At 59.9% G+C, this 57,671-nt stretch carries 46 protein-coding genes (1 of these 46 cut by a window edge); 28 read left to right on the top strand and 18 right to left on the bottom strand.

All coding sequences use genetic code 11. The features are described from left to right. The 5 genes from FDY95_RS07215 to FDY95_RS07195 all read left to right on the top strand — a co-directional run. Positions 1 to 90: the 3' portion of a hypothetical protein gene (locus tag FDY95_RS07215; protein WP_138076120.1), read on the top strand. Its footprint begins 726 nt before the window's first position; the window shows 90 of its 816 coding nt (coding positions 727-816); the start codon falls outside the window, past its left edge; its stop codon occupies positions 88 to 90. Between the two features lie 443 nt (positions 91 to 533). After that, entirely contained in the window at positions 534 to 815 is a 282-nt protein-coding gene (locus FDY95_RS07210) for a hypothetical protein (protein WP_138076118.1), read from the top strand. Between the two features lie 107 nt (positions 816 to 922). Then, the gene (locus FDY95_RS07205; RefSeq protein WP_138076116.1) at positions 923 to 1,573 is read left to right on the top strand and encodes a BRCT domain-containing protein; all 651 of its coding nucleotides are present in this window, start codon (positions 923 to 925) and stop codon (positions 1,571 to 1,573) included. 70 nt (positions 1,574 to 1,643) lie between these two features. Beyond that, complete coding sequence (locus tag FDY95_RS07200; RefSeq protein WP_138076114.1) at positions 1,644 to 2,798, top strand: hypothetical protein; 1,155 nt, start codon at positions 1,644 to 1,646, stop codon at positions 2,796 to 2,798. Between the two features lie 118 nt (positions 2,799 to 2,916). Continuing rightward, positions 2,917 to 6,009, top strand: a complete 3,093-nt coding sequence (locus tag FDY95_RS07195) for a DEAD/DEAH box helicase (RefSeq protein ID WP_138076112.1) — start codon at positions 2,917 to 2,919, stop codon at positions 6,007 to 6,009. Positions 6,010 to 6,043: 34 nt separating this feature from the next. Here FDY95_RS07195 and FDY95_RS07190 read toward each other — a convergent pair whose 3' ends face one another. Together FDY95_RS07190 and FDY95_RS07185 are read right to left on the bottom strand one after the other, a co-directional pair. Beyond that, positions 6,044 to 6,340, bottom strand: coding sequence for a site-specific integrase (locus tag FDY95_RS07190; RefSeq protein WP_138076110.1), 297 nt, complete (start codon positions 6,338 to 6,340; stop codon positions 6,044 to 6,046). A 131-nt stretch (positions 6,341 to 6,471) separates the two neighbouring features. After that, entirely contained in the window at positions 6,472 to 6,669 is a 198-nt protein-coding gene (locus FDY95_RS07185) for a recombinase family protein (protein WP_171025566.1), read from the bottom strand. A gap of 374 nt (positions 6,670 to 7,043) precedes the next feature. Between FDY95_RS07185 and FDY95_RS07180 the strand changes: the two genes are divergently transcribed. Continuing rightward, positions 7,044 to 7,268 carry a hypothetical protein gene (locus FDY95_RS07180; RefSeq protein WP_138076106.1) on the top strand — a complete coding sequence of 75 codons (225 nt, stop codon included), beginning with the start codon at positions 7,044 to 7,046 and terminating at the stop codon, positions 7,266 to 7,268. A gap of 634 nt (positions 7,269 to 7,902) precedes the next feature. On the opposite strand, the gene FDY95_RS07175 is transcribed toward FDY95_RS07180, so the two are convergent. Beyond that, a complete protein-coding gene (locus FDY95_RS07175) occupies positions 7,903 to 9,237 on the bottom strand; it encodes a DUF4041 domain-containing protein (protein WP_212744864.1) in 1,335 nt (444 codons plus the stop codon). A 60-nt stretch (positions 9,238 to 9,297) separates the two neighbouring features. After that, positions 9,298 to 9,720, bottom strand: a complete 423-nt coding sequence (locus FDY95_RS07170) for a TerB family tellurite resistance protein (protein ID WP_138076102.1) — start codon at positions 9,718 to 9,720, stop codon at positions 9,298 to 9,300. A gap of 260 nt (positions 9,721 to 9,980) precedes the next feature. Between FDY95_RS07170 and FDY95_RS07165 the strand changes: the two genes are divergently transcribed. The 3 genes from FDY95_RS07165 (at position 9,981) to FDY95_RS07155 (ending at position 12,024) form a co-directional block, all read left to right on the top strand. Next, positions 9,981 to 10,346 carry a hypothetical protein gene (locus tag FDY95_RS07165; protein WP_138076100.1) on the top strand — a complete coding sequence of 122 codons (366 nt, stop codon included), beginning with the start codon at positions 9,981 to 9,983 and terminating at the stop codon, positions 10,344 to 10,346. Positions 10,347 to 10,413: 67 nt separating this feature from the next. Beyond that, positions 10,414 to 10,725 carry a DUF3892 domain-containing protein gene (locus FDY95_RS27115; RefSeq protein ID WP_138076098.1) on the top strand — a complete coding sequence of 104 codons (312 nt, stop codon included), beginning with the start codon at positions 10,414 to 10,416 and terminating at the stop codon, positions 10,723 to 10,725. Positions 10,726 to 10,869: 144 nt separating this feature from the next. Next, the gene (locus FDY95_RS07155; RefSeq protein ID WP_138076096.1) at positions 10,870 to 12,024 is read left to right on the top strand and encodes a DUF4236 domain-containing protein; all 1,155 of its coding nucleotides are present in this window, start codon (positions 10,870 to 10,872) and stop codon (positions 12,022 to 12,024) included. 184 nt (positions 12,025 to 12,208) lie between these two features. Here FDY95_RS07155 and FDY95_RS07150 read toward each other — a convergent pair whose 3' ends face one another. Continuing rightward, positions 12,209 to 12,703, bottom strand: coding sequence for a hypothetical protein (locus tag FDY95_RS07150; RefSeq protein WP_138076094.1), 495 nt, complete (start codon positions 12,701 to 12,703; stop codon positions 12,209 to 12,211). A gap of 88 nt (positions 12,704 to 12,791) precedes the next feature. Between FDY95_RS07150 and FDY95_RS07145 the strand changes: the two genes are divergently transcribed. Together FDY95_RS07145 and FDY95_RS26240 are read left to right on the top strand one after the other, a co-directional pair. After that, positions 12,792 to 13,553 carry an IS5 family transposase gene (locus FDY95_RS07145; RefSeq protein WP_138076092.1) on the top strand — a complete coding sequence of 254 codons (762 nt, stop codon included), beginning with the start codon at positions 12,792 to 12,794 and terminating at the stop codon, positions 13,551 to 13,553. Positions 13,554 to 17,008: 3,455 nt separating this feature from the next. Continuing rightward, positions 17,009 to 19,357, top strand: coding sequence for a PGAP1-like alpha/beta domain-containing protein (locus FDY95_RS26240; RefSeq protein ID WP_171025565.1), 2,349 nt, complete (start codon positions 17,009 to 17,011; stop codon positions 19,355 to 19,357). 123 nt (positions 19,358 to 19,480) lie between these two features. On the opposite strand, the gene FDY95_RS07135 is transcribed toward FDY95_RS26240, so the two are convergent. The 6 genes from FDY95_RS07135 to FDY95_RS07110 all read right to left on the bottom strand — a co-directional run bounded on the left by FDY95_RS07135 (position 19,481) and on the right by FDY95_RS07110 (position 24,657). After that, on the bottom strand, positions 19,481 to 20,083 hold the full coding sequence (locus FDY95_RS07135) for a recombinase family protein (RefSeq protein ID WP_138076088.1): 603 nt from the start codon (positions 20,081 to 20,083) through the stop codon (positions 19,481 to 19,483). A 413-nt stretch (positions 20,084 to 20,496) separates the two neighbouring features. Next, positions 20,497 to 20,670 (bottom strand): integrase core domain-containing protein, encoded by a 174-nt coding sequence (locus FDY95_RS27110; protein ID WP_138076275.1) that lies wholly within the window; start codon positions 20,668 to 20,670, stop codon positions 20,497 to 20,499. A 123-nt stretch (positions 20,671 to 20,793) separates the two neighbouring features. Further along, entirely contained in the window at positions 20,794 to 21,690 is an 897-nt protein-coding gene (locus tag FDY95_RS07125; protein WP_138076086.1) for a helix-turn-helix domain-containing protein, read from the bottom strand. A 97-nt stretch (positions 21,691 to 21,787) separates the two neighbouring features. Beyond that, the gene (locus FDY95_RS07120) at positions 21,788 to 22,609 is read right to left on the bottom strand and encodes an SDR family NAD(P)-dependent oxidoreductase (RefSeq protein WP_138076084.1); all 822 of its coding nucleotides are present in this window, start codon (positions 22,607 to 22,609) and stop codon (positions 21,788 to 21,790) included. 184 nt (positions 22,610 to 22,793) lie between these two features. Continuing rightward, positions 22,794 to 23,624: an SDR family oxidoreductase gene (locus FDY95_RS07115; protein WP_138076082.1), complete on the bottom strand. Its 831-nt coding sequence runs from the start codon at positions 23,622 to 23,624 to the stop codon at positions 22,794 to 22,796. A 103-nt stretch (positions 23,625 to 23,727) separates the two neighbouring features. Then, a complete protein-coding gene (locus tag FDY95_RS07110; protein WP_138076080.1) occupies positions 23,728 to 24,657 on the bottom strand; it encodes a helix-turn-helix domain-containing protein in 930 nt (309 codons plus the stop codon). A gap of 121 nt (positions 24,658 to 24,778) precedes the next feature. Here FDY95_RS07110 and FDY95_RS07105 point away from each other — a divergent pair, with 121 nt between their 5' ends. The 7 genes from FDY95_RS07105 to FDY95_RS07075 all read left to right on the top strand — a co-directional run bounded on the left by FDY95_RS07105 (position 24,779) and on the right by FDY95_RS07075 (position 31,071). Then, positions 24,779 to 25,675 carry an AraC family transcriptional regulator gene (locus tag FDY95_RS07105; RefSeq protein ID WP_138076078.1) on the top strand — a complete coding sequence of 299 codons (897 nt, stop codon included), beginning with the start codon at positions 24,779 to 24,781 and terminating at the stop codon, positions 25,673 to 25,675. Positions 25,676 to 26,119: 444 nt separating this feature from the next. Beyond that, the gene (locus FDY95_RS07100) at positions 26,120 to 26,554 is read left to right on the top strand and encodes an ester cyclase (RefSeq protein WP_212744863.1); all 435 of its coding nucleotides are present in this window, start codon (positions 26,120 to 26,122) and stop codon (positions 26,552 to 26,554) included. A gap of 80 nt (positions 26,555 to 26,634) precedes the next feature. Beyond that, positions 26,635 to 27,693: an L-dopachrome tautomerase-related protein gene (locus FDY95_RS07095; protein ID WP_212744862.1), complete on the top strand. Its 1,059-nt coding sequence runs from the start codon at positions 26,635 to 26,637 to the stop codon at positions 27,691 to 27,693. A gap of 166 nt (positions 27,694 to 27,859) precedes the next feature. Continuing rightward, positions 27,860 to 28,801, top strand: a complete 942-nt coding sequence (locus FDY95_RS07090; protein WP_138076074.1) for an NADP-dependent oxidoreductase — start codon at positions 27,860 to 27,862, stop codon at positions 28,799 to 28,801. 19 nt (positions 28,802 to 28,820) lie between these two features. Then, positions 28,821 to 29,279, top strand: a complete 459-nt coding sequence (locus tag FDY95_RS26565) for a cupin domain-containing protein (protein ID WP_212744861.1) — start codon at positions 28,821 to 28,823, stop codon at positions 29,277 to 29,279. Between the two features lie 14 nt (positions 29,280 to 29,293). Beyond that, complete coding sequence (locus FDY95_RS07080; protein ID WP_138076072.1) at positions 29,294 to 30,433, top strand: L-dopachrome tautomerase-related protein; 1,140 nt, start codon at positions 29,294 to 29,296, stop codon at positions 30,431 to 30,433. 98 nt (positions 30,434 to 30,531) lie between these two features. After that, positions 30,532 to 31,071, top strand: a complete 540-nt coding sequence (locus FDY95_RS07075; protein WP_171025564.1) for a PPC domain-containing DNA-binding protein — start codon at positions 30,532 to 30,534, stop codon at positions 31,069 to 31,071. Between the two features lie 421 nt (positions 31,072 to 31,492). Here the strand turns inward: FDY95_RS07075 and FDY95_RS07070 are convergent, their stop codons facing one another. Beyond that, complete coding sequence (locus FDY95_RS07070) at positions 31,493 to 31,891, bottom strand: winged helix-turn-helix transcriptional regulator (RefSeq protein ID WP_212744860.1); 399 nt, start codon at positions 31,889 to 31,891, stop codon at positions 31,493 to 31,495. Positions 31,892 to 31,981: 90 nt separating this feature from the next. On the opposite strand from FDY95_RS07070, the gene FDY95_RS07065 reads away from it, so the two are divergent. Continuing rightward, positions 31,982 to 32,842: an MBL fold metallo-hydrolase gene (locus tag FDY95_RS07065; RefSeq protein WP_138076068.1), complete on the top strand. Its 861-nt coding sequence runs from the start codon at positions 31,982 to 31,984 to the stop codon at positions 32,840 to 32,842. A 265-nt stretch (positions 32,843 to 33,107) separates the two neighbouring features. Here the strand turns inward: FDY95_RS07065 and FDY95_RS07060 are convergent, their stop codons facing one another. Next, on the bottom strand, positions 33,108 to 33,866 hold the full coding sequence (locus FDY95_RS07060) for a DUF72 domain-containing protein (RefSeq protein ID WP_138076066.1): 759 nt from the start codon (positions 33,864 to 33,866) through the stop codon (positions 33,108 to 33,110). A 142-nt stretch (positions 33,867 to 34,008) separates the two neighbouring features. Here FDY95_RS07060 and FDY95_RS07055 point away from each other — a divergent pair, with 142 nt between their 5' ends. The 3 genes from FDY95_RS07055 to FDY95_RS07045 all read left to right on the top strand — a co-directional run bounded on the left by FDY95_RS07055 (position 34,009) and on the right by FDY95_RS07045 (position 37,118). Beyond that, positions 34,009 to 34,191 (top strand): hypothetical protein, encoded by a 183-nt coding sequence (locus FDY95_RS07055; RefSeq protein ID WP_138076064.1) that lies wholly within the window; start codon positions 34,009 to 34,011, stop codon positions 34,189 to 34,191. Between the two features lie 287 nt (positions 34,192 to 34,478). Next, complete coding sequence (locus tag FDY95_RS07050; protein ID WP_138076062.1) at positions 34,479 to 35,027, top strand: histidine phosphatase family protein; 549 nt, start codon at positions 34,479 to 34,481, stop codon at positions 35,025 to 35,027. Positions 35,028 to 35,603: 576 nt separating this feature from the next. Further along, positions 35,604 to 37,118 carry a hypothetical protein gene (locus FDY95_RS07045; RefSeq protein ID WP_138076060.1) on the top strand — a complete coding sequence of 505 codons (1,515 nt, stop codon included), beginning with the start codon at positions 35,604 to 35,606 and terminating at the stop codon, positions 37,116 to 37,118. A gap of 441 nt (positions 37,119 to 37,559) precedes the next feature. Here the strand turns inward: FDY95_RS07045 and FDY95_RS07040 are convergent, their stop codons facing one another. Next, the gene (locus tag FDY95_RS07040; RefSeq protein WP_171025563.1) at positions 37,560 to 41,885 is read right to left on the bottom strand and encodes an IPT/TIG domain-containing protein; all 4,326 of its coding nucleotides are present in this window, start codon (positions 41,883 to 41,885) and stop codon (positions 37,560 to 37,562) included. Between the two features lie 736 nt (positions 41,886 to 42,621). On the opposite strand from FDY95_RS07040, the gene FDY95_RS26235 reads away from it, so the two are divergent. The 3 genes from FDY95_RS26235 (at position 42,622) to FDY95_RS07030 (ending at position 47,691) form a co-directional block, all read left to right on the top strand. Next, positions 42,622 to 42,948, top strand: coding sequence for a hypothetical protein (locus FDY95_RS26235; RefSeq protein ID WP_171025562.1), 327 nt, complete (start codon positions 42,622 to 42,624; stop codon positions 42,946 to 42,948). A gap of 1,040 nt (positions 42,949 to 43,988) precedes the next feature. Next, complete coding sequence (locus FDY95_RS07035) at positions 43,989 to 46,277, top strand: ankyrin repeat domain-containing protein (RefSeq protein ID WP_317129479.1); 2,289 nt, start codon at positions 43,989 to 43,991, stop codon at positions 46,275 to 46,277. Positions 46,278 to 46,656: 379 nt separating this feature from the next. Next, a complete protein-coding gene (locus FDY95_RS07030; RefSeq protein ID WP_138076054.1) occupies positions 46,657 to 47,691 on the top strand; it encodes an NHL repeat-containing protein in 1,035 nt (344 codons plus the stop codon). A 397-nt stretch (positions 47,692 to 48,088) separates the two neighbouring features. Here the strand turns inward: FDY95_RS07030 and FDY95_RS07025 are convergent, their stop codons facing one another. The 4 genes from FDY95_RS07025 to uvrA all read right to left on the bottom strand — a co-directional run bounded on the left by FDY95_RS07025 (position 48,089) and on the right by uvrA (position 53,779). Next, a complete protein-coding gene (locus FDY95_RS07025; protein WP_138076052.1) occupies positions 48,089 to 49,327 on the bottom strand; it encodes a site-specific integrase in 1,239 nt (412 codons plus the stop codon). A 444-nt stretch (positions 49,328 to 49,771) separates the two neighbouring features. Next, positions 49,772 to 50,185 (bottom strand): DUF2251 domain-containing protein, encoded by a 414-nt coding sequence (locus tag FDY95_RS07020; RefSeq protein WP_138076050.1) that lies wholly within the window; start codon positions 50,183 to 50,185, stop codon positions 49,772 to 49,774. Between the two features lie 88 nt (positions 50,186 to 50,273). Beyond that, the gene (locus tag FDY95_RS07015; protein WP_138076048.1) at positions 50,274 to 50,759 is read right to left on the bottom strand and encodes a hypothetical protein; all 486 of its coding nucleotides are present in this window, start codon (positions 50,757 to 50,759) and stop codon (positions 50,274 to 50,276) included. A gap of 119 nt (positions 50,760 to 50,878) precedes the next feature. Continuing rightward, the gene (gene uvrA, locus FDY95_RS07010; protein ID WP_138076046.1) at positions 50,879 to 53,779 is read right to left on the bottom strand and encodes an excinuclease ABC subunit UvrA; all 2,901 of its coding nucleotides are present in this window, start codon (positions 53,777 to 53,779) and stop codon (positions 50,879 to 50,881) included. A 140-nt stretch (positions 53,780 to 53,919) separates the two neighbouring features. Here uvrA and FDY95_RS07005 point away from each other — a divergent pair, with 140 nt between their 5' ends. The 3 genes from FDY95_RS07005 to FDY95_RS06995 all read left to right on the top strand — a co-directional run bounded on the left by FDY95_RS07005 (position 53,920) and on the right by FDY95_RS06995 (position 57,662). Next, on the top strand, positions 53,920 to 54,750 hold the full coding sequence (locus tag FDY95_RS07005; RefSeq protein ID WP_138076044.1) for a hypothetical protein: 831 nt from the start codon (positions 53,920 to 53,922) through the stop codon (positions 54,748 to 54,750). Positions 54,751 to 55,247: 497 nt separating this feature from the next. After that, positions 55,248 to 55,943, top strand: coding sequence for a hypothetical protein (locus tag FDY95_RS07000; protein WP_138076042.1), 696 nt, complete (start codon positions 55,248 to 55,250; stop codon positions 55,941 to 55,943). A 207-nt stretch (positions 55,944 to 56,150) separates the two neighbouring features. After that, positions 56,151 to 57,662, top strand: a complete 1,512-nt coding sequence (locus tag FDY95_RS06995) for an alpha/beta hydrolase family protein (RefSeq protein ID WP_138076040.1) — start codon at positions 56,151 to 56,153, stop codon at positions 57,660 to 57,662. Positions 57,663 to 57,671: the final 9 nt, after the last annotated feature.

The raw sequence follows: 57,671 nt of genomic DNA, 5'->3' as shown, positions 1-57,671 counted from the left end.
TGGCAGCACCTGCATACGTTGTGCTGTGCCTGGCGCCAAGGCCATCCGCTCGATGAACCTTTGGTGGGATTCGGACATCCAGAGTTCTGAGCTGCCAACTCTCTCTGCCGGGGTAGTCAAGTTCGCACTTGATCGTAGGTTTGGTGGGGTTACGCTTAAGATGATGCATCAAGTCATCTTACTGAGTAGCGATAATCTGCCCGCGTTATCGGTAGTAAATCCCGCGTTATCGGTAGTAAATTAAGAAGAACACAGCTTCCGTAAGTGCCTTTTGAGCAACCGAAAACCCTCTATGGATGTGGTTAATCGGATAGCTCACAGGAGCAGAAATCTACTGCTGCATTCGGAAGGGCTAAAGCTACCAAGCGCGGCTGGTTGCGCTTAGTCCTCCAAGCGCTACGGGAACTGCGTTCCCTGGGCATAGGTGGGAAAATAAAGTTGCTGGGCAATGGAGCATACCCATATAGAATTATTGTAAAATTTAATAGCATTGTAGGAATCATATTGGTGCCCCGATCCGATCATCCCGTTACATGCTCCGCTTAACCCGGCCATTGACTGTCTTCGATTTAGAAACCACCCTGAGCGACTTCGGCGATGGCGTGCACCACGGCCGCGGCCGCGCCATTCGCATCGACCCGGCCGCCAAGATGGTGCGCAACGCCGAGGGCGTCATCGTGTGGAATTTCGGCAAGCACCTGGGCCTGCCCGTCACCGAGTCGGATCCGGGCTACATCGCCTGGCTGCTGGGCAAGGACTTTCCGGAAACCACGAAGCTAACCGTGCGCAAAGTCCTGGACCGCGCCTTGGTCTAGCGTCCGACTCCGCGTCCACCGATTTGATTACCCGCTGGTGAGTAGGCGCCTCCGCCCAGATGCTCCACGCGGGTCTGTTCCTATCGCATCCTTTTTCCCCTTGTCTGATGAGTACCTACCCCACCTCGCTGGACCTGGACGGCCAGCCCCTGCAACTCTTCCACCGCGCCAACAACACGGCCAAAGCCGTGGACCAACTCGTGGGCATCTGCACCGGCATCCTGGCCGACGGCGAAGTCAGCGAGCGCGAAGCCATCTTCTTTGCCGAGTGGGTGCGCAAGCACGCGGCCGATACCCCTGTCTGGCCGCTGACAGCCGTGCTCAGCCGCGTGGAGCGCATCTTCGAAGACGGCGTGTGCGACGCCGAGGAGCGGGCGGAGCTCAAGGAAGTCATGGAAACGCTGTGCGGGTTGTCGCAAGCGCCCACGCCCCAGGCAGAGGCGTTGTCGACCACCTTGCCGCTGTGCGTGCCGCAACCGCACCCGTTGGTGTTCACAGACAAGCAGGTGGTGGTCACCGGCAAATTTGCTTACGGCGCCCGCACAGCCGTATTCGACGCCATCGAAGCGCTGGGCGGACGGCCGTCCGATGCGGCCCCAACCCGCACCACCGATTACCTGGTCATCGGCGTGTTCGCCAGCCGCGACTGGATCAACACCAGCCACGGCCGCAAGATTGAGAAGGCCGTGCAGCTGCGCGACAAGGGCACCGGCATTCGCATTCTCTCCGAGGAGCATTGGCGCCAGTTCGTCCGGTAACGTTGCGGTGGCCGGTCACCCGCGCGGAGCGCATTCCCGCTGCAATACCCTTTTCTACTCTGATTTCTGCATGAAACAACTTCTACTCCTATTCGTGTGCAGCTTCGCCGTCCACGTCGGCTACGGACAGCAACTGCTCGACGTGGCGGACCTGACGCTCAAATTGAGCGCCGGCGAAGAGAAAGACTTGTACTATTCGTTTGACGCCAGCGACCAGATCGTCTTCGGCTTCCAGGAAGTCGATCGCAAACCGCTGAAATCCATGGCCATCGTGGAGGAGGCGTCGGGAAGCGTGAAGTACGAGGACTACGAGGTGACGCAGGTACAAGCCAAGACCATCCCCGTCTACAAACGGGGTGTCTACAAATTCCATTTTGTCAACGCCTCGCTGCTGAAGGGAAAGGTGTGCAAAATCCACATCCAGCGGCAACTGGCGCCCGGCAGCCGGCCCGACTTCAACACCTCCGTGCGGTGGGTGGAGAAAGCCGATACGACCTACAACGTGTACACCAAGAAGGTCGTCACCGGCTACCGGGAATACGAAGTACCGAAAACCCGGCGGGTGCTGGCCCAGGTGGACACCGCGGTGGTGCCCGTGCTCAGCCGCGTCGAGCGGGTGCACTCCCAGATGAACCCCGACCACCCGAGCTACTCGCTGATCAACTTCAGCTTGCCGGTGAACGCGGCGGAACCCAACCTGCTGGTGCCGTACCGGACGACGGAAGTCGTGTCGTGGGCCTACAGCCTCGGGGTAGGGGACTCCGGGCAGGCCTGGTACAAAGACGCCAACAAGAAGGCCGCCGCCAAGGGCGCCGTTAAAGTAGGCGTGGCCGCCGGGTTGGCGACGGGTGGCGCTGGCGCGCTGGCCATCCTGGCCATCGAAGGGGTGTCGCTGTTCAGCAATCCGCCGAGCGGCGACAACTGCCTGTTCTCGGTGCTGTTCAGCCGCAACGGCCAGAACTACGCCCTCACCACCGTGGCAGGGAACAGCGTCGCGGCATCGGGCCAGGTGACAGCCCTGAAGCAGGGCACCCTGACGCTGAAGCTCGTCAACGACAACGCCATCGACGCCATCAACGTGGACGTGAACATCGTGGCTTGCGTGGTGACCAAACTCTACAAGGACGAGGCGTACACGGTGAAGAAGAGCGAGCCCATCGAAGAGGTGAAAACGATCAAAGAGCCCAAGGTGGCCATGCGGAAGGTGCCCATGCTCATGGACTGAGGGGGGCGACTTCCGGCGCCAGCACCAGAACGGTTTGGCTGAGAAAGGAGCGGGGCCCTTGCCCATCAGGCGTGATGCAATAGTTAGTTTTCTTCCCCACCATTATCAATCTTTTCAAATGTCAGCCTTCTCAAATGCGTACCAGCAATTCTGGCTCAAGCAACAGATTAAAGTAGAAGAAGAAGTTGTACGGAAAGGATTACGAGAAAACCAAGTAGGAGCAGTTGGGGCTATTCTGGCTCACTTCAGCGTCCGGAAAGATCCTGCGCTGGTCAGTATGCCAACGGGAACGGGCAAAACAGCCGTTATGATAGCTGCTTGCTACGCGCTCCGGGCGAGCAAAATCTTGGTCGTGACACCGAGCCAGATGGTGAGGAAGCAAATTGCCAAGCACTTTAAGCTTCGCAGCGACTTGATCAATAATGAAGTATTGAGTCCAGATAGCCCCGAGCCCCGCGTCTATGAGTTGAAGAACGTCATTCATAGCAAGGCAGAATGGGACGAGATTCTAACGAATCATGACGTGGTAGTAGGCATTCCAGGCACCTTAAACCAAATAGAAGAGTTGCCCCAGGTGCTGGAATCCAATGCTTTTGACGTAGTGCTGGTCGATGAGGCCCACCACAGCCGGGCAAAATCGTGGACCTACTTGCTCACCCACTTTTCGCCAGCCAAAAGGATTCTTGTTACTGCAACGGCCTTCCGAAACGATAAAAAAGACTTAAAGGCTCGCTTGGTCTATAACTACCCGTTAAAATTAGCTTACGACCGAGGGCAGTTCAGTAAAATCGAATACATAGCGGTAGAAACAGCCAGTATTCAAGAGCCTACTGACCGTGATCTTGCCATTGCCAAAAAGACCGAGGAGGTATTCGGTAGCCATCAACAGCATGGCCACAAAATCATCATACGGACGGATTCACGGACCCGTGCTGAACAGTTAAAGCAACTATACGACACGCAGACCGCACTTAAGCTAGTGCTCATCTATAGCAAGCTTGCTCAAGCTACTATAGATAAGCGCATGAAGAAACTCGAAGAGGGTGAAGCCGATGGGGTTATCTGCGTGGATATGATGGGGGAAGGCTACGATTTCCCTTCCCTGAAAATTGCTGCAATTCATGCTCCTCACAGAACCCTACCTATCACCCTGCAGTTTGTGGGTCGAATAAGCCGGACAAATGTTGCAGCAGCGAATACGGCACATATTGTCGCAAGCACGCACGACTTCGAAATTGATAAAATTCAGCTGTTTAAGGATACTCGAGATTGGGCGGCTATCTTACCTGAGTTGCACCGCGCAAGAACTGACCGCACGGAAGAAGAGCAACATTTCTTCGACACGTTGGAGGAAGTTACTCCTCCAGATGACTCTTATGTGGTTGATACAGAAGAGGCATTACTTCTTGAAAACGCGGAGCTAAGGCCCTTTTATCACACCAAAATATATCGTCTCATTCCAAAAGCAATTGCCGAAGTAGACGAGGACGAGGAAGCCCCTGATTTAGTCGACTTAAGTGTCGTCCCTAATTTCAATGGGCTTGCCAATATGAGCCGGGTGATTTTACGGCATCACCACGTCAGTACGGAGTACCGACTCGCGGTATTTGTCCTGGGTGAACTGATTACGCCAGCGTGGTATGGCGCTGATGATAATCTTAAAGATGTCAAGAACAGCTTGATCCTTGTTTACTACGATAAGCCACACAACCTACTTTACTTATGCTCTTCCTTGAAGGATAATGAGCTATATAAAGAGCTGGCTTCTAGCTACGTGGTTGACCGGTTGGCTTTTGCCGAGATTCTCTCGTTGCCGATGCTCAAGCGGATTCTGGCCGGCTGGGAGGGGTGCAAATTTTACAACATTGGCATGCGTAGCCGCAAGGCCAAAGGTAGCAATGAGTCCTATCGTCAACTTTTAGGTGGTAGTACCCAAGAACTGCTCACCGCCGCAGACGCCTTCAATTATACTCGCGGTCATTCTTTTGGTGCTGGCTTTGATTCGGTACTTAGTCAGGAGATGTTACTTGGCATCAGTACCAGTTCCAAGGTGTGGTCGATAGTAGATGGGAAGGTGCCAGAACTGCTTGATTGGCTTAACAAACTAAGCCGCAAGATTTCGGATGCCGAGATGGACAACCTCAAATCGCCGCTAACTGAGCTAGATTGTGGGCGGGACATCAGTGCGTTCCCAATAAGCAACGATAATGCTCTGGTAGCGGCTGACTGGGACGGGTCGATTTACAATCGAGAAACGCGTGTCGCCTTCGTGGACGCAGATGATGAAGTTGTTGAAGAAGCTTTGCTCGTGGCTTGTGAAATCAGCATTTGCCGCGAGGAGTGTACAACAAATCAACTCGTATTCTTCATTAAGCGCGGCCAAACCTCTGCAAAAATCGGTTATCGTATTAAGCCCGACATAGCCTTTTACTATCTCGAATCAACTCCCTGTAAGCTACACGAGACACGAGGCAACAATGTGCTCCGGCAAAAGAGCCTGTTCAGCTTACTCACAGATGCCCCCATTAATTTTTACTTCGAAGATTGGTCAAAGCTTGCCGGGCGCACTTTGATGGACTTCAATACAAGCTTTGACCTTATACCTGAGGGTGCAATACAAGCTATAGCGTGGTCAGGCTTGCAGGTAAATGTCAATCGGGAGTTTTACACAGCGGATGACATCGCCGCGAATGCCTTAGCCGGTGAAACCAGGCTGTCGATTCACGACTACATCGAGCAAATGGTGTTGCCAGACTATGATGTGGTGTACTATGACCACGCCTCATTAGAGGTAGCTGATATCTTAGCCTTTCGCCCTGATAGTATCAAGTTCTTCCACTGCAAAAAGCAAAGTGGAGATGAGCCCAGATGTTCCGTCGATGATATCTACGAGGTATGTGGCCAAGCAGTAAAATCAGCGGTTTGGACCAATAAGAAAGTATTGCTCAACCGCTTGGTTTATCGTAATAAAGAGGGAGACACAGGAAATCGGGTGAAGAAAGGGTCACTTGATAAGCTGCGTGAGATACTGATGAGCATCAATAACCCTAACCTCACGGTGGATATTGTGATTGTGCAGCCAGGCTTGAAAACAACGAATCACACGGGTACTCAGGTCGAAGCTTATCAGCGCATTAAGAAGTTATTTTCAGGCGCACATGCATACTTGCAAACAGTGGGGTCTTGTACACTCTCAGTCCTTGCTTCGTAAGTCGCCTGCTCATGTAGATACTCACTGCGCTTCCTTACAATCCCAGCTTCTGAGCAGCATTATGTCGCCGCACATCGTCTAGGCGAGAATAGCGCCGGATCATGGCCGAAGTCTTGTGCTTGGTTTGGTTCATGATTTCGCTGTCATCAGCGCCGGCTAGCTTGGCTACCGTCACGAACGAAGCCCGCAGGGAGTGGGCGGAGTAGCTAGGTCCCAAGTAGCGTTGCACCACGGCGTTGACGCTTTTATCGGAAAGCCGCGCTTGGGTTAGCCGCTCGCCCTTGCGCAGCGACACGAACACCGGCCCTGCCTCGCGCCCGAGTTGGCGCAACGGCCTGCAGCGAACGAATCGGGCAGACCTTGGCCTCCGGTGAAGCTCTTGAATTGCACGCCAGCAGAGTAGAGCTTCTGCAGGTAGTTGAGCGTCTCGGTCACACCCTCGCGGCTGAAGCGGTCCAGGGCTCAGAACAGCACTACATCGAAGCGGCGCTGATACCCATCGAGAAACAGCTGCTGGAAAGCAGGCCGGTCGGCCGTGCCACCGCTCTCCCCGTCAATGTACTCCTTATGGAGAGTAAAGCCCAGCCGCTCAGCGAAGGCCCGAAATTCGCGCAGCTGGTTCTCGTTCTCCTGCTTCTTTCCTTGAGTACGGGGTCTCACTGGACCAAGAACGGAAAACAACGCTAACGAGTCCTGAACTAGCGGTCCATCTCAAAAAATCGTGCGTTTAAACGCCATGAATGCAGTTTTCGAAAAAAGCAGAGGCTGGTCAGATTGACGTGTAGCTTTGGTTCATCTTGTATCAACGGCTCATACGAGCTTGAAGTACTGACTTGGTGAGACAAACCAGCCCGTTTCTGGTGGGCAAATGATCTTAGCGTTGTTTTGCGTTCCTCGTCTAGTGCGACCCCTTACCCTGCGCTGGCAGGTAGGCGAGGGCATAGCACCGGTGTCCATCCCCCAGGAGGATGCAAGTCGTTAAACTTCCAGGTACAGAAGGTCGTATAAGGCATCCCACCTAATTAATCAACCATATGGGTAATGCTCAAAGCAAACAGATTACAGCTACTTACGTTGGTAAAGGTATCATGGGTAAGTATCAGCCCCACAAGCAATACACCCTACAGATAGCAAGACAAAACGGAGAAGTCCATATCATTCATGCTCCGACCCAGGAAATTGAAACTACTTACAAGAGCGAACAAGACTTCCTCAACGACTGGAAAGACGCCAAGGAAAGAGACCTTCTGCTTGAGTAGAAGATATCACAAAAAAGCCCTCCCGAAAGGAAGGGCTTTTTTGTGATCAGTAATATGGCTTTACTATCCTCGGTGGACTTGGCAGATGAGAATACTCGTAGGTGTACTCGTGCATGGCGGTGATAAGAAAAGGCCTCGCATTGCTGGGAGGCCTTTTTTGTGGTACATGTTATTTGCTGCCAGGCTGTTTTGTCTTGGCCCGCACGTAATCCATGACAACCTTTCGAATGTCTGGCGCTCCGGCAAAGAAGTCACCGACTAGTAGTATGGATTCAGGACCGGCTAGATGCACATGAGTGCCCTTCTTGTCGACGCGAAAGATGCACCAGTCTTCTGCTGCCATTAGCAGTTCCGCTAGGCGCTCAGCTGATGAGTGGTCGAGGGATGATTCTATTTCTGCCATAAGACGTTGGATGAATGTTGTTTTGGCGGTGTGTTAGCGGCGCTTCTGGTAGACCTTCTTGCCGCGACTATTGTAGTGATACACGCCACCTCGTTGGCCGACTTGGCTAAAGTTGCCACGGACAAGTGTATCTACACTGTGGTTGGCCGATGGTTTTTGAAAAGACTTGATCAGGTGCAGGAGAATGGCGACTATAATCGCCAGCAGAAATATGAGCGCTCCTACCATCGGTTAATGAGTAACTGCTTCTTCGAGCATTGCCAAAGTCTTTCGATACTCTACTGCCTCTGCTTCGTGTAGGAACTCAATCTCGCCGTGGTTGGCCTTCACGGCTTCGGCAATCTCAGCCAACGAGACGCGGAAAAACTCCTTCTTCTCATTTACCCGATTCAAGCGCCGATGGTTGAACACCCGGTGCAGGGTATTTTCCAGCTTGGGTGCGTCGTCGCAGTAGATGATGGCGTGCACGTCGAACTGGAACGGCACGGAGGCGTCGCCTAGCTCCTTCACGCGGTCCATGGGTTCGAGCCGGCGCGTCATGCCGATTTTGTACACGTCTTCACCGAAGGAGCCGATGTTGGAGATGACATAGACGTGGCCCGAGCGGGTCAGCTGGGCTTGGGAAATGGCACGCTCCTTCACCTGCTGGGCCGCCGTCAGCTTGGCCTGCAGTTCGCTGATCTGGGCCAGTAGCTTCAGTTGCTTGTCACCCTGAGCCTGAGCTACCTCTTGCTGGGCTTTGCGCAGGGCATCGGCGTAGCGCTTCTCTTCCTTTTCGGCATCGAGGCGCGCTTTCTCCAGCTCACGCTGGGCCAGCTCTTCTTCGCGCATCTGCTCGCGTATCTGGCGTTGCAGCTCTTTCTCAGCCTGTACCTTTTCTTGGTACTCGTGGCAGAGGTACAGCTCCTGCAGGCGTAAGTCTAGGTAGCCGCGGGCAATCGTGCAGCGCTGCGTTTCCACCGTCTTGTTGATGGCCTCGTAGGCTTTGCGGATGCGCGTCTCCATCACGGTCACGTTGTTGTACTTGACCTTGGAGATGGCCGCGTCACACTCGCCGTTGAAGGCCCGCAGCACTAGTTTCAAGGTCTGGGTGATTTGCTTTTTGCCCTCCACCTTGCTCCCGTTCACCGTCCACTCGATGGCGCAAGTGGCCGCTTTCTTGTCGGTGATGAGCTTCTTCTGCTTGGCGTAGACGTCGTCGAGCTTCTGCTGGTACTGGGTAGAGCTGCCGAAGTCGTAGCGGGGCTTGTAGAGGCCGAAGGACTGCAAATCGGCCATCAGCTCTAGGGATTGCAACTCCAAACGCAGCCCGGCCGCCTGGGCGTTGAGGGCGCTCACTTCCCGTTGTTGCTGCTGGTACTGCTGAGCGAATTCTGCCGTTTGCTGCTGGACGCGCTGCTTCTCGGCGTCGACGTCAACAACGGGGCGAAAGCGTTCGGTGAGGGCTTGGTGCTGCTGGGCCAGTTGTGCGTGCTGGGCTTTGGCAGCCTTCAGCCGCTGCAGCACCAGGTAGAGCCCGACGGCCAGGCCGGCGCAGATGATGGTGAGTAGGCCTATGGTTTCCATAGTCATTACAATAAAACGGGCGCCGCCTCCAAAAAAGCGGCGCCCTGTTGCGTGCTGCGGTTAGCCTTTGTTCTTGATCATGATGACCTCCACGATGTTCATGCATTGCTGCGGGTCCAGGCTCAGGGCCTGCTCGGCCGTGCCGACGAAGCCATCCGAGGCAGCGAAGTCTACGCAGTTGGCGAACAGCGTAGGGCGCAACTCGGCGGGCACCTGCGACGCGGCCAGCGCAACGGCTTCCTGGCGGTTGCCGAACTGGATGACCTTGGGTGCCACGCGGCGGTAGATGCTCACCATGTCGTGGCCGCGGTAGAGCGCCTTTTGCTGGGCCAGGGATACCAAGGCGGTGATTTCCTCATCGTCGACATTGCCGTCAGCCGACATGCAAGCGTACAGGACGGCGAAGAAGGCGTCCTGGGGCGTGGTGAAAGGGTTGGCCTGGGCCGTGGCAGCGCCACCGAAGACTTTGTCAAAAAGTCCCATAGAAGGAAAGGGTAGAGGGTGAGAAGATCAAGCGACAAGCAATAGGTGTGGATGACGCATGGCGTCAAGAGCAGTAGCGAAACCTAACTAAATACAAGCTGGACTGCAAATGCTTCTATGTAGCAATAGCAAAAATCCGTGGTAGCACGGATATGAAAATTAGTGGCAGCACGAATACTTATGCGCTGTAGACTCTGGTACTTTGCGGCTTTCTGGTTAGCTGTAGCTACACCAAATTACTGCATTCCCTTTCTTCATTCATGAAAGCACTATTACTCACGGCTGCGCTAACGGTTAGCGCAGCTACTGCATCCCTCGCTCAAACGACGCCGGCACCAGCTGCTGCCAGCGTTGCCCAGCGCACCGAAGAATACTGCATGATGCTGGCCTCGCAGAAGTTCATGAGCACCAAGGTGACCATCGCTATCGACTACGGCCAAGAGCGCAAGTTCTTCTCCGATAACCGGTACAAAGACGCCGAGGGCAAGGTGCAGAGTTTCAACTCTATCATCGACGCGTTGAACTACCTGAACGCCGAAGGCTGGGAGTTCGTGAACGCCTACGTGATCATGGTAGGTGGGCAGAACGTGTACCACTATGTGATGCGGCGTAAGATCACAGCATAAGGCGGCCCTATCCCTAGTTGATCGTTCGGTTCATTGAAAACATCTTTCACCCTTAAGTGCTCAGAACATGGCAGAATATAGAATTTCTGGCGTTTGGAAGGCAGGTGGAGTAATTACTCATTATGCTGTTCATCAAATAGTCCAGGATGGAACAACGAAAGCATCTAAAACATCAAAAACAGCTGCCATTGCATTGGTTGAAACCCCAGGTAATACGGTTACTACATGGGTCTGGAATTACACCCGGTCATTCTGGAATATAGGAGAAACTGTACACGTTGTCAACGCGAGTGCTGGCAAGTATTTACGATCTAACGCAGACAATAAGCTCACCGACAACTTGAGCCATCTGATCAACTTTGATTGGATTGCTCCGTGACAAGCTGACTAGCTCGCATAAACAGCGTCGGCCCCACCTACTGGTGGGGCCGACGCTGTTTACATCTTGTGATGTACGCTTTCGCTTCTGCGCGATAAGTGTATTATTGCACATAACCCCCTATCACTTCTAACATCCGTTACGATGCCCTTCAAATTTCGTCGCAGACAAAAGCTATTCCCTGGAGTTTACCTAAACATTAGCTCGAAGGGCCTGAGCGCAACAGTAGGCATCAAGGGATTGAATGTTAATCTGAATGGAAAAGGGGCCTATCTAAATACCGGTATCCCAGGAACAGGTCTATCTAGCAGAAGCAAAATAGCTGATTGGTCTACTGGGGACAAAGGCACGTACAATCCCGCTGTTCTGCACCCTAGTTCTGCGAGTGACCTTGAGGATACTCCTTATTACTTTCTACCTAAGCAGCTAGAAGGCGAGATCAAAAGCAGTTCCGCAGACTCTGTAACAAGCAGTGAGCTTTCCCAGGTAAAGGAAACCTTTCTAGCTGCCCACCAAGAGAAACAGGCAATCCTTGTTGAGGTGCCAGTTGTAACCAAGCAGGTTCGGGATGCCAAGCGGAACAGGCTTCTATCAAAGCTGTTTTTGATCGGACTATTTATCAAAAAATTTGACGAGGACTATTCTAACAAAGCAAACTACTTAGACGAAATACTTAATCAGTTAGTGAATTGTAAGGTTCAATTAGATATCACTACAGATGCATCTATTGAAATTCGATACGCTGCTCTGAAGTCGTCCTTCGACGAATTATCAAGGTCCCACAAAATTTGGGACAAGACATCAAGTAACCGCAATTTCGAAAACAAGTCTTCCGCTGGTCATGTAATTACGCGAACTATAACGTCGCTATCCCATAAAAATATTGAGTTTATAAACGCGGATTTTGATGCACTATATTTCAAAAATCAGAATGGGAGCGATATTTACATTTATCCAGGCTTCGCTATTCTCTTTGATAGCCATCAGAACTTTGGTATGGTTAGTCTGCCGGAATTGAAGCTCTCCTTTAGATCAACCCGTTTTTTAGAAGAAGAAATCATTCCACAAGACGCGACTGTTATTGGAAGGACATGGGCAAAGGTGAATAAGGATGGTACCCCAGACCGAAGATTCAAAGCGAACCGTCAGATTCCTATTGTGCAGTATGGCGAGCTGGAATTCAAAAGTGACAGTGGCGTCTTCGAGGTATTTATGTTCAGCAACCATGAGGCTGCCAAAAAATTTGCTGCCAGCTACAATGCGTATGTAAGCACTATGCAAGCGCCTAACCACAACTAATAGCCAAGTATAGAATCTCAGACACTGGCATAAAATGAAGCAGCCCCACTAGTAGTGGGGCTGCTTCATTTTATGGAATGTTCTTCCATTGCTTGCAGAAGCCATCTAAGTGATCTGGAGCTTCAACTCCTAAGAGCGTGTTGGGATTTAGGAATCCGGTACGATGCGCGACAACCCTAACTCGTTAGCCTACATCAGTCCAGTAAGGCCCTTGCGCAACCTCCTCACCTGGGCTTAGATCAGTGGACAAGCCTGTGCCCGCATAGTTGAACACAGTGAAGGTATGCTGGGTGGTGAAGAGTTGGAGCGTCTTTTCGGTAGCAGACAAGTGAGGGGCCGAGGTAGCACTATCACGTTCCAAGCGCACCCGCGTAATACGTTGTCCCAAAAGGGAAGCCAAATAGTCTCCCGCCAGCATCGGGTGCGGCCCCCACAACCCAGGAGAGCGGGCATCCGCCAGGGCCTGTGCCCGCGACCGGCCCTGGGTTAACTGCACCCATATGTAGTCCCCGGCGTCGGCTGCTCTCACGTCAAGCAGCCACTCATCGCTCAGGCCGAGCAGAAGTTGAAACGGGTCGGAGCCGCCTTCTACCCATTCATCCCATCCGCCCAAGGAGCCGACGAGATACACGGCTTCAATATCAAGGCCGACTAATGGCCGCAGAATAGATTCCAGCATACAGAGCCAGTATTGGCAAATCAATCTTGATGTACAAAGAAAACGAGCCAGTAAGTTGGGGCGGGAGTTCCTAGGCTTCCGGTCCCTTATGGTTGAGTGCTTTCAACCCCTTACTGACTCGCAGTGGCAAGGTATGATTCCGCTGCTGCCGCTACAACGCAAACGGCGCTTGTGCCTGCGCCACGTGGTCAACGCCCTGCTGTACGTGTGCCGCACGGGCTGCCAATGGCGCAGTTTGCCGGCCGTCTTCCCGCCGTGGACCGCCGTGTATTACTACTACCGGCGCTGGCAGCAGGACGGCACGCTGCCGCGGCTGAACCGCTGCTTGATGCAGGCCGAGCGCGTGCGCGAAGGCCGCGCCCCCACGCCGGCCGTACTCTGCCTCGATAGCCAAAGCGTGAAGCTGGCCCCGCGCATCTATGAAGCGCGAGGGCTGGACGCGCACAAACGCGTGAACGGGCGCAAGCGGCAACTGCTGGTCGACACGCGAGGCCGCGTGTGGGCCTGCCGCAGCCACGCCGCGCACCAGCACGACGGGCAAGGTGCGGCCCCGCTGTTGCTCGAACGCCGCTACTGGGGCCCGCGTCTGCGCGCCGTGGTCACCGACCAAGCCTACCGCGGTCGCTTTGCCGAAGGGCTGCTGGCGCGCGGCCTGCGCCATGAACTGGCCAGCCGCCCGCCCTCGGCTCGCGGGTTTGTGCCCGTGGCCCAGCGCTGGGTCGTCGAGCGCACGTTCGCCTGGCTCAACTGCTTCCGCCGCCTCGTGGTCGATTACGAGCACCTACTCGAAAGCCACGCCGCTTGGATTCTCTGGGCCAACATCACGCTCTGCCTAAATCGAATCACCTAATTCCCCAACACGCTCTAAGCCGTCACAGACAGTACCAATTGTAAGGCGGTCTAGCTTTTCAAACCTAGTTGGAACAGTAGCTACACCGCCTGTCTCTTTGCACTCATATGTTAAAAAGATCCATTCCGCTCTATCTCAACACAATCACGGTAATCCAGATAGCTAAGAAATTTCTTTACCTCCATATACCTTTATGCATAGGGCACTGGATGCATTACCCTAAATCAGGGGCAATTAGAATTGCTGTCCTCCCAGTCCGGGCGGCATGGAGTGGCCTGTGCCCAGCAGACGCTGGCGCTGTCCTATGCCAAGTGTTTAACGCGACGTTCTCGTCAGTAGCATGCACCTCAGCCCGCACGGTGCTGTGACATTACACAAACGAGCGTTAATAAACGCTACGGGTTACCCGTGATGCACGACCGTGCTGGACCTACCGAGCGGTAGGTCCAGCACGGTCGTGCATCGATGATTAAACCACTAGTGTGCTTGGATAGGTGTAATTGGCTAACATATAGTGGCCTATTTCGAGTGTTTGACGGCTAGAGTACCCCTGCTGAAGCCACGTGGCACCAGTGGCCATGCCCACCCGTCATGACGCTTAAAGATCCTTGGTAGCCCTTGTAGACACTTCCAATCGCTTACAAACCCTTAGGAACGCTTGCAAACCCTTCGCTACTCTGTTTCTATGCTGTCGTAGGCGGTAAACCCGTTGAAACCCTTGGGAACGCTTACAAACCCGTCTATTCCTTTCCAAACCCTTGTAGGAGGCCTCGCGGTGGGCCTCGGGGATTGCTCGTACGCGCTGCCTACTCTTCGCAACGGCGTAAACGCACGCCTCCTATCGCTGCTGGAGCACTCCTGATGCGCCCGCCACGCTTGTAAAAGTTACATTCCGAAGCGCGGTTCATCCGCGCGGCTTCCGGCCGGGTGAAAAAGCAGTGGTTTCACCACCGATTTCGCACGAGCAAATTCGCGTCTTGTGGTCGCTCCACGGCCGTCCCGTTATGCGACTGCTCCACAGGCGCTTTTACCCTCGCTTGCAGCGGTGCGAAAACAGCCGCGCAGCGCACGGGTATTTCGGGCGGAAACGGGAGATGCATTGTCACGGCCATTTCGCTTGAAAGCGGGTTTTGGGCTGTTGCTAAGCGTTTCAAAACACCTAGTAAAAACTGGCCCCTATACGTGCTATTCAGCTGTTGCTCCAAGGGCCTTCTAGACACCTCGTAGCGGAAGGGAAATGCACGTATGAAACGCGTCCTTTTTACGCGTCTACACCCGCTGTTTTTGCCCGCGTGGGAAGGGCCCGCCGCCGTAGGCTGAATGAGCACCACTAGCAGCGGAAATAACGCCGTACATGACGGCGCTCCAGCAAGCCATAGTACTACTGGGAGCTGTACTCGACAGCTACTGGTACGTCGGCGCCGAGCGGCGTACCACTTCGCGCTCCATGCTACCGGTAACGACCAGGTGTTACCAGTATCTACCACATGCTGCCGGTAACTACCAGATGCTACCTACAGAGCCCAGCCGTTGGTCGTCATTCGCACTGCCCCCAGGGGCGGTGGCGGTGCGCGGTTGTGCCCGGCGCCCCCGCTTGGGCGGGTGTCACGTTTTGTAAACGGTGCTGGGAAGATGTGACGCAAGTGGGTGTCACGTTTTGTAAACGGTCGTTTGATAAAAGTAACACGCCAGTGAAAGGGGGCATCGGTAGCCCCGTGTTATTGTAAGTCCAAGCCGATGCAGGGTATCTGCCATCTTTCATTCGCCGATACTTGGCCCGGCAACAACTCCCGTTATTTGTAGCGCAAGTGAATAAATTATGAATATTTAATGCTGCTATATTCAAGCTTACATTACTTACATTAGTTATTGCGCTACACACCAGGTCCTTGGTACCCGCGTCTTGGCCTATGAACAACTGTGCTCACCTTCCTTATCACAGCCGCGTGGCGAGCCTGTGGTTGACTACATGCCTAGTTTACGCAGCCTTGTTGTTGACTACCCCGGCCTATTGCGGCACCCTCGATGCCATCCTGAACCCCGACGGCACGGTGCGGGCGGGGGTGCGCGGGTCGTTCAGCACCGTAGGGTACCGCATGGAAATGGCAGTGGCAGGCCAGCCGGTGTTTCGCGAGCAAAGTAAATCAGCTGCGTATTTGGGTCCCTTTGTACTCCAAGGAAACGGAGTGAACGGTCCGGTTATCGCTTTAGCGGCGGATGGAAACGGCAATCTTTACGCGGGAGGAGGCTTTACTACAGCCGGGGGAGTACAGGCCAATCGTATAGCCAAATGGGACGGCACGAGGTGGAGTGCCTTGGGTTCGGGGTTAGGTGCGCCGACCCAGTCTCCTTATCCCTATTCCTTAACCCTGACTGTGGATGCGAGCGGTATCCTTTACGCGGCCGGAGACTTTACTTCCGCTGGGGGAGTGCCCGCCAACTACATAGCCAAGTGGAATGGCAGCAGCTGGAGCAGCCTGGGCACTGGATTGAACTCGACTTACGCCCTTGGCCGGTGTTCCCTCGTCGTGGATGGCCTTGGTAACCTCTACGCAGCGCGGGGCCCAGGGACCGGCTCAGGTCCCATAAGCAAGTGGGATGGCACCGCGTGGAGCACCCTGAGCAATGCAGCCTCACCGTCCGCCCTTGCGGCGGACGCCAGCGGCACCCTGTACGCAGGGGGGAATTTTAATTTGCCCGGCGGGGGGGCTGCGAACATAGCCAAGTGGGACGGTACGGCGTGGAGCGTCCTGGGCATTGGGCTAAATGACTTGCCGACTTCTTTTGCGCTGGATGGAAACGGCAACTTGTACGCGGGAGGAAACTTTACGATGGCCGGGGGAAGGCCGGCCAACCACATCGCCAAGTGGAATGGCACGGCGTGGAGCGCGTTGGGCACCGGCTTAAACGACGTACCGGTCGCCCTCACCGTGGGCCGAAACGGTAATCTCTATGCGATAGGGGGATTTGGCACGGCTGGGGGAGTACCGGCCGAGCGGGTGGCCGAGTGGAACGGTACCGGGTGGAGTGCTCTGGGCTCGGGTATAGTGGGCGGCGGTAGCGTGTACGCCTTGGCCGCGGGTGTTGGTAACACGTCCTACGTGGGCGGAAGCTTCACAGGTGCGCTGCCTTACCTGGTTCAGTGGAACGGGGGCCGTTGGAGTACCTTAGATGATGCCCCTGTTCTAACCGCCGCAACTCCCTCTTCGGGTTCTATTGGCGCATCTATTGCGCTGACAGGCAGTAATCTAAGTCAAGCGACTGCTGTCACTTTCAGTGGTGGTACCCCCAACGTAGTTACTACGGGTTTCACTGTCAACAGTGCCGGTACGCAGATTACGAACATCGTCGTGCCTAGTGGGGCGGTGACCGGAAACGTCACGGTCACGACTCCTAACGGCGTTAGTAGTGGCGTTCCGTTTAGTGTGACTGCCCCTACCCCTACCTTGACTGCGGTGACCCCAGCTTCGGCTACTATTGGTGAAGTTATTACCCTGACAGGCAGCAACCTAAGCCAAGCCACTATTATTGCCTTCACTGGTAATACAGCTAACTTAGTTACTGCCGGTTTCACCGTCAACAGTGCCGGTACCCAAATCACCAACATCACCGTACCCAGTGGGGCGGTAACCGGTCCTATCCGGGTCACGACCCCTGGTGGCCTCAGCAATGGCGTGCCGTTCAGTGTACTGGCGCCCGTCCTTACGGCTTACCATCTGCAGCAGCAAGGCGTCCGAACGTCCCGCGTCGACCTGCACCACCAAGCTCCTGGTGCTATTAAAGTAGGCGCCGATGGGGCGGCCGGAACCCTCTTCAGCGTGGCCCGGAGCACCGGAACGCATTTCAAGCTGCGCCTGCAAGAAAACCCGACCAACAGCCGCACCGGCGCTCTGGCTGATGCCGCCGGCTACCTCGACACGCTCACGACCGCAACCGCCGCTGAGGCGATGTATTACCACCCTTCGTTCGTGGTCGCGACCGGTTGGTACAAAGACCTGCACCTGGAGGTGGTGGACAAAGGGACCGGCACGGTGCTGGGCACGTACTTGGTGCAAGCCGTGCGCCCCCCGCTGCTCTTGGTGCACGGGCTGTGGTCGAACGGACCCGATGCGTTTCCAGATCTACCCTTAAGGTTGGTGACCGATGGCGTATACAGCCAGCAAAGCGATATCCGGTATGCCCGCTACGACAACGACCGCGATTTTTTGCACAACGCGCCCTACATTATCAACGACAAAAACGCGCTGCTCCGCTCGTACGCCGACCGCAACATTTCGGTATCAAAGATTGACGTGATCGGTCACAGTATGGGCGGGTTGCTCGCCCGGCAGTACATCCAAAGCAGCAGCTACCAACAAGACATCAACAAGCTCATCACCCTCAACACCCCGCACAGCGGTAGCCCAATCCCCAATTTCATCAACTCGCTGTCCGCGGTACCACGTTTGGCCTTGGTGGAAGACTTGATGTTTTTGGGTAAAGACCCGACCAAAGGCGCAGTGGACGACTTGAATTATAGCGGCTTAGCGCCCGGCACAGGCGTCGCCCGCCTCAACATAGCTCCCAACACCCACGGAGTAGTCGTTCATGCGACCACGACCACCTTTCAATTGAGTCCTTTGCTGCCGGTATCGCAGTTGATCAATGGCAACCTCAGTTGGGGAGGCGTGATCATGGGGTTCGTCTCCCTGGCGTACCCTCGAAGCAGCGCGGCTTTTAACACCTTTCTTTCAGCCAGGATGTTTCAAAGCCCCGGTAATGATTGCATCGTGGGGCTTGATAGTCAACAAGGGGGCTTGACAGGCGCGTACACCGACAACACGCCCGGCCAGTGGCACGGCTCGGGCGGCAATTCCGTAGTGCAGACCCAACTGATAACGTTGCTCAAGGCGAACAGCCGAAGTACGTCCTTCAGCACAGCCGGCTTCCGCCCGGTTCCAATACACAGTGTTTTCCCACGGGCCGCGACTCCCATACCAGCCCCTCCCGCGAAAACCGCTTCCACGCTCGTGATTACTTCGCCCACGCGCAACACGGTGCTGACCGACGTGGACAGCATCCAAGTAGCGGTATCGGCCAGTTCAGATGTGACGCGCATCATGCTGGTGTGTGGCACCGGCACGGACGAACTCACCTCGAAGCTCATCACTGGGGCTGGAGGCACGACCTACATCAAGGTACCCAAAGGTGGTTTGGGCCGGCTCAAGCTGGCTGCCTTCGCCTTCGCCGATTCTGTTTTCGTGCAACACGATACCCTGGGCACTGGGCTTACCACCCGCGCGACCTTGACCCGCGTGCGGCTGGAGCCCCGCCTCGCCTATACCTCCGCAGGCGACAGCGCCCTCGTGCAGGTTTTCGGCACGTATTCTGACGGCCTTGACCGCAACGTACTAGGCCAACCGGGAATGCAGTTTACGTTCCGCAGCGGTGGCAAGGCCCGGATGGGCCGGCGCAACAGATACATAATAGGTTTGTCTACCGGTCTAGACTCGTTGCGCGTAACCTTCGCTGGCCGCACCGACATCGTACCGGTGGTCGTGGCTGCTCCCCAAATGCCGGTGTTGGCGACTCGCCCCCCCACGCCCGAGCCATTATCAGTGTGGCCTAATCCAGCACAGCACTCCGTGCGCATCCGCGGCGCTTCCAATGTGCCCATCAGCTTGCTGGACATGTTAGGACGACCTGTGCGCACGCATGCGCCCCTTAAACCAACTCAGGAAGCGGTACTCGACTTACGCGGCTTGCCTACGGGTCTTTATATCGTGCGGGCGGGCACTGCTTCCAAGCGCTTGTTCGTGGAATGATAAAGTGCACCTAAACCAACGGTGCTGCCACAAGGATCCTCAGCAAGGCTTTAATTATGCTGGTGTACAGGCAGCGGCAAGAAATGCCTCTGCCTGTTTTTACTAGGCACGCCCCAAGTACGGTTAGCCACTGGCGGGCGTGGTGCGGTGGCCGTGGATGACCACGCCGCGGTGGCGCAGGTATTTATAAAGCGTGACCTTGGAGATGCGCAGACGCTGGGCAATTTCGTTCACCCCAAGCTTCTGCTCGCGATAAAGCGTCTCGGCTACGATGGCCGTGCGCTCCGCTTCTTCCGATAGCCCCCGCCGCCGGCCGCCCACCCGGCCGCGGGCCCGGGCGGCCGCCAGCCCGGCGTGGGTGCGCTCGCGGATGAGCTCGCGCTCGAATTCCGCCAGCGAGGCAAAGAGGTTAAACACGAGCCGGCCCTGGGCGGAGGTGGTATTGATCGCGTCAGTCAAGGAGACCAGCCCGACGCCGCGCTGCTGCAGCTCACCCACCAACTCCAGGAGGTGCTTGAGCGAGCGGCCCAGCCGGTCGAGCTTGTAGATGTAGACCGCGTCGCCCTGGCGCAGCTGCCCAAGCATCTTGTCCAGCTCGGGCCGGGCAGCCGAGGAACCGGAGGCTTTCTCCTGGTAGATGACCTCGCACCCGGCCTGGGTCAAGGCGTCAAGCTGGAGCTCCAGGTTCTGGTCGCGGGTGGAGACGCGGGCGTAGCCGATTTTCATACGGACTTGTACAGGTTAATCAACGCCAAGGTAGGCATTCCTGTACTTTGATTCCTGTACAAGTTTACTGAACCAAATCCAGCCTGCTGAGCTAGGTCGGACTTGCGGTTCAGTTAACAGATGAGTTGTACAAGAAAACGGCCGTTTCAATTAATGTCTTTCCAGTTCAGCTGAGTGAAGGGACTGCTTAGTTCCAGGGTATCGATTTGCGTCAACTGCGCTCAACAACTGAATAATCTCTTTCAGCCGGCTGGCGACGTTGGGGCTGCTCTTGGAAAACGGATTGCTCTCCTCTACATCTAGCTAGCTGTCCTTTAAGGTATTATCCTATCTTGTTGTGTACGCTTACCCATTAGATAAGACAGTGGTAGACACAGATTATGCCGCTTGTTTAAATTGAGGGGGCTGAAATTCTAGGCCTGGTGAGGCTGTTGCGTATTATAGTCGTGCCGCCACTTGTCGACGAGTTGGCGCACATGGGCCAGCGAGCGAAAGAGATAGGCGTCGAGCAGTTCGCGGCGAAATGCCCCGTTGGAGCGTTCGATATACGCATTCGGCGTCGGCTTGCCGAGTGGAATCCAGTGCAGAGTAAGACCCCATTATTCACACCATTCGCTCTGTTTGGTGCTAATAAATTCAAGGCCGTTGTCGGTGCGCAGCTGCGCGGGGAGGCCATAGCACTCGACTAAGCGCGTAAGCGCCTGGACCACTCAGTTCAGGAACTGCGCCCGGTACTCGTGCGGCGTCAGGCCGACTTCCTTCTTGAAGAGCCGGGAGAAATAGGGCGGGTTTTCAAACCCGAGCTGGTAGGCCGTTTGGGCAATGGTGTTGTCGGTGCTGATGAGCAGGTTTTTGGCCTCGCCCAGCAGGAACAGGTGAATGTGGTCGAGAGCCGTTTTGCCGGTTTCCTGCCGCAGCAAATCGGTGAGGTAGCGCGGCGAGGTGTGCAGCTTCTCGGCCAGGTATTTCACGGTGGGCAGGCCTTTGGTTTGCAGCAGGCCATCCTCAAAATAAGCCGTCAGCAGGTCCGTAAAGCGCGAGGCCGTGGTGCCCGACAGGGGGCTGCGGTTGAGGAACTGGCGCTTGTAGAAGCGCTGCGAATATTTCAGTAGGGAAGCCAGGTGCGTTAGGATAATGTCGCGGCTGTACTCATCCGGATTGTTGCGGTATTCGAAGTCCATCTGGTAGTACAAGCCCCACATAATCTGCTCCTCGCGCGGGGACAGGTGCAGCGCCTCGTTGGCTTCGTAGTCGAAGAAGCCGTACTTTTTTATCTCGGCGTGCAGCGGGTGGCCGAGCAGATAGTCTTCGTGCATGAAGAGCACGAAGGCTTTTTCGGTCAGTTCGATGTCGTTGATTGCCATCACCTGCCGGGGCTTCACGAAGGAGAGGGAGCCGGCGTCGTGGTCATATGTGGTTTTGCCGTAGAGAAAGTTGCCCGCCTTGATTTTCTTCAGACTAATCATGTAGAAGTCCGTGGTAATCGGGCTGCTGCCGAAGGAGCAGTGCGTCAGTTCCTGGCAGGTCAACAAACTCAGCAGCGGGTGCTCGGCCGGCTCATAGCCGCTGATGCGGTGGAATTCGCCGATGCTGGTGAAATGCTTCATGGGGGGGCAAGTAAGCTATGGCCGGATGAATATACCCCAAACGGCCCCCGCTCTACCCAGGAACGGGGGCCGTTTTCACGGGAGTGGAGCACGGGTATTAGCCGTGGGCCGCCACGGCCACGTCCTGCCACGCGGCCCAGTTGGCCAGCCGCTCGCCGTAGACCTGCTGCGCCCAGGGGTAAGCGTCGCGGCCCAGAAACAGGCGCAGCGGCGGCTTCTCGGAATCAATTAGTTGGAGGATGGCCGGCACGGTCGTCAGCGGGTCGCCGTAGTTATCGGGGACGAAGCTGGGAATGGCCCACAGCGCCTCTTTCACCTTGTCGTAGGCCGCAATGGGCTGGCTTTGCACGGCCGAGCTGCCGCCGAAGTCCGTTTTGAAGCCATTAGGCTCCACCAGCGTGACGTGAATACCGAGGTCCTTTACCTCCAGCGCCAGCGCCTCGCTTAGGCCCTCCACCGCAAACTTGGTGGCGCTGTACAGGCCCAGCGTCTGGGCCGTATTGATGCCCAGAATGCTCGACAGCTGGATAATATGCCCGTGGCCCTGCGCCCGGAAGATGGGCAGCGCCGCCTGCGTCACCCAGAGCGTGCCCAGCAAGTTGGCGTCGATGATGTCGCGGGCTTCCTGCTCGCTGATTTCTTCCACGGCCCCGAATACGCCGTAGCCCGCGTTGTTAATGACCACATCGAGCGTGCCAAAGTGCTCTTTGGCCTGTTGCACGGCGGCCAGGCTCTGGGCGCGGTTGGTGATGTCGAGGGCCAGCGGCAGGAAGGCCGCGCTGTAGGTGTCGACCAGGTCTTGCAGCCCGGCTACGTTGCGGGACGTGGCTACTACGTTGTCGCCGCGTTTCAAAAAAGCTTCGGCCCAAATTTTCCCGAATCCGCGGGAAGCGCCGGTAATGAAGATTGTCTTTGCCATCTCTGTTGTAGGGGTGAAGTGATGACACAAAATTCCGGCAAGGCCCCGGCGGGAGGCTGATACAAAAGGAGGAAGTTGTGATACAGAATGACGTCGGGGCGGAGCGAGCAATAGTGCGACGAGCTTGGTGGTTCGCGTCCGGGTGGATGCTCGCCAGCGGACGCGAACCGCCAAGCTCGCGCCGCTACTCAGCCGCGAAATAGGGGAAGTAGCCGCGCATGATGGCCAGATACTCCTGGTCGGAAGCCGTTTGCCGGGCTTGCAGGTAGTGCGCGGCATCGGCCCCGACCACGTAGCGCAGCTGCGAAGTGCCGTCGGTGGCCGCCTGGTAAATGACCCGGGCCACATCCTCGGCGGTGCTGCGCGGCAGGTGCCCGGTGGCTTGCGCATAGTGCGTGCGGAACGTGCTGGTGACGGGTGCGTACTCGGGCAGATTGCTCTGAATGACTTCGGCCGAGGTGCTGCCGAAATTGGTGGCGACGCCGCCGGGCTCGATGATTTTGACGCCCACGCCCAGCGCCGCCAGCTCGTAGGACAGCGACTCCGAAAAGCCCTCCACCGCAAACTTGGAGGCGTTATAGAGGCTGCCCACGGGTACCGCTACGCGCCCGCCAAAGGATGAAACATTGATGACCGTGCCGCGGTGCTGCGCCCGCAAATGCGGCAGCACGGCCTGCGTCACGGCCATCAGGCCGAACACGTTCACGTCGAACTGCCGCCGGATTTGCACCGCGGAAGCCGATTCGAAGATGCCGAAGGTGCCGAAGCCGGCGTTGTTGACCAGCACGTCGAGCTGGCCGAACCGCGCCAGCCCGGCGGCCACGGCCGCGGCAATGGTAGCCGGCCGCTCCACGTCGAGCTGGGTGACCAGCACGTTGGGCAGCTGGGTCAGCTCGGTTTCCTGCTCCGGGGTGCGCATGGTGGCGACGACGTTCCAGCCTTGCGCGGCAAAATAACGGGCGGTGGCCCGGCCAAAACCGGACGATGCGCCGGTGATAAACACAGTGTTGCTCATGACAATGAGGGGATTGTTACTTGACCCCACAAAGCTCCGGCGGCCGGCTCAGGCCCCGTTTGCGCCGGCCAACCCATTATTTGTCTGCATCAAACAATCCGCTTCAGGCGCGGAAAGCTAGGGGCGAGAGGGACGTGTGGCGCTTGAAAAAATGGGAAAAATGCGCCACTTCCGCGAAGCCGAGGCAGTCGGCAATTTCCGACACCGTCCAGTTGGTTTCCTGCAGCAGGGTTTTGGCTTCCTGCAGCAGGCGGCCGGCAATGAGGTCGGTGGTAGTTCGGCCGGTGGTTTCCTTCAGCACCCGGTTCAGGTGGTTGACGTGCACGGCCAGCCGGTCGGCAAACTCCCCGGCCGTGCGCAGCTGCAGCCGCTGTTGGGGCGTGCTGACGGGAAACTGCCGCTCCAGCAATTCGATAAATAGGGAGCTGACGCGCGCCGAAGCGTTGAGCATGGGGTGCTCGGCCGGGGCCGGCTGCAAGCGCTGCCCAAAATGAATCAGCTCCAGCACGTAGGTGCGCAGCAGGTCGTACTTATAGGCGTACTCGGAGCCGATGGTTTGCTGCATCTTCTGGAAAATGGCCCGCAGCTCGGCGTGCTCCGCGGCCGATACTTGGAAGACCGGGTAGCCGCCCGCCCGGAAGATGGGCAGCTCGTCGAGCACCGCGCCGCTCTTGGCCGGCAGCATAAAATCGGCCGTAAACACGCACGACAGGCCCACCTGGTTCAGGTCGTCGGGCACCCAGTGGTAGGGTACTTTGGGCGTGGCAAACAGCAGGGCCTGCTGGTCGATGGCAATGACCTTGTCGGCGTATTCGGCCCGGCTTCGGCCCGTAATCAGGCTGATTTTGTAGTAGGCCCGGCGGTCGAAGGGCATGGTGGGCTTCTCGCGCACGTGGCGCAGTAGGTCCTCGAGGTTGAAGACGTTGAAATGCCCGATTTCCCGCTGAATGCCGCTGGGCAGCAGGCCGCTCGGGTCGGTTCCGGCCAGCGCCGCCAGCTTGTGGTAAAACTCGTCCAGGGATGCCGTTTTCATGGGGCGGAGGTTGCGTTATTCAAAGGTAGCGGCCAGCTGCCGGCCGGATAGATGGACCACCCGGCCGGGAAAACAAAATTTCATCCTTGCGCCTTATTGCGGACGATAACACCCCAACGCTATGCACATCCAACAGTCGCACGCCCCGTTTGAAATTACCGTAGAAGAGCTGACGCAGTGGGTGGCCCGGCCGCACCAGCACAACTTCTTCGAGCTGGTGTTTATCGAGGCCGGCGCGGGCCGGCAGTGCATAAACCACCAGCATATAGCGTACGAAGCCGGCAACGTGTTCCTGCTGCCGCCGCTCGACTGCCATTCGTTTCAGATCAGCACCCCGACGCGGTTCGTGTTTCTGCGCTTTACGCACCAAGTATTTGCCCGCAACAGCCCAGCCGAAGCCGACTTTCAGGCCTGGTTTCAGCAGCTCTCCTACATCCTGATTAACTACAACCAGGTGCCCGGCGACCTGATTGCGGACCCGCAGGACAAGCACCACCTGGTTCAATGCCTGCACCTGATCCGGGCTGAATACGCCAAGGGCGACACCTTTTCGTCCTCCCTCATCCAAAGCACGCTGGTGACGGTGCTGAACCTGCTGGCGCGCCACGTGGAAGCGGCGCTACTGGCTGCACCCGGCAGCGCGCCCCGCCGCTTCGTGGAAGTGCTCAACCACGTTCAGCACCATCTGTTTCAGCCGGAGCAGCTGAGCATTGCCGCGCTGGCGGCCCGCACGGGCGTGGCGCCGTCGTATTTCGGCGAGTATTTCCGGCAGCACGCCGGCGAGTCGCTGCAAGCCTACATTACGAAGTCGCGGCTCAAGGTGGCCGAATCCCGCCTGCTGCACTCCGACCACTCGGTCAAGGAAATTGCGTTTGAGCTGGGTTTTACCGACACCAGCCACTTTGCCCGCACCTTTAAAAAGCACTACGGCTACACCGCGCAGCAATTCAAGCAGCGCGGCCAGTTCTGCCAGCTGAAATCAGCCGCCGCGCCGGCCAGCGTGCCGCTGGTAGCTTAACAACGCGTACGCGTCGGCGTGAGCTTGTCCGCGAGGACAGTGCCGGAGAAAATCCAACCACTCCCGGCGGGCACATTGGCGCCGGCCGGGCAGCAGGTGGCCTTTGAGCGCAGGCTTGGGCCTCAAAAGGCCATATACAGTCAGCTAAGGGCTCTTTTGCAGCAAGCGCAAGAGCCAGGGTATGATTAGTGGTGTAGGCTTCGGAAGCAGAACCAGCAGCAATAGCTCACCCGGAGCGCCTCCTTTCCGTGCCGCATTATCCCCGATTCGTACCGCAGGCTAGGTAGCAGGGGCAGGCACCTTTGTGCCGTCCAATCAACCTTTTCCTGCCATGAAACTGCTTCCGCTTTTGGCCGGCCTGGCGCTGCTGGGCGCCGGCGGGCCGGCCGCCCCCGCCCAATCGAACCTGCCGCTGGCTCCCATCACGGCCCCCAAACTCGTGACGTGGGCCAGCAGCCTCACCGATGCGCAGGCCGCGCAGCTGCTGCGCACGGCCCGCCTATTCTACACTTTCTGGAACACGGGCGACGTGCGCTATGCCCGCGCCGCCGTCAGCCCCGATTTCAAGGACAACACCTTGCCGCTGGGCCGGCCCCAGGGGCTGCCGGGCCTGCAAGCCGCTTCCAAAGGCTTTCTGATGGCCGTACCCGACCTGAATGCACGTTGGAAGACGTGGTGCTGGCCAACGACAAGGTGGTGGCCCGGCTGCTGTTCACGGGCCACAATACCGGGCCGTTTGGATCGCACCCGGCCTCGGGCAAAGCCATTCGCTTCATTGCCATCGACATCCTGCACATCCGCGACGGCAAGATTTACGAGGACTGGCACCTGGAAGACAACCTGTCTTTCCAGCAGCAGATCGGCGTGGTAAAGCCATGAACGCCCCGCGCCAAACCCTGCTAAAAAGCATTTTGCTCGGACTGCTGCTCAGCGCCTGCACCTCGAACACGTCGACTTCCATGGAAAGAAACACGGAGCAGACGCCGGCGGCCCACCCGACCGTAGGGCCGCTCGAAGCGGTATACCAGGGTCCGACGCCCTGGGTGGGCATTGTGGTCAGCGACGCCGGGCGGGCGTTTGTGCTCTACCCGCGCCCGGCTGGCGAAGCAGGCCCCCGCATTGCCGAGCTGCGCAACGGCCAGCCCGAGCCTTACCCCAGCGCTGCCTGGAACGACTGGCAGCCCGGCGCGCCCACCGCCGGCAAGTTTGTGCGGGCCAATTCACTCCGCATCGGCCCCGATGGTCTGCTGTGGGTGGTGGACACCGGCACGGCCCAGATGGGCGGCCCCGTCCTGCCCGGCGGCCCCAAGCTGGTGGCCATCGACCTGCAAACCAACCAGGTAGTGCGCACCCTGCCGCTGACCGACGTGCTGAAACCCAACAGCTTCGTAGACGACCTGCGCCTGGCCGGCAACACCATTTACCTCACCGATGCCGGGGTGCCGGCCCTTATCGTACTGGATAAGCAAACGGGCCGGGGCCGCCGCGTACTGGAAAACGATGCCAGCACCACCGCCCGGCGCCCCCTCTACGCGGAGGGCACCGCGCTTACCACCCCCGCCGGCCAGCCCGTGCGGGTGCACGCCGACCAGCTCGAAGTGTCGCCCGACGGCCGGCTTCTCTACTTCCAGACTGCCTCCGGCCCCCTTTACCGCATTGAGACGCGCTACCTGCTCAACCCGCAGCTGCCCGCCGCCGAGCTAAGCCGGCACGTGCAGCTGTTCTTCGACACGCCCAGCACGGGCGGCACGGCCATCGACGCTGCGGGCAACCTCTACGTGGCGGACGCCAACCACCAGCGCATCCTCAAAATCACGCCCGACGCCCAGGCCACCACGCTGCTCGAAGACAAGCACCTGCTCTGGCCCGATGCCCTATGGATTGATAACCACGGCAACCTGTGGATTCCGGCCGCGCAGCTCAACCGCCTTGCCCGCCTGCACGGCGGCGTGGACGCCTTTCAGCCGCCGGTATTCATCTACAAGCTGCCCATCGGTGCCGAGCCATTCCGCAGTTGAGAAGCTGGCTAAAAACCAAAGGACCAGGCGGAAGCCGATAGAACGGTCCGTCATTAACGCTCGCCGTGGCTCCGCTTTCCGTGCCGCATTATCCCCGATTCGTACCGCGGGCCAGGTAGCGGCGCCGGGCACCTTTGTGCGGCTCAATCACCCAACCCATTTTCCTATGAACGCCTTCCTGCTCACGGGTACCACCGGCCCCGACAGCCTCCAAACGACCACCTTGTCCACCCCCACCATCGGCCCGGCTGAGGTGCTGGTGCAGGTAATAGCCATCAGCCTGAACCCCGTCGACGTGAAAACCACCTACGGCAAGGGCGTGTACGGCCGCCTCAAAGACGAGCAGCCGCTGATACCGGGCTGGGATATTTCGGGCGTGGTCAGCGCCGTGGGTGCCGACGTAACCGACTTCAAGGTCGGCGACGAGGTGTTCGGCATGGTCAACTTCCCCGGCCACGGCCGCGCCTACGCCGAGTACATGGCCGCCCCCGCCGCTCACCTGGCCCGCAAACCCGCCAGCATCAGCCACGAAGAAGCCGCTGCCACCACGCTGGCGGCCCTCACCGCCTGGCAGGCCCTGGTGACCAAGGCCCACGTGCAGCCGGGCCAGCGCGTGCTCATTCACGCCGCCGCGGGCGGGGTCGGGCACTTTGCGGTGCAGCTGGCGAAGGAGTTGGGGGCCTACGTCATCGGTACCTCCTCGGCCGCCAAACGAGACTTTGTCTTGTCGCTCGGGGCCGATGAGCACGTGGATTACACCCAGGTGCGGTTTGAAGACGCGGTGCAACCCGTTGACATGGTGCTCGATGCCATTGGCGGCGACAACATGGTCCGTTCCCTGGACGTGGTGAAGCCGGGCGGCACGCTCATCAGTATCCCCAGCGGCTTGAGCCCCGACATCACCGAGCGGGCCGCCGCCAAGGGCATCCACGGCTACTTCTTCCTGGTCAGCTCCGATGGCACCGATATGCAGCGCCTCGCCGAGCGCCTGGCCGATGGCCGCCTGCGGGCGCACGTGTCGCAGGCGCTGCCCTTTGCTGAGCTGACCGAGGCGCTACGCCTGGTGGAAAGCGGCAAAACTCAGGGTAAGGTCGTCGTGGTGCTGTAAAATTGATTCGTAAGCAGTTATGAAATCACAGCTTTGGATTACCGCGCTTACGGGCGTCGCCGTGGGCTTGCTCAGCGGCTATACGTTTCACCAGGTTTCTGCGCGGGCTACGCCGCCGGTGCAGCATTTTGCCTTCGCCAGCCTGTCCACCCGCGCCGTGAATGCCCTTACTACCCGCAGCATGGTGTCGGGGCGGGCGGGCACCATTGGCTGCCTGGTGTACCGGAAAGGGGCCGTCATTCCGCGGCACCAGCACCCGAATGAGCAGTACTCGCTTATCCTGCAGGGCAGCGTGCGGGTGAGCATCGAAGGCCAAACCTACCTGGTGAAGGCCGGCGAAGGACTCATCATCCCGTCCAACGTGCCGCATCGGTTCGAGGCCCTCGAAGACGGCACCGTCGACGTGGACTTCTTCACCCCGCGTCGCCAGGACTGGATTGACGGCACCGACACCTACTCGGCCGGGCCGGGCAAATAAACACTTACTTCATCATGCGTAACCCACTCATCTACGTCGGGCTGGCCTTGGCCCTGCTGGCCGACGCCTGCGGCACCGACCACTCCACCGCCCAGCCGCCCGCCGCCCAACCGGCCGAAACGCCCGCCGCGGCCACGTCCGCGCTGGAGCCCGTTTTCGCCGATAGCACCTACCAGCTGACGGGCGTAGCCGCCGCGGCCGATGGCCGCGTGTTCGTCAATTATCCGTATTGGCTGGATAAGCACAGCTATTCGCTCCTGGAAATCGGCTCCGATGGCCAGGCCAGGCCTTATCCCGACGCGGCCTGGAACAGCTTCAAAAAGGGCGACGACGGCACCAATAAATTCGTGTGCGTGCAGGCCGTGGTGGCCGACGACCACGGCTCACTCTGGGTGGTAGACCCGGCCGGCATCGGGCTGGGCAAGGTGTACCAGAAAAGCAATAAGGTGGTGCAGATTGACTTGAAAACCAATCAGGTGAAGCGCATCTACCGCTTCCCGGAGGCGGTGGCCGGCGCCGACAGCTACCTCAACGACATCCGGGTGGACAACCAGCACGGCTTTGCCTACCTCACCAGCTCCAGCAAGGGCGGTATCGTGGTGCTCAACCTGGCTACCGGGGCGGCCCGCCGGGTGCTGCAGTCGCATTATTCCACCCAGTCGGATACGACTTATCATTTCAAAATGAACGGTAAAGAGTTGGCCAACGCCCAGGGCCCGGTCAAAATCAATTCCGACGGCATTGCCCTCACGCCCGACAAAGCGTGGCTGTACTATAAGCCCCTCACCGACAATAAGCTGTACCGGGTAAGCACCGCAGTGTTGCGCGACTTCAAGGCTTCGGAGCAGCAGGTCGAGCAGCGCGTCGAAGACCTGGGCAATTTTGTGACCACCGATGGCATGGAGTTCGACGCGGCCAGCAACCTCTACCTGGGCGACCTGGAGAAGTCCAGTATCGTTAGAATCGGTCCCGACAAGAAGGTGACCACGCTGGTTACCGACCCCACCACGCTGAGCTGGCCCGACAGCTACAGCGTGAGCCCCGACGGCTACCTGTACATCTCCTGCTCGCAGATTCAGAACATGCCCTGGTTCAACAACGGGCAGAACCTAACCAAGCGGCCTTACCAGGTAGTCCGGCTGAAGCTGAAGTAGGCTGAGCCTCAACGCCAGGCCGCATGCATCAGCCTTTCACCAGTACATAACCAACCACCATGACCATTTGTCGAGTTAAACAACTCCTTGCCGCTGCTGTGCTCGTTGCCAGCACTGGCTACGCGGCTCAGGCCCAGGAATACGTGTCGCCCGCGAAGGGCAAACCCGTGCAAGCCGGCAAGGCTCCGGGCATGCAGGTCAAGCTGCTGAGCACTAACGGCCAGACGAAAACCTACGTGCTGGTCTTCGCCAAAAACGACGAAGTCATGTCGGGCCTGACGGAATTTGCCCGCACCTACAACGTCAAAAGCGCGCACTACCAGGCCATTGGGGATGCGCTGTCGGCGAAGATTGGCGTGTATGACTACGGCCGCAAGCAATTCAAAGTCATTTCGATAACCGAACCCTGCGAGGTCACGTCCTTGACGGGCGACATTGCCGTGCTCAACGGGCAGCCGGCCCCGCACTCGCACCTGAACCTGGCCGCGGCCGACGGCAGCGTGCGCGGCGGCCACCTGCTGGAGCTGGTTATCGGTCCCACTCTGGAGCTGATTGTGACGGTCGAGCCCACGCCGCTCTACAAGCGGCTCAACGAAGAGTTCGATGCCAATGTGATTGACCCCGCGCTGAAAAAGTAGGGGTAGTTCTTTTTCCGAATTCCTGGCCGGGCTGGTGCGCAGCCACGAGGCGGGTACCCGGCAGTTGCCTGTGCACACGGATGGTTGCGGACCTGCCCCAGGCCTCGCTGGGCTAAGGGCAGCGTCTTACGCAAGGCAACGTAGTCACGCTGTTGGCGCACGTTGGCCCAGTCAGCCGCTCATAGAAAACGTTGGTTTCAATCCCGATGACCCTGTAGTACGGCGGCGCCCGCGTCGCCGCTGTACTACAGGGTCATCGGGATTGAAGCGCTCCAACACATAAGTCAAGGCACGGGGTACGGCGTTAGTCAGCGCGGCCAGCTTGTGGCAGAAGTCGTCGAGGCAAGCAGTTGGCATAGCCGACGGGAAGGCGTATTCCCAACAAGCGGCTCCAGTCATTGACTGTGGCCGCTGCTCTGCGCTACCGGGCGTCGTGGAGCTGCGTGCGTTTCACCGACCAGTCGTAGAGCCTGGCCAGCACTTCTTCCAGCTCCTGGCCGGTTTCGGTGAGGCGGTACTCCACTTTGGGCGGCACCATCGGGTATACCTGACGCGCAATGATGCCGGCCGCCTCCAGCTTCTTCAGCGTTTGGGTGAGCATCTTGGGCGAGATGCCGTCGATTTGCCGCAGCAAGTCGCTGGTGCGCTTGACGCCCGGCAGCAGCGCCAGCAGCACCAGCAAGGTCCACTTGTCGGCCAGCAGCATCACGGCCTGGTGCAGCAGGCAGGTCTCGTCCATGAGCATCGGCTGGTCGGCCATCGTCATGACCTGGCAGAACAACGACATTTTTTTTTCCGGGCTGCTGGGCTGCGTTTCCATTTTTCACTTTTGGGTGCGTAAAGCACTACAAAGTGCCTTCTTTTCTGGGTAACTGGCCCGCTCTACGTTTGTTCCATCAACCCCACAAACATGGAACAACAACCCCCACTTGCCACCCTGCCGGCGGTGCTGCAATGGCCCATCGGCCGGAAGCTGGTGACGGTGCTCAACGACAGCCGCTTTCCGGACGCCGATCCTTACTTCACCCACGTGCCCGAGGGCGGCCTGCAGCTGCAGCTCCAGCGCGCCTTTCGCTCGACCCCGGCGGCCCTGACCACCAACGTGTTTCTCATTCAGTCCGACGACCACGCCCCGGTGCTGATTGACACGGGTATGGGTGCCAAAATGGCTCCCGCTATCCAGGGCCGCCTGCGCGAGGCCCTGGCCTTTATCGGCGTGCAGCCCGCCGACATCGGCTTCATTCTGCTGACCCACCTGCACGGCGACCATTACTACGGCTTGCTGGACGAACACGGGCAGAAAGCCTTTCCCAACGCCCGGGTGTGGGTGTCCGAAACCGAAGCGGCCTACTGGTTCGACAACGCGGACCTGAGCGAGTACGACCAGCAGAACGCCGCCTACGCCCGGCTGGCCCTGCAGCCCTACGAGCCCCTGCGCGCCGCCGGCCCCGAGCTGCTGCCGGGCATCACCCCGGTGCCCTTGCCGGGCCACACCCCGGGACAGACGGGCTTCCGGCTGCAGTCGGCCGATGAGGAGCTGCTGTTCTGCGCCGATGTGCTCAACCTACCGGCCGTTCAGGCGGCCTTGCCCCAAGTAGGCTTCGCTACCGACGTCGACCATGCGCTGGCCGTGCAGACGCGCATCCGCACCCTGCAACAGGCCGCTGACCGCCGCTTGCTGCTGGCCGGTGCCCACTTCGAGTATCCCTGCCTACACTATGTGGAAAAAGACGGCACTGGGTTCCGCCTCATTCCCCGCCAGTGGCTGTAGTCAGGGCAGTCGTTTTTGAAGATTGCTTTTAGAGCAGGCTGTATAAAACGAAGGCCCCGTTTGCTGTTGACAGACGGGGCCTTTGTTTACCTGAACAATGTACAGCTATACGACCGTTATTATGAACATGTGTTCATAATAACGGTGGATTTGGTTAACTTCTTTCTGGCGAAAGGAGGGTTTACCCAGGTAGGCCCGCACCGTGGTTAAACACGACCTGGCCCTGGACACCGGCGCCCCCTGCCCCGGACGCGCGTCGTACGGCTCATGCCCGCTGAGCTACCAGCCGGTACAGGTCTTGGGCATTGTCAAACGCGGCGCCCATGGTATTGTTGAAGTAGGCATACACGTCTTTCCCCTCGCGGAGGTAGTCGTGTATCACCTCGGCCTGGTCGTGCAGAAAGTCGCGCTCGTAGGACGCTTGGTAGTTGCCCTGCGGGCCGTGGAAGCGCATATAGACAAAGTCGGCCCCCTCGTTGAGCCGGGCGTTTCGGGCGGGGCCTTTATCGTGCAGCACGAGGCTGGCGCCGTGGTGGTCCAGCATCTCAAACGCATCCCCGGCATACCAGCTGGGGTGGCGAAACTCCACCGCTTTGCGCCACTCGCGGGCAGGGTCTGCTGCGGCAAGCGCAGTCAAGAGGGCACTGACCGCGTGTAGCTGACGAATGGTGTTGCTGGGCGGGAACTGAATGAGCAGGCATCCCTTTTTGGGGCCCAACGCCCGTGCGGCCTCTAGAAAGCGGGCAATGCCGGAGAGGTCCTCGGCAAGATTCTTGGCGTGCGTAATATCGCGCCACAGCTTGAGGGTAAAGGCAAACGCAGGGCCGGTTTCCGCGGCCCAGGCCGCAAACGTTTTGGGCTGGGGGATGCGGTAGAAGGTGCTGTTAACCTCCACCGAGTTAAACAGGGTGGCATAGTAGGTGAGGCGGCTCGTGGCCTGATAGGCCTCCGGAAAGGTGGCCTTGGGGCCCCGCACGACGATGCCGCTGGTGCCCGTGCGCAGGGTGCCAAGGAGGGCAGGCATGGGAGGAAGGTATACGGGCGTTTCGTGGTCTAACGTGCCACGCGGCCTCGGCGTTTTACCTCCTACGCATCTTCACGGGGGCCAAGCGTATCAACCTGCTGGTCAGCGTAGCGCTCTTGACAGGCCAGGCAGGGGCTGCCGCGTGAAGGCCCGGCACGCCGCAGAAGCCAACGAGCAGCGTTGCTACGCCGGGTCGCGGCTGCGCCTGCCCGACCCGCGCCCCCGGGGCACGCGTTGCCTCATCGACCGCCGGCCGCGCCCGTTCACCGCCGCCGCGCAACGGGTGCTCGACCGGCTGGCCGCCTTGGTCAGCCAGGCCAGTTGAGCTAGGTTGCTGCCAACGTAGCGGGCAAACACCTGGGCCGTGGTCAGCGCTTCGGCGTTGGCCAGGCATTGGCAAGGGTCGACTGGGCGGGCCTAGATGGGGCGTGTCGGGTCCGAAAATCGGCGCGTATGCCGTACATTGGAACCATCTGTTTCCGCATGAGCAGGGCTGCAAACAGGGAGCAGCTGCTTCACGCCGTCGGCTCTGCAGAGCCGACTTTTCCGATGCCCTAACGACTCTTCAACTTGGGGTAGCCACGTTAAACGCAATCAACCGCCTTGTCCGCTATGAGCACGCGCCTGTTTCTCTGGGTCTTATTTCTGACGGGTTGTCTGGGGCTACCCAACTGCTCCTCTAAGTCAGAAGAACCGGCTCCACCAGCTGTCCAGCCCGTGGTGACCACCGTGCACCTGTTGCGGCACGCCGAACGGGATAATGCGTCCCATCCGACCGACCCCACGTTGTCTGTGGCGGGCCAGGCGCGAGCCCAGGAATTGAGCCGGCTGCTGGCCACCCCGGTCCCGGCGGCCCTGTTCACCACCGACTTCCGGCGCACCCGCGCCACCCTCGCCCCGCTGGCCGCGGCCACGAACCTGGTGCCCCAGGTATACGATGCTACCCAGCCGGCCGTACTGGCGGCGCTGATTCGGACGCAATACGGGGGCAAAACGGTGGTCGTGGTAGGCCATTCCAACACCGTCTTGCCGCAGATTGAAGCGCTGGGCGCCCCGCGGCCACTCGCCGATATCCCCGATACCGAATACGACAACCTCTTCAAAATCACCCTGGTCGACGGCGCAGCTCCCGTTGTGGTCGTCAGCAAATACGGCCAGTAGCTCAGTTCGCGTCTGCCTGAACGGTAGTCTATGGTTAACTCAAAGCCCCACCGGAGCAATTTCGGTGGGGCTTTTGTTTACCTCTGGGTTTGTTCAGAAAAACGAGCGATTTAGTTTGCGTAGCTGGATTATAACAAAGAATGCTAGCATAGCAGAGAATGGCACGGATATTAAAACAGCCGTGAAGGCCCCAGAATGGCAAGAAATGCGTGGTCACGTGGGCGCTTCTACATAAAGGCCAGTACGACGCAGCCGAAGCTAGCAGCATACTGTACAAGCGACGCACTTTTCGCACCAACGAGAAAACGATCCAACGATTCGCAACACCTGAACGCCTTCGGCGCAAGGCAGCAGCAGCTATAGGTTTTAATCATAGGTGATAATGAAAAGAGTATACAACAAAGCGAGTAGAGATAAAAGATGGCCTTTATGGAGGAGAGATTTAAAGCACGGCCTCTAGGCTGTTCTGTCGCTAAGTAATTTCGCCCCGCAAACCTCATGGGCCAATCAATTCCGTTGCGGGATTTGTACAGGCCGTCGTCCACCAAGTATCAATCAGCTAACTGCAGGTCTAGTATGAAGTTTTTACCCTGTTTGGGCCTATTGCTCTTCATGGCCATGCAGCAGGCGCGAGGGCAAGCCTGGCAGCAAGTCGTGCCGCTTCTCGCCGATAGCAGCAGCGCCTCAAGTGCCCCGGCCATTGAAGCGCTGGTCACCGATGCGGCCGGGGATGTGTATGTAGCCGGCCGGTTCGAGGGGCATCTGACCCTGGGCAGCCTGCAGTTGCAAAGCGCCGGGGGAGCAGACGCTTTCCTGGCCAAGTGGAGCCCTGGCCAGAGCCGTTTCGTGTGGGCACTGCGCGCGGGCGGAGCGGGCGACGACGGAGCGCAGGCCCTGGCTACCGATGGAACCAGTCTGTATCTGGCCGGCCGCTTTCAGAGCCCGGTAGTGACCTTCGGAGCCCTCGCCCTGCACAATACCGACCCCACGGGCACCACGGTAGATTCCTTCCTCGCCAAACTCACGCCGACGCAGAACACCGCCGCCTTTACGTGGGTTGTTCCGTGGGGCGGCCCCGGCGATAATTACCTGGCAGCGCTGGCGGTACAAGGCGCCGATTTATTCGTAACGGGCAATTCCTTTGCGGAAATCACCCTGGCGCAGACCCCGGTCGCGTACGACAATGCGTTTGTGGCCAAGCTAACGGACGAGGGAGCAACCGCACGGGTACAGTGGGCCATGCCCATAGGAGGCGCGGCCAGCGCCCTGGCCGTAGCCGGTGAAGCGGTGTACGTGGCCGGCGAATTCAGATCCCCGGCCATCACGTTCGGCAACGTACTGCTGACGAAGACCGAGGCGGGCAGCAGCGCATTCGGCTTGGGCCAAGACCGGCACGCGTTTGTGGCCCGGCTCGACGACCGAGGGGAGCAAGGCAAGTTTATGTGGGCGCAACGCATCGGGGGCTACGGCAACAGCGTGGTGCGCTGCAAGGCGCTGGCTGTTGAAGGCGCCCAGGTGTACCTGACCGGGGAGTTTTACGGAAAAGCGAAGTTCGGCCCTTTTCTATTGCGTTCCAGCGCCTACGGACATACCGGCGACGTATTCCTGACCAAACTGGTGGCCGCCGGCGACGAGGGACGCTTTGCCTGGGCCCAGCAGCTCGGCGGCGCGGATGAGGAGCAAGTCCAGGCATTGCTAGTTAAAGGCCATGACGTGTACGTAGCGGGTACGTTTCTAAGCGACTCCCTGGCGCTAGGGGCCCTTACCCTGAAACGAACCCGGGCGCCAAGCACCGCGCAGGAGTTGTTTGTGGCGCATGTGCTCGACGCCGACACGACGAGCCGCGTGACCTGGCTGCGCGGCGAGGTTACGGGCGGGCCCGCGGCGGCAACGGCCTTGGCGCTGCGTGGCACAACGCTGTACGTGGCCGGGCAGGCTCAACTGCCGGTTGCGTTTAGCGGCAGAATCCTCACGCAAGCCGCCGGAACCCACGGAGCCTTTCTGGCGGCCATGCCCGCCGGGGCATTCGCCCGCAAGGCGGCCGGGCAACCCAAGCCTGCCAAGCGCCGGTCCAAGCTCATAACGAAGTAAAAATACCCCAAGCGGAAAACGGTGCTCGGCAGCTCCGTACGGGCTGCCCCATCAACATTGTAGGGAGGACAATTGACAAGAGTGCGCAGCAACCGGCGGCCCTAAACTCCAGTCGATACCTCTGCAGGGTGAGTTCTGCAACAGCCACCCACGGCCGTTCAACTTTACGGCCGAGAGTGTTCAGATGAACAAGGTATCGCTAAACGTTGCTCGCATCAGGCTACGGCCTTGCATCACGACCACATCCCATAACGCACAACGCCCCTGCTTCGCGCGAAGCAGGGGCGTTGTGCGTCAGAACCACCGAGCTTTTAGCTGTCGAGCCCTTGTTGACGGAAAACCGCTGAGGCGACAGGGCCACCGAGCCCGGAAAGGTATTGCTTGGCGGCGGCCAACGGTGGATTGATGAGCGAAAGCAAGTTGCTCGCGGGGTTCAGTGGGTTAGTGCAGCACCAATTTGCGGGTGAGCGTACCAGCGCTGGTGCGCAACTGCACGGTGTACACCCCCACCGGAAGCTTGTCTACTGCCAACGGCTGCTCCAGCAGTGGGCCGCGCAGAGTCAGGGGCTGGGTCTGCACTACCTGGCCCAGCGCATTGACCAAGCGCAGCTCGGCGCTGCCGGCGGGCAGGCCCGCGGCGACCAGAGTCACGCTCGTGCCGGTGGCCGGGTTCGGGTATACCTGCAAGGTGGCACCAGCCAGCTGGTGCGCCGCGGTGGCCAGCGGCCGGCTGGCGTTGAGGTGCAGCACAAAGCGGACGGTGCTCAAGCCCTGCGCCAGCTGCGCGGTGTAGGCGCCCTGGCGCAGGTCGTGCCAGGTGCCGGTCAGGCGGTCCTCCAGGAGCAGCTGGCTGGTGGCCGGGAAGTTCACCAGCTGCTCGGGCGCAAACGTGTAGGAACCGGCCTGCGGGGCATTCACCGCCAGCGTCAGGTCAAACGGCTGGCTGCCGGTGGGCAAGCCCTGGATGGCAAAGCCGTTGGCGCCATCCTGTTGGTAGAGCGTGGGCTGCTGGCCGCCGTTGAGCTGCATTTTCAGCGCGTCGAAACGGGAATCGAAGCCCGGCGTAGCGCCGGCTTCCTGGTAGCAGTAGAACGCATCGGCCTCGGCCGGAGCACTGCTGCCAGTGCGCCGCAGCCCCAACGCCAGCAACGGCCGGGTTTCCTGCGTGCGGTACACGGCCGGGTTCAGGTAGCTGGCTTCGCGCGCGGCGTTGGTGAAGGTGAGCGTAGCTGCGCTTGTACCCGTCGTGACCCGGGCAAAGAAGCCCTGCGCCATGGCCACAATGTTGGCGCCCGCCGGGCCCACGCCGTTGACGTAACTCACGTAGCTGCCCGTATACTGCCCGCTGGAACGGTACACGTACAAGGCGTTGTCCACGCCGGCCGGGCGCACCAGGTTGTCCCAGTTGAGCGGCGAGGGGTAGGGGTTGCCCAGCAGCTGCCAGCCCGAAGCCGCGGTGCCGCCGCGCGTCAGGGTCACCGGCACGGCGCCGTTGTTCAGCGGACCGGTGAAGTCCACGGTCGTCGGGCTCAGATTCGACGTGTAGCCCCGGCCTACGGTCAGCGGGCTGCTGGTAGCGGCCGGCGACTCCCAGCCGTAGTCGAAATCGGCCGTGGTCCCGCTGCCCGTCAGGCGCTGCTCGTTGTACTGAAACACCGTCGGGAACGGGGTTACGGCGTAGGGGTTCGGCGCCGAGTTGTAGGCCGGATTCACCACGGGCGTGGTAGCGGGGGCGGCCAAATCGGCCACCGTGGCGCCCGAGGCCACCGGGCTGCTGAAGTGCCGGTACCCCGGGCCCGCATTCAGCGCGGGGCTGAGGTAGCGCTGCACCGTCACGTTGCCGGTCACGACGCCGCTGCCCAGGTTGGCCACCATGCCCGTGTTCTGGGCATCCGACACGAGGGTGAGGTTGCCGTTCGACGCCAGGTTGCCGCTCGTCAGACTCACCACGCCGCGCACCTGTACCGGGCCGGTCAGCGTGGCCCCGGGAGTGCCCACCAGTAGGCTGAACAGCTGCGTGGTGCCGGAGCCGCCCAGCAGCTGGGCCGTGGTCGTCGAGGCAAGACGTAGGGGGGCCTGGCCCGTGGTGGTGTAGCTGCCGTTGTTGACCACATTGGCCTGCACTTCCAGCAAGCCGCTGGCTTGGGTGATGGTGCCGTTGTTGGTCAGCGCGCCGAGCACCTGCAGGGTGCCGTTCGACAAGCTCAGCGAGGCCCCCGCGGCGACCGATACGGAAGCCACGGCCGGTTGCGTCGTGCTTACCACCGGGTAGCGCGCGGCGCCGGCCGGGATAACCACGTCGTTGGTAGTACCCGGCACCGTGCCCAGGCTCCAGTTCGACGCCGCCGTCCACGCGGTGGAAGTCGCGCCGGTCCACACGTTGGCCGTGGTCGGCGTCGCCACCGTGAAGGCCAGACCGCGCGAGCTGCCTTCCTGCAGCGGCCCGCCGACTGGACGCACATACCCGGTGCCGGCACCCGCAGGCACCGTCACCCGGGCTTGGGTGGGGCTCAGCAACTGAAAGCTGGTGCCCGGTACGCCGTTGAAGGTCACGCCCGTAATCTGCGCCGGTATCGGGAAGCCCGAGCGCGGGTCGGTGCGCTGGAAGTTGAAGCCGGTCACCGTCACCACCGTGCCCGCCGGGCCGCTGCTCGGCGACAGGGAGCTGATAACCGGGCTCAGCACTTCGAAGTTGGCCCCGCTCAGCCCGGGCGTGTTCGTCACGACGAACCCGCCGTTGCCCGACAAGGCCGACACGCCGCTCAGATCGGGCACCGTGGCGGTAATCTGGGTTTCGCTAACCACCGTGTACACCACGGGGTAGGTCAGGGAGTTTAGCACGTAGGCCACCGTGGCCCCGGTGAAACCCGAGCCGCTAATGGTGGCGTTGTCGCCCGTCAACCCGCCGGGATAGGCGCTGGCGCCCACCGTGGCCGCCGTCACGGCCAGCAGGCGCAGCGCGGTGGCCGACGTGGCCGTGCCCGCCGGCGTCACCACCTGCACCAGGCCCGACGGCAGGTCCGGCGACGCGGACGTGTTGGCGAACGGAACCGTGGCCGTCAGCTGCGTGCCGGCGGCATTCACCGTAAACGAGGGCTGGCTCACGCCGCTGAAGCGCACCGCCGTGGCCCCCGTCAGGTTAACGCCGGTGATGGTGACGGTCTGCCCGCTCTTGGCGAAAGTCGGGGCAAACGAGCTGACGACCGGGCCCTGCCCGGTAACGGTGAAGTTGCTGGTGCTGGTGCCCGTGCCCTGGGGCGTCGTCACCGAAATCGGTCCGGTCGTGGCCCCATTCGGAACCGTCACGGTCAGGTGGGTACCGGTGGTATCCACGGTAAAGCCCGACGCCGCGGTGCCGTTGAAGCTCACGGCCGTAGCCCCCATCAGGTTGGCGCCGGTCAGCGTCACCGTCGTCAGGTTGGTCGGCCCGCTGGGGGGCGTGAAGCTGGCAATAGACGGCTGCGCCGTGACGGTAAAGGGCAGGCGCAGATACGTAGATCCACCGAACCCAAAATTGCCCTGCACCTGCACGGTAACGGTTCCTGCACTCAAGCCAGGCGGCACGTCCGCCGTGGCCGTTTGCTGAACGCCGTTGGAGTTGGCGGCGAAGTTCAGCCCCGGCACGCCGTTGAAGGTAATGCCGGTGGCTCCCTGGCCAGCGCTGATTGACCAGTTGCCGCTGACCGTCACCCGGGTTCCCGCCGGCCCGCTGGTAGGCGACAAGCAGGAAGCGTATGGTGTATTGATCAGCAGGTTGAAAAAGAAGTTGTTGCCCGGCGCGCCGTACGGCGCTAGGGTACCCACGGAGGTGGTAATGGATGCCGAAACCGAGGGGTAACCAAACCCGGCCAAGTTGTACTGAAATACCACGTACAGCATGGAGTCGTTCAGCACCACCGGGCTGGCGGCAAACGACGACACGCTGCCGCAACCGATCAGGCCCCGGAAGCTGGCGCCGGTGGCCCCGAGGAACCCCGAGCCTTTCAGGTAAATCTGGTCCCCGTTGTTGATGGGGTAGGTGAACGTCGAGCTCTGGACAGCGGGGAAGTTATACCCGCGCGACGAATCGTAGTAGCCGATGACGTTGAAGATGCGCAGCTTGGTCGGGCTGGTGGCCGTGCCGGCCGGCGTGGTGGCCCGCACCAAACCGGTAGTAACGGGACGGGACGTGCCGTTCAGTTGGTAGTCCGGCCCCGGTACCGTAGTGGTAATCTGTGTGCCGTCGCTGCTCACCGTAAAAGTGGGTTGCGGCGCGCCGTTGAAGGTCAGTTGCGTGAGGCCCTGCAGGTTTTGGCCGCTGATGGTAATGGCGTCGCCGGGCTTTACGTAGGCAGGCGAGAAACTCGTCAGCACCGGCGCGGCGGCCACGCTCACGCCGACTTGCCCGGAGGCCGTGCAGTTGCTGGCGTTGGTGGCCGTCACGGTGTACTGCGCCGTGCCCGTGCTCGGGGGCGTGGCCGTGACGCTGCTGCCCGTGGTGGTTTGCAGCCCGGGGCCGCTCCAGCTGTAGCTCACGCCGCTTTGCACGTTGCTTACGCTCAGCGTGGTGCTCTGGCCTTGGGCAATGCTGCTCGGCGAAGCCGTTGCATTGGGAGTTGCCGGGGCGGGCGCCACGGTCACCGTCACCGCATCCGAGGCCGTGCATACGCTCGTCTGCGCGTCGGTGGCGGTCAGGGTAAAGACGTACTGGGTGTTGGCCGTGACGGTGGGCAGCGCCACCGTGGGCTGGGCCTGGCTGCTGCTGAAGCCCGCAATGCTGGGGCTCACCGACCAACTGTAGTTAACCCCCGTTTGGGCTGCCGCGCCGCCGAGCGTTACGCTGCCGCCCGAGCAGGCACTCTGGTCGGCTCCCGCGTTGGCAGTGGGCTGGCTGCAGCTCACGCCGTATTTAGCGACGAAATTACTTAGGGTGCTAAGGTCCGGTAGCGTGAGCGTACCCACGTTCAATTGGTAAGCATAGCCTCCGGCTACGTACAAGGAACCGCTGGCGTCCACACCCAAGTTTCTGATAACATCTTGGCTGGATTGGTTACTGGCGTTGAGCCCGGCCAAGATCTGCAGCGAAACCACTGCCCCCGTGGCCGAATAGCGGGTCAGGAACCCGTCGTCCGATGGGCGTGAACCCGGATCCAATACGCTGGTGCGGCTGTTGCCGGCAATACTTACGGTGCCGGAGAAGTAGCCACTGCTGTATATATCACCTCCGGTAGCCAGGGCCAGACCAGACATGGTGCAGTTGCCGGTCGCTGTGGAAGCGGTGGTAGTAACTTTAACCCACTCCAGAGTGCCGCTGCTGTTGAACCGAGCTACATACCCGCCCGTGGTGCCCTCTTGTATTGCTAAGGGAGTTGCTGCACTGCCGGTACCGATTGATACCGCATATGTGCCATTATTTGATTGAGCTGTGGCCAGATACACATTGCCAGCGTCGTCGGCGACTATGCCTATGTCCCGGGTGTAATCGGGGGGCGACGTCGTCGGTTGTTCAGTGATGTAAGCCAGCGTGGCCACCCCGTCGCTGGCCCCGATCTTCACCACGAATTTATTGGGCGTTCCGTATGTGGATGAAGACGAAAAATTGTTTGATAGAGAACTTCCCCATCCTATCGTGGCGCCTGAAAGCGTAGTGGTGTTTGAGAATACACCGGTAGCCCACACATTCCCTACTTTATCCAGGGTAATCTTGCTGGTTGAAGTAGCGCAATACCTATTACCATTAGTATTATTGGCACTGGGTCTGGAGACCCACAACACGCTACCAGTGGACGAGAATTTGGTTACTGTTGCCCAATTGTCGTCTGTGACGTTAGGAAAATTGCCGCTCAAGTAAAGGTTGCCTCCGGTATCGGCCACGATATCCGTTCCAGAAGCATGGAGCTTCTGCACCCATTGTACGGCGCCGCTCCCGCTATATTTCACGAGATACGAATCGTTGGCGGTGTTGCCTGTAACCGATTGGGAGCCGAACGTGACAGTTACGCCATTGGGCAACGGCCCCGACACGTATGCGCCACCGCTGCCATCGGCCGTCACGGCGGGCCCCGCCATTGTAACCAGCCGATCAAAATCAATCAGCCCAGCCCAGAGCGGCAGTCCCGCTGGGTCGTAGCGGACAATGTACATATCACTGCCGCCTGTAGAAGTGAGCGTCACGTTGTTGCCAAATGACATGGTGCTAGCACCCGTTCCTGAAAAGGCGCCGACTACGTAGCTATTGCCCGCCGCGTCGACCCCCATATCAGAAGAATTGGATTGGCCGGCAGCCGTGTGGGCCCACTGCCAACTCTGAGCTTGTGTGACTAAGCCGTTGCACAACAACAGCCATACGAATGACCACCACTTAAAGGTGGCCAGATGGTTTTGACCAGTAAAAATGCCCATGCGCCTGTGGTATTATGAGAGCGACACTTATGCTCTTAGTGCAACCATTAAATGAGAAAACTCCAAAATTAACATCTTTTTAATCACTTATGCTGTGTTTTATTAAATTATTGCAATCAAATAGCATTAATCCAAACAGCAATCATTAGAATCATAATAGCCCTGAGCTAGCCACTGCATACTTCTGCAAATAATGACCAGTGCAGCAGTTGGGAAACCTCAACACTCAGCTCAGGGACATCTTCGGGCGGATGAACAACTGGCAAACCATTTGATAATCAAAATATTGCACTACTGGTATCGCCTCGCGCTTTAGCTCTCCAATGCCTAGTGTCAATACCGCCGCTGCTCTAGTCCAAAAGAATAGCCTGTACCTCAATCTGCCGGCATAAGGGCACGTTCCGCTGCATACCTGCGGTACCAAACTTTCATATTATCTGGTACTTTAAGACTCACCTAGGAGTACATTATTTGATAATTTTGCTACCAATGCTTGGAGCGCGCCTATTCGTAAGCCTGTTTGTGGTACTGCTGGGGTACCCAGCCGAAGGTACCGCGGCCCAAGAGCCCGGTATTCCTTCCGGTGCCCGCTCCGGGCTCAGCAACAATGACTCTTTGCGATTAGCGGCGGCTACGGGCGACCTGGCTTTGGCCCGGCGCCTATTGACTCGGGGCGCGCAAGTGAATGACCGCTACCCCGACTCTGTTGCCACTGAGCCGGGCATGATCCTGGTACTACCTGGCCCACGCACTGCTCGCCCCGGCGAAGCCCCGCTGCACGTGGCTTTAAGTTACGACCAGGTGGCCATGACGAAGTTTTTGCTCGACCAGGGCGCCTGGGCTACGTTACCGGGCCCCGGAGGTGTCCTTCCGCTGGCCCTCGTGTTCGACGCCGTACCACCCCACGAACGGGCGCTGACCCGCCTGCTGCTGGCCTGTGACGTAGGGCCCGACCCCGCAGTCGGGCAAACCTGGACCCCTTACTTGTCCCGGCTTATTTACCACAACTTCCGCCGCGAACGTAGCCCCGGCAGCGGATTTGGCCCGCGAGCGATGCGGCGTCCACCGCCCGGCGAATTACTCCCGGCGCGGACCGACTCAGCCAGCGTAGCCCTACTCGATCTACTGCTCGCCGCTGGCGCCGACCCCGCGGAGGAAGACGTCAATGGAATGCGCCCCCTGCACCACGCCGTTACTTGCGGGGAGATGGGCATGGCGCGCTACCTCGTCACCCACGGGGCGGCCGTGGACGCGCCCAATGGGGAGGGCGCCACCGCCCTGCACCTTGCCGTGCGCCGCCGCGACGTGCCGTTGGTACGTCTGCTGCTGCGTCAGGGCGCCAGCATGACGGCCGCCAACTGGGCTGGCTACAATGCCTTACACCTCGCCGCCGAAACCGGTTTGCCTGAAACCATCGCCCTGCTGCTGCGCGCCGGCGCTGCACCCGACGCCCGCACGGCCAGCGAAACCAGCCTCTACACTGAGCCCCGCGGGTTTTACCCCAAGCGCACCGATTGGCACTCGACCCCGTTGCACTGCGCCGCCCGTGAAGGTCGGGCGGAGGCCGCTGGCCTGCTGCTGGCGGCTGGCGCCGACCCCAACGCCCAAGATGAGCAGGGACGCACCCCTTTGGGCTGGGCTCTGGCACTGCAGCGCGAGGATCATACGGCCGAGAACGACGGGGAAGCCCGCCGCAACCGCTGGCCGGGCGTGGCCCGCAATACCACTAAGCTAGTGGCAGCGCTGCTGGCCAAGGGAGCTGATGCCAGCCTCCCCGACCAAACAGGCAGCACACCGCTGCACGCTGCCCTGTGGTGGTATGCCGATACAGTCCTGGTGCGGCAGTTGCTGGCGCACGGAGCCTCGCCGAATGCGACCGACCACGCCGGCAATACACCTGCCGCCCAGGCTTTGGAACCGTTGACGCTGCCCGTATTGCAACTGCTGCTGGCCCACGGTGCGCGGCTGCAGGGGTGTGGCGCCTCGCCCATGCTTAATGGTCGGGTGGATAAGGAAGTAGCACGGGCCTGTCTCGCCGCAGGAGTCAGCTTGCTCGATCAGGACGAGGCCGGCCGTACGCCACTGCACGTGCTGCTCGAGGGTAGCGATTCGCTCCGTCTGGAAGTCCTGGAACTGTACTTGACTCACGGCGCACGGTTGGAGGTGGCCGACAGCGCGGGGTTCACCCCGCTGGCCCGTGCTGCAGGCCGTGGGGAACTGGCGCCGGTGCAGCGTTTGCTGGCCCACGGTGCCGCCCCCAACGGCAAGCCTAAGCAGCCGCCGTTGGTACAAGCCGCGGCAACCGGTAGCGAAGGGGCTGTTCGGGCGTTACTTCAAGCTGGTGCCCAGCCTGGGCGGTGCGCTACGGGAGGCATGAGTCCGCTGCTGGCGGCCGTCAGTAGCGCATACCCCTCTTTTGCTATTGTGCGAAGTCTGCTCGATGCTGGAGCGGACCCAAATCAAGCCAACCGCGAGGGCTACACTCCTCTGCACTGGCTCGTGCAGCACCAAGCCGACTTTCTGCGCCAGTTGACCCGATCAGACCAGGCTCAAGCGGAAGCAAACTTTTTAGCGGTGGCCCACCTGCTAATCGCCCGCGGCGGACGCCTCGATCTACGCAACGCGACCGGGGCATCGGCCGCCGAAGTGCTGGCCGCTAGCCAATTGCCGGCATTCAAATCCTTACGGGCTGCATTGGGTGAGCCCATGCGGGAGCCGGTAGCGCCAACCGACTTGCCCAGCCGAGTATTTCGTCACTCCGTTCCGTCAGGTTGGTAGTTGTCAAGCGGGGATAATTTATTGTGGAACGTTGCCTAGGCAAGCGCCAGAGCCCGTTGGCCAACGATTTTATATTAAGCGACATTGCTTACAGGAAGATGAGCTCCCAACACCCTACTGACAAATCACCAATCCAAAGTTGCGGGATCCGTTTTTCCTCTTTCCGGCTAGATCCTATTTATAATATTAATATGATTTAATTAAATCATATGTTTACAACTGCTTTGTATGGGACGTGAGCAAGCTCACTCTCTGTATTAGATCTTTTCCTACTTGGTACTTAACTGATACGGCATGCAGCTGGCTTCAGCTTGCCTTCGCTGCCATGTAACAGAGTCCGTCGAACAAAGCACTCATCATTCATTTAGCTTTCTGGTTCATGTTGCAAAACCGCAGTTTAAAGTCCCTGCCATCCTCTGCCAAGTTGGTACTTGCACTGTGCTTTCTTAGTTTGCTTTCAATCGGTTGTGAGAAAACCGACCCGACTCTGGGTACCGGTACAGCGGTGGAAACGCCGGGTACGTTTGTGACCACGTTAGCGGGCTCGGGAATACTAGGCTATGCCGAGGGCATGGGTACTGCTGCCTCATTCGGCCAAGCGTTTGGTATAGCCGTTAACAGCCAAGGAGTTATTTATGTAACGGATAATTATAACGACGCCATCCGAAAAATCACCCCTGATGGACAAGTATCAACCTTGGTGTCGTTCCCTGACCCAACAGGTATTGCGCTCGACAAGCAAGGCAACTTGTATGTGGGAAGCGAAGGCAATACCCGGATTCGCAAAGTGAGTCCGGCAGGCGTTATCAGCGACTTGCCGGGAGGGGCGGCTACCTATAACTTCAACTACCCACGAGGCCTGGCCGTGGATGCGCAAGGTGCGCTATACGTGACAGAGCGCCTCGGCTACCGGATTTGCAAAATTTCTCCTGCCGGTGACGTAAGTGTTTTGGCTGGCAGTGGAACAGCGGGCGTAGTCGATGGCATAGGTACTGCGGCCCGGTTCCACAGCCCGCATGGCATCGTCGTGGATGCAGACGGTACTGTATTTGTCAGCGAAGGGAACGGGAATCTAATTCGTAAAATCACCCCAGCTGGCGCCGTCACTACCTTCGCTGGCAGCGGCAGCTTGAATTCAGCGGATGGGATAGGAATAGCGGCACAATTCAATACACCCTACGGCTTGGCTATCGATGCTCAGGGGGTGCTTTACGCTACCAGTTTTGATTGCATCCGACGCATCACGCGCGACGGAGCGGTGACTACCCTTGCGGGACTACCCAACAATAGTGGCTACGCGGATGGCACCAACGTTACGGCACAATTCGCTTGGGCAACCTGCGTGGCTGGTGCTCCTTCTGACGGCCTTTATGTTACAGAGCCCTTACGGGTCCGTAAAATTATAGTACGGTAACGTATATCACTCAGGGCTATATTCAACGGGGCGTTACAGATTCCGGAGAGGGTATTCTACCGTAAGCCAAAAAGCATGTTTTTCGGAGCTCATCCGCTAAGCTGGCCGTTGCATCCTCTGCGTTACAGAATCCAGGGATAAGAAGTAAGTCCAGAAAGAAACGAACTGTTGCTTTGATGGCCCCAACTTTCTGGACCAGTACAATTATTCCTTCCTTTAACTGAACAACTCGGCGTCACCGTTTTGGCTGCACTTATCAGCCTCTGCAGCGCTATTTTTGGTTTAATAAACTTGTACAGCAATCAATGTTCAGCAGACCGGCTGGAGAGTTGGTAGCGCTGTACAAGCAAACGGCCCAGCGGTACACCGTTGGGTCGTTTGCTTGTCTCTTTTGCAATTACCCCCAGGCTTTCTCCATCTGGGTGCGCTTCTCTGCGTCGGCGACTTTGACGTAGCGCATGAGTGTCTTGAGGTCTTTGTGACCGGTGAACTTCATAATGACGGCCGGGGCCATGCCACGTTCCAGACTCTGGGTGACGAAGGTGCGGCGGCCGGTGTGGGAGGAGAGCAGCTCGTGTTTGGTTAGCCACTGTTCCACGCGCTGGCTGCCTTGGTAGTGCACGACCTGCACGGGCGTGTCCAGGCCGCAATGACGGCCCAGTTCCTTAACGTAGGCGTTAAACTTCTGCTGCGAGAGCTGCGGCAGCCCGTCGGGGTAACGCTGCAGAATAGCGCGGGAGTAACGGTTCAGGTCCACGTACAGCCAGTCCCGCGTTTTCACCGTGCGCACCACCAGCTGGTCGCCCTTGACTTGGTCGGGGCGCACGGTGCTGAAGTCGGAATGACGCAGGCCCGTGGTGCAGGCCAGCACGAACAGGTCGCGCACCCGCGCCAGCCGCGGCTCGGCCGTGAGGTCGTAGCTGGCCAAGTGCTCCAATTCGTCTTTGGTGAGGTAGACCACGTCGGTTTCGGTGTGGCGCAGGGGCTTGAACTTGCGGAAGGCGGCGTTGTCCGTGAGGCCCTGCTCGCCGGCGTAGCCCATCACCACCTTCACGCGCTTGAGCTGGTTGTTGGCCGTGCCGTTGGTCATGGCCTTGTCTTTCGTTAGGAAGGTGACGAACTCGTGGTAGAAGCCCGCGTCGATGCGCGCCAGCGTGAGCTTGCGGCGCTTCTGGGCGGCAAAGGCTTTAAGGTGGTTGAGCGTGGTCTTGTAGTGCTTGACCGTGCCGTGTGCCTTCGTGGCCTGCGTCGCTTGGATGTACTGCTCGAATAAGTCGAGGAAGTCGTCTGAGCTGGTAGTTAGGCTAGTTTTGGCGACTTTCTTAGGCGTGTCGCCTTGCGCCAGAAGCGTCAGTTGCTCGCGCAGATAGGCCGGTGTGGGCTCCACCTGTAGCCGTTGGGCGTCGGCCAGCAGGCGGTTGATGGTGGCCAAACGCCCTAATAAGCGGCCATTAAGGTCTTGTACCTCGGTCGAGTTGCCGGCGACTTTCTGCCGGGCGGCAAGCCACTGCTCGGGTTCGATCTTCTCGTTGGTAGAGAAGTAGTAGTTCTTGCTTTTGTAGACGTACTGCACGTACACAGTCGTCTTGCCGAAGCTGATGCGGTCGTTGCGGAGGCGGAGCTTGGTGGCAGCCATAAAGAGGGGAGGAGAGGGGGCTGCCCAAAGGTAGCAAATCTGTAAAGTGGGTATGCAAGTGGGTATGTAAATTCCATAATATGGGTGTAAGAGCGAGTAAGTAGCGGGTGTGAAAACCTGCTTTTAGGTACAAAAACGAAGGTTTTTTGCAAGGTGATGTATAATATTCAGTGATTCCAGCGGAATCACCGAAAACCCCGCCTGCACCATGCAGGCGGGGTTTTTCTTTACCCAACCCGCAATTTCAGCCCGTCGACCGCTCCCAATAGAACAGCATGAACTGACGGCCGCAGGTTGCACTTGGCAGCTTTAAGACGTTGGTTCTTGCGCAACAGCAGTCCACCTCTGTGCAACAGGCCCTTGCCGCTTTCGGTCTAGCTGTGAGCCAGTACTATGCTTCTCAACAATCAGATGGCCAATATGCAGATGGAGCCATCTGCTCGGCTAGGCCGCAAAATACTGGTCCACCAGCTCATCCGTCAGCTCGCGGGGGGTGGGCTGCAACTGGCGGGGCGGCGGGAAACCGGTGCGGCAAAAGCCGGCCTGCTGGCGGAAGTCGTAAAGGGCATGGCAGTAGCCGTTGAGCACGAAGCCCGCGGCGTCCTCGGTTTCGTTCCAGATGACGTTGGCCGTGACGGGCAGGTGCCGGTCGGCAATGTCGGCCACGTTGTAGATGTGCAGCGCGTCAAGCAGCTCCGGGCCGGGCTTGGTCCCGATGGCGTAGACGTAGCCGGTGGTGCCGTCATCTTCGAACATCAGTTCGTAGCCGCCGTGCGCGGCGGTGCTGCTCAGCAGGTAGTTTTCGGCACCCGGCGCGGGCTGCCCGATCAGAAACTGTGCTTCCGTGGTGGCACTCATGGCGTGGCAATGGTGGGTCGCAACGGCGCAGCCCGTTACCCCTACGGATAATGCGGCGCCGGGGCCGTCCGGCCGGGCTGGCGGCGGGCTAGCTGTAGGCGTCGGCGCAGTCGGGGGCGTCGCGGTGCAGGCGGGCCAGCTCGTCTTCCCACTCCTGCCACAGCTCGCGGCGGCGCGGGTCGTGCTCCAGCAGCCAGTCGAAGGCGGTGGCGTCGTCGGGGAAGAAGTGCAGCTCGAAGGTCATGGCCGTGGGCGGGTTGAATATCGGCGCCGTAGCCACCATGTGGTTGTGCAGATCATTCGGCAGCACCAGCGCCAGGTGCTGCACCGAGGTGGCGGCCATGGCCGGAAACCAGCTTTCCATGATCCAGGCCTGCTCCACGGGCCCCATCGGCGGCAGCTGGTCTATGTTCATCAGCCAGTAGCGCACCGGGTGCTGGCAGCTGAACGCCACCAGCCGCGTGAGCGAGGGCACGAAGTCGGCCAGCGGGCAGCCGCGCCGCCACGCCGCGCGCACCAGCGCCGCCGCCGCGTCGTACTGCATCAGGATAGCGGGAATGTCGCGCAGCATCATGGCCCTCAGCCCTTCGTCTTCCAGAAGATACCGCTTTTCAGCGGGTTTCGGTGGCGGGCAGGGCGCAAAAAAACGGGGCACCCGCTTGGGTGCCCCGCCAGGGTTGCGTGCCGCGCCTTCTACAGCTTTTCGGCCAGGAAGCGGGCGGTGTGGTTCGTGTCCTTGAGCTTCACAAACTGCTCCGGCGTACCCTCGAACAGCAGGTGCCCGCCGTTGATGCCGCCCTCGGGTCCGAGGTCAATCAGCCAGTCGGCGGCCTTCACGATGTCCATGTTGTGCTCGATGATAAGCACCGAGTTGCCCTGCTCCACCAGCGCGTTCAGGGCCGTGAGCAGCTTGTTGATGTCGTGGAAGTGCAGGCCGGTGCTCGGCTCGTCGAACACGAACAGGATTTTGTCGCTCTGCAGGGTGTTGCCCTTCGTGAGGAACGAGGCCAGCTTCACCCGCTGCGCCTCCCCGCCCGACAGCGTATTGGCCGACTGCCCCAGGCGGATGTAGCCCAGGCCCACGTCGTTGAGGGGCCGCAGGCGCTCGGCCACCTTGGGCTGGTTGGCGAAGAAGTCCAGCGAGTCTTCCACCGTCAGCTCCAGCACCTCGTCGATGCTCTTGTCCTGGTACTTCACGTCGAGGATGTCCTGCTTGAACTTGCGCCCGCCGCAGGCCTCGCAGGTCAGGTAGATGTCGGCCATGAACTGCATCTCAATCTTCACCTGCCCCTCGCCCTGGCACACCTCGCAGCGCCCGCCTTCGATGTTGAAGGAGAAGTGCGAGGGTTTGAAGCCCCGGGCCTTGGCCAGCGGTTGGTCGGCAAAGAGCGTGCGGATGGCGTCGTAGGCCTTCACGTAGGTTACCGGGTTCGAGCGGCTGCTCTTGCCGATGGGGTTCTGGTCCACGAATTCCACGTGCGACACGGCCGTCAGGTCGCCGCCCAACTTGTCGAACTTGCCGATGCTTTCCGACGACGTGCCGCCCAGCTGCCGGGCCAGCGCCGGGTATAGAATGCGCTTCACGAGGGTCGATTTGCCCGAGCCCGACACGCCTGTTACCACCGTCATCACGCCCAGCGGAAACTTCACCGTGAGGTTCTTCAGGTTGTTTTCGCGCGCCCCGACGACCTCCAGCGCGTTGCGCCAGGGCCGGCGCACCGCAGGCACCGGCACCTCGCGCTTGCCGCTGAGGTACTGCCCGGTGTAGGTCGTCTCGTCCCGCAGGATTTCCTGGTAGGTGCCCTGGAACATCAGGTTACCGCCGCCCGAGCCGGCCTCCGGCCCGATGTCGATGATCTGGTCGGCCACCTCCATCATCTTCTCCTCGTGCTCCACCACCACCACGGTGTTGCCCAGCTGCTGCAAGGAGCGCAGCACCCCGATCAGCTGCTCCGCGTCCTTGGGGTGCAGCCCGATGCTCGGCTCATCGAGCACGTACATCGAGCCCACCAGCGCCGAGCCCAGCGAGGTAGCCAGCTGAATCCGCTGCGACTCCCCGCCTGAGAGCGTGTTCGAAAGGCGGTTCAGCGTCAAGTAGCCCAGGCCCACGCGCACCAGGTAGCTCAGGCGGTTGTGGATTTCCGTCACCAGCCGGTCCGATACGCCCCGCTCGTGCTCGGTCAGCGAGAGGTTGTCGAAGAAGCTGAGCGCGTCCGAAATCGGCATGAGCACGATGTCGCTGATGCTGCGGCCGTTCACTTTCACGTACTGCGCGTCCTTGCGCAGGCGGGTGCCGCGGCAGTCGGGGCACACGGTGCGGCCGCGGTAGCGCGAGAGCAGCACGCGGTACTGAATCTTGTGCGTCTGCTCCTGCACCCAGTCGAAGTAGTCGTTCAGGCCCTGGAAGTACTTGTTGCCCTCCCAGAGCAGGCGCTGCTCGGCCTCGGTCAGCTCGTTGTAGGGCCGGTGAATGGGGAAATCGAAGCGGATGCCGTTTTTCAGCAGCGGCTTCAGCCACTCGCTCTGTTTCTCGGTGCGCCAGGGCGCCACGGCCCCCTCGTACACGGTCAGCGTTTTGTCCGGTATCACCAGGTCCGGGTCGATGCCGAGCACCGAGCCGAACCCCTCGCAGCGCTGGCAGGCGCCGTAGGGGTTGTTGAAGGTGAAGAAGTTGACGCTCGGCTCCTCGAACGTGATGCCGTCCAGCTCGAAGCGGTCCGAAAACGTGCGGGTTTCAGTTGTCAGTTGTGAGTTGTCAGTTGCCAGGCCGTTCTGGTTGTCGCCTACACTGGCAACTGACAACCCGCTCCTGACAACCAAACAGGTACCGTGGCCTTCGAAAAAGGCCGTCTGCACCGAGTCGGAGAGGCGGAACTGCAAATCCTCGTCGCCGGGCTGAATCACGGCGCGGTCAATCATGATCTGCACCTCCCCTACCGGCTCCGGTTTCCCCTCGGCCAGCAGGTCTTCGATGAAGGCCATTTCGCCATTGATGATGACGCGGGCGTAACCCTTCTGCAGCAGCAGATCCAGCTCCTTGCGCAGCGGGCGGCCGTCTTCCGAAGGCAGCAACGGGGCCAGCACCATCACGCGGGTGCCCTCGGGCAGGCCCATGAGGTAGTCCACCACGTCGGCCACCTGGTCCTTGCGCACTTCAAGGCCCGATACGGGCGAGTAAGTGCGCCCCACGCGGGCGAAAAACAGCTTGAGGTAGTCGTATATCTCGGTGCTGGTGCCCACCGTCGAGCGGTTGTTGCGCACCGTTACCTTCTGCTCGATGGCAATGGCCGGCGAGATGCCGCGGATGTAGTCCACGTCGGGCTTGTCCATGCGCCCCAGGAACTGGCGGGCGTACGAGGAGAGGCTCTCCACGTACATGCGCTGCCCCTCGGCGTAAAGCGTGTCGAACGCCAAGGATGACTTGCCCGAGCCCGACAGGCCCGTGACGACGATGAACTTGTTGCGCGGAAAAGCCACGCTCAGGTTCTTGAGGTTGTGTACCCGCGCGTTCTTGATGATGATGTACTCGCGCGGATCGAGCTGATCAATCGGGTCGTCCGCCGGGGCGGCGACTTGCAGGTTCTCCTGGGCCATAGGTTCCTCTAACACCGTTTCCCACCGCTAAGGTTTCGGCTAACGTGATTAGCCGCGGGACGGGTCGGCGAAGGTACGCAGGGGCGGGGTGGTTTGGGTAGAGCTGGTTACTTTAGCAGCGTTAGTTGCTACCCCGCTTTATGTTCCAGATTCCCGAAAATCTGACCGAGTTTTTGTATTGGTTTAAAGAACGCACGGAAACCTTCTGGCGGCAGAATCCGCGGGTAGAAGAAATGTGGGGGGGGCGTTTCACTGAATGGCCCGCGGGCATTCACTGGATTGGGCTATCAGAGGCCGAAATCGACGCCGTGGAAGCCCGCTACAACGTCCGGTTTACGCCTGACCACCGGGAGTTCCTGCGCGTTCTGCACACCCTCGACCAGCCGTACACGCACATCATCCCCCCGGATTCCTGGGACGAAGGCGGGCCTGTGGCAGAACGCTTGTGCTACAACTGGCTGACGCAGGAGGAGGAAATCCGGCGGCGGCTGGGCAACCCCTACGAGGATTTGCACACCAAATGGATGCCGGTATGGGGCCCCAAGCCGGCAACGGCGGAACAGCAGCTGGCGGCCTTCAACGAGCGGTTTGCCCAGGCCCCGGCGCTACTACCCATCCACATACACCGCTACGTGGTTAGTGAACCGCTAGAGGCGGGCAACCCGGTGCTGTCGATGATGTGGGGTGCCGACATTATCGTGTACTGTTGGAATCTGCGGCACTACCTGCTCTATGAGTTCGGCCAGTACCTAGACATGCCCCCCGAGTCTTACGAGTCTTATTTTGATGAGGAAGACCAGGAGTGGTATGAACGGGTGCCCGAGTTTTCCCGCATCTATGAGCAGGCCTTGGCCACCAGCTTCGGCCGCCGCATTCCGTTGTACGAGGACTTTATCCAGACGTCCCAGGGCTGGCCGCCGCGCGCCGACGACCCGGGCAGCAACGGCTACGGTCCGATTCTGACGCCGTAGCTGCCGCGTTCCGCCCCCCCGTCAACCCCGCGCCGCCCGCGTTCAACCAGACGGCACGGTCTTTTATTCCCCACCCCGCACGCCCAGCTCCCCACCCGCCCCGCCCGAAGCCGCCGTTGCCGCTACCGAAACAGCAGCGGTCAAGACGTGAGAGGTATCCGCCGGCTCCGAAGCCCCACCCGGACCGCCCGAAGCACCGGAACCATCTCCGGTAACTGCTTCGGTCGCACCGGGAAGAGCTTCGTTTGGGCCGGGAAGTACTTCGAGGAGGCCGGGGAGTTCTTGGGTCGTGCCGGGCACTTCATTGGTCGCGCCGGGAGGTTTTTTGGTCGGGCCGGGGGCTTCCTGGGTCGCGCCGGGAAAGGCTTCGGACGGGGCGGGATGACTGACCATTAAGGGCTAGGAAAGCTCCGGCGTAACCGCTAGCTTGGGTGGGCCGTCGGTTACCGATGTGGCGGCTGTGCGGCTATTGTTTCACCTCTTAACTCCCTATTCCCATGCAGGACAAAGACCCTGTGGCCGAGTATCCCTTTACCCAGGCTGACTTATGGCAGCGGTGCCTGGATTTGCACATTGCCCTGGACCGCGACGCGGCCGACTTGGCCAAGCGCGGCGTGACGGCCCAGCGCATTCAGAAGTTTAAAACCGACACGGCGGAGTTCGGCGACATGGAGCCAGATACCGTGCTGAAGCAGGAAGGCGCCGCCGTGACGCAGGACAAGGAAGCCGTGCGCGTGGCGCTGGAAACGACGGTGCAGGCCGTGACCAGCATTATCAGTCTAAAAGACGACGTGCGCTCGGCCCGGTACAAGCGGTTTGGCGTGTCGGATGTATCGAGCGTGAGCGACGCCAAGCTGCACCTGGCGGCTACGATGCTGGTGAAGCAGGGGCGCAAATACCTGGAGGAGTACCAGGAGCAGGGGCTGACGGCGGCGCTACTCGACGACGTGGACACGCAGAACGCGGCCTTCGTGGATAGCCTGGCCGACCGCAAGGAGGCCGAGAGTACCCGCAGCGGGGCCACGCGGGCCCGCATCCTGTTCGCGAACGGGCTGTACCGGCAGCTGGTGCAGCTGTGCGCGGCCGGCGACTCGTGCTGGAAGCTGAGCGACGCGACCAAGGCCGGCGAGTACGTGGTGGACCCGACGCCGGCCGCCGCGCCGGTGGCGCCGCGGGCCGCGGTGGCGGGCTAGGCGCGGGCCGCCGTTCGGAGGCGCCAAAGCCCCGGTTCCGCTGGCGCGGGACCGGGGCTTTTTTGGGCCCGGACGGCTTCGCCGGTGGGTTTCCTCAACTTTCTGTGGCGGGGAGCGTAGGGGCATGGCCGACATTGCTTAATTTTGGTATTTTGCCGGAATAAGGCACCGTAATTCTTCCACCTTGTCGGTTTCTTTTTTCACTTTATGAGGATTTTTTTACGTCATTTCCAGCTTCTGGGGCTGTTGTTATTGGTGGCTGTAGGCGCTACGGCCGGCCCGAAGCCCGGCGCGGCCGACTCGCCCCTGGGCGGGCAATGGCGCGGCTCGTTGAAGGTGCCCAGCGGGGCCTGGGAAATGGTCATTACCATCGTGCCGCTCAGCAACGGCACCCTGTACGCCACCCTCGACGTGCCCAAGCAGAAAATCAGCCGCATGCCGGTGAAGATTGAGCTGAAGGGCAGCGACGTGACCATGCGCATCGAGGAGGCGGCCAGTAAATTCGTGGGCAAGCTCGCGGCCGACGGCAAGCGCATCAGCGGCACCTGGACGCAGCCGGCCCTGACGGGGCCGCTGGTGCTGGAGCGCACCACGGGCACGGTTATCAACGCGGCGACCTTCAAGCCGGCCCTGCCCTACCGCGAGGAAGAGGTGGTGGTGCCCAACAAGGTGGCCAAGCTGCGCCTGACCGGCACGCTGACCATGCCCCAGGGCAAGGGTCCCTTCCCGGCCGTGGTGCTGATTTCGGACTCGGGGCCGCAGGACCGCAACGTGGCGGTGGACAACTACCGCATGTTTCACATCCTGGCCGACTACCTCACCCGGCGCGGCGTGGCCGTGCTCCGCTACGACGACCGGGGCGTGGGCAAATCGACCGGCAACTACAAGCAGGCCACCACGGCCGACCTAGTGTCGGACGCGCAGGCGGCCATGGGTTTTCTGCGGGCGCACTACAAAATCAACAAAACCCAGGTGGGCATGGTGGGCCACGGCGAAGGGGCCAACGTGGCCCTGCTGGCCGCCGCCGACCGGAACGCGCCCGACTACGTGGTGTCCCTGGCGGGCTACGGGCTGTCGGGGCCGGAGGTGCTGAAGCGGCAGCAGGTGGAAATCATGCGCCTGATCGGGGCCAACACCCAGCAGGTAACCTCGGCCCTGCAGCTGCACGAGCAGATGCTGGGCATCATTCGCCAGACGCCCAACAACGACCTGGCCCGGGCCAAGGTGGCGGCCATGCTGCGTATGTCCAACGCCGACATCGACTTTACGATGGTGCAGGCCCGCGCCTACCAGCTGACCTCGCCCTGGTACCGCTATTTCATCGACTTCGACCCGCAGACCAAGCTGAATCAGGTGAAGTGCCCGGTGCTGGCCCTCAACGGCGCCGCCGACCTGCTGGTGGCGGCCAACAAAAACCTGCCGACGCTGCAAAAAGGCCTCAAGGCCAGCGGCAACCGCCGGGTGCAAATCCACAAGCTGACCGGCGTCAACCACTGGTTCCAGTCATCGGCCACCGACTGGCCGCTGGTGAACGGGCAGGTGCAGCCCACGTTTTCGCCCAAGGCCCTGGCCCTGATCCACGGCTGGGTGGCCCAGCACAGCACCCTGCCACCTGCGGCGCCGGACGCCAAAGCGCCGGTGCTGGCCAAGCCCAAGCTGAAAGCCGCCTCGAAATCAACCGGTGGCGTGGCCACCCAGGACAAACGAGCCGCCCGCTAGACGGCTCGT

Origin of the sequence: Hymenobacter jeollabukensis (genome assembly GCF_005771675.1) — a bacterium.
GTDB classification, from domain to species: Bacteria; Bacteroidota; Bacteroidia; order Cytophagales; family Hymenobacteraceae; genus Solirubrum; species Solirubrum jeollabukense.
This window is presented reverse-complemented; position numbering and strand designations above follow the sequence as displayed.

Bases quoted from the DNA above. Each gene is read 5' to 3' on its own strand.
- FDY95_RS07020 (WP_138076050.1), bottom strand. From the start codon at position 50,185: ATGAGTGCCACCACGGAAGCACAGTTTCTGATCGGGCAGCCCGCGCCG.
- FDY95_RS27115 (WP_138076098.1), top strand. From the start codon at position 10,414: ATGGCAGAATATAGAATTTCTGGCGTTTGGAAGGCAGGTGGAGTAATT.
- FDY95_RS07175 (WP_212744864.1), bottom strand. From the start codon at position 9,237: ATGGAAACCATAGGCCTACTCACCATCATCTGCGCCGGCCTGGCCGTC.
- FDY95_RS07115 (WP_138076082.1), bottom strand. From the start codon at position 23,624: ATGAGCAACACTGTGTTTATCACCGGCGCATCGTCCGGTTTTGGCCGG.
- FDY95_RS07210 (WP_138076118.1), top strand. From the start codon at position 534: ATGCTCCGCTTAACCCGGCCATTGACTGTCTTCGATTTAGAAACCACC.
- FDY95_RS07180 (WP_138076106.1), top strand. From the start codon at position 7,044: ATGGGTAATGCTCAAAGCAAACAGATTACAGCTACTTACGTTGGTAAA.
- FDY95_RS07120 (WP_138076084.1), bottom strand. From the start codon at position 22,609: ATGGCAAAGACAATCTTCATTACCGGCGCTTCCCGCGGATTCGGGAAA.
- FDY95_RS07205 (WP_138076116.1), top strand. From the start codon at position 923: ATGAGTACCTACCCCACCTCGCTGGACCTGGACGGCCAGCCCCTGCAA.
- FDY95_RS07015 (WP_138076048.1), bottom strand. From the start codon at position 50,759: ATGATGCTGCGCGACATTCCCGCTATCCTGATGCAGTACGACGCGGCG.
- FDY95_RS06995 (WP_138076040.1), top strand. From the start codon at position 56,151: ATGAGGATTTTTTTACGTCATTTCCAGCTTCTGGGGCTGTTGTTATTG.
- FDY95_RS07005 (WP_138076044.1), top strand. From the start codon at position 53,920: ATGTTCCAGATTCCCGAAAATCTGACCGAGTTTTTGTATTGGTTTAAA.
- uvrA (WP_138076046.1), bottom strand. From the start codon at position 53,779: ATGGCCCAGGAGAACCTGCAAGTCGCCGCCCCGGCGGACGACCCGATT.
- FDY95_RS07035 (WP_317129479.1), top strand. From the start codon at position 43,989: ATGCTTGGAGCGCGCCTATTCGTAAGCCTGTTTGTGGTACTGCTGGGG.
- FDY95_RS07000 (WP_138076042.1), top strand. From the start codon at position 55,248: ATGCAGGACAAAGACCCTGTGGCCGAGTATCCCTTTACCCAGGCTGAC.
- FDY95_RS07065 (WP_138076068.1), top strand. From the start codon at position 31,982: ATGGAACAACAACCCCCACTTGCCACCCTGCCGGCGGTGCTGCAATGG.
- FDY95_RS07150 (WP_138076094.1), bottom strand. From the start codon at position 12,703: ATGCTGGAATCTATTCTGCGGCCATTAGTCGGCCTTGATATTGAAGCC.
- FDY95_RS26565 (WP_212744861.1), top strand. From the start codon at position 28,821: ATGAAATCACAGCTTTGGATTACCGCGCTTACGGGCGTCGCCGTGGGC.
- FDY95_RS07125 (WP_138076086.1), bottom strand. From the start codon at position 21,690: ATGAAGCATTTCACCAGCATCGGCGAATTCCACCGCATCAGCGGCTAT.
- FDY95_RS07105 (WP_138076078.1), top strand. From the start codon at position 24,779: ATGCACATCCAACAGTCGCACGCCCCGTTTGAAATTACCGTAGAAGAG.
- FDY95_RS07200 (WP_138076114.1), top strand. From the start codon at position 1,644: ATGAAACAACTTCTACTCCTATTCGTGTGCAGCTTCGCCGTCCACGTC.
- FDY95_RS07095 (WP_212744862.1), top strand. From the start codon at position 26,635: ATGGAAAGAAACACGGAGCAGACGCCGGCGGCCCACCCGACCGTAGGG.
- FDY95_RS07170 (WP_138076102.1), bottom strand. From the start codon at position 9,720: ATGGGACTTTTTGACAAAGTCTTCGGTGGCGCTGCCACGGCCCAGGCC.
- FDY95_RS07025 (WP_138076052.1), bottom strand. From the start codon at position 49,327: ATGGCTGCCACCAAGCTCCGCCTCCGCAACGACCGCATCAGCTTCGGC.
- FDY95_RS07145 (WP_138076092.1), top strand. From the start codon at position 12,792: ATGGTTGAGTGCTTTCAACCCCTTACTGACTCGCAGTGGCAAGGTATG.
- FDY95_RS07045 (WP_138076060.1), top strand. From the start codon at position 35,604: ATGAAGTTTTTACCCTGTTTGGGCCTATTGCTCTTCATGGCCATGCAG.
- FDY95_RS07060 (WP_138076066.1), bottom strand. From the start codon at position 33,866: ATGCCTGCCCTCCTTGGCACCCTGCGCACGGGCACCAGCGGCATCGTC.
- FDY95_RS07195 (WP_138076112.1), top strand. From the start codon at position 2,917: ATGTCAGCCTTCTCAAATGCGTACCAGCAATTCTGGCTCAAGCAACAG.
- FDY95_RS07090 (WP_138076074.1), top strand. From the start codon at position 27,860: ATGAACGCCTTCCTGCTCACGGGTACCACCGGCCCCGACAGCCTCCAA.
- FDY95_RS07155 (WP_138076096.1), top strand. From the start codon at position 10,870: ATGCCCTTCAAATTTCGTCGCAGACAAAAGCTATTCCCTGGAGTTTAC.
- FDY95_RS07030 (WP_138076054.1), top strand. From the start codon at position 46,657: ATGTTGCAAAACCGCAGTTTAAAGTCCCTGCCATCCTCTGCCAAGTTG.
- FDY95_RS07080 (WP_138076072.1), top strand. From the start codon at position 29,294: ATGCGTAACCCACTCATCTACGTCGGGCTGGCCTTGGCCCTGCTGGCC.
- FDY95_RS07050 (WP_138076062.1), top strand. From the start codon at position 34,479: ATGAGCACGCGCCTGTTTCTCTGGGTCTTATTTCTGACGGGTTGTCTG.
- FDY95_RS07070 (WP_212744860.1), bottom strand. From the start codon at position 31,891: ATGGAAACGCAGCCCAGCAGCCCGGAAAAAAAAATGTCGTTGTTCTGC.
- FDY95_RS07110 (WP_138076080.1), bottom strand. From the start codon at position 24,657: ATGAAAACGGCATCCCTGGACGAGTTTTACCACAAGCTGGCGGCGCTG.
- FDY95_RS07135 (WP_138076088.1), bottom strand. From the start codon at position 20,083: ATGAAAATCGGCTACGCCCGCGTCTCCACCCGCGACCAGAACCTGGAG.
- FDY95_RS07165 (WP_138076100.1), top strand. From the start codon at position 9,981: ATGAAAGCACTATTACTCACGGCTGCGCTAACGGTTAGCGCAGCTACT.